General features: G+C 62.7%; 32 protein-coding genes and 2 pseudogenes. 15 read left to right on the forward strand and 19 right to left on the reverse strand.

All coding sequences use genetic code 11. From position 1 onward, the window contains the following. From ATI53_RS24440 to ATI53_RS15695, 4 genes and pseudogenes are all read right to left on the reverse strand, one after another. A pseudogene (locus ATI53_RS24440) lies at positions 1-321 on the reverse strand (hypothetical protein); the annotation flags it as partial. A 23-nt stretch (positions 322-344) separates the two neighbouring features. Further along, positions 345-1,151, reverse strand: a complete 807-nt coding sequence (locus ATI53_RS15685; protein WP_009507377.1) for an acyltransferase — start codon at positions 1,149-1,151, stop codon at positions 345-347. Positions 1,152-1,200: 49 nt separating this feature from the next. Further along, positions 1,201-2,166 (reverse strand): lysylphosphatidylglycerol synthase transmembrane domain-containing protein, encoded by a 966-nt coding sequence (locus ATI53_RS15690; RefSeq protein ID WP_111550800.1) that lies wholly within the window; start codon positions 2,164-2,166, stop codon positions 1,201-1,203. A 107-nt stretch (positions 2,167-2,273) separates the two neighbouring features. Further along, positions 2,274-3,041, reverse strand: a complete 768-nt coding sequence (locus ATI53_RS15695; RefSeq protein ID WP_111550801.1) for a sugar transferase — start codon at positions 3,039-3,041, stop codon at positions 2,274-2,276. Positions 3,042-3,999: 958 nt separating this feature from the next. Here ATI53_RS15695 and ATI53_RS15700 point away from each other — a divergent pair. From ATI53_RS15700 to ATI53_RS15710, 3 genes are all read left to right on the forward strand, one after another. Next, on the forward strand, positions 4,000-4,185 hold the full coding sequence (locus ATI53_RS15700; RefSeq protein ID WP_009507373.1) for a hypothetical protein: 186 nt from the start codon (positions 4,000-4,002) through the stop codon (positions 4,183-4,185). A gap of 181 nt (positions 4,186-4,366) precedes the next feature. Continuing rightward, on the forward strand, positions 4,367-5,212 hold the full coding sequence (locus ATI53_RS15705; RefSeq protein WP_152335044.1) for a hypothetical protein: 846 nt from the start codon (positions 4,367-4,369) through the stop codon (positions 5,210-5,212). Beyond that, the gene (locus ATI53_RS15710; protein WP_111550802.1) at positions 5,209-6,669 is read left to right on the forward strand and encodes an FAD-dependent oxidoreductase; all 1,461 of its coding nucleotides are present in this window, start codon (positions 5,209-5,211) and stop codon (positions 6,667-6,669) included. Before ATI53_RS15705 ends, ATI53_RS15710 begins: the two co-directional genes overlap by 4 nt. A 12-nt stretch (positions 6,670-6,681) precedes the next feature. Here ATI53_RS15710 and ATI53_RS15715 read toward each other — a convergent pair whose 3' ends face one another. From ATI53_RS15715 to ATI53_RS15725, 4 genes are all read right to left on the reverse strand, one after another. Further along, the gene (locus ATI53_RS15715; RefSeq protein WP_111550803.1) at positions 6,682-11,682 is read right to left on the reverse strand and encodes a family 16 glycosylhydrolase; all 5,001 of its coding nucleotides are present in this window, start codon (positions 11,680-11,682) and stop codon (positions 6,682-6,684) included. A gap of 247 nt (positions 11,683-11,929) precedes the next feature. Beyond that, a complete protein-coding gene (locus tag ATI53_RS15720; RefSeq protein WP_170134594.1) occupies positions 11,930-13,564 on the reverse strand; it encodes a hypothetical protein in 1,635 nt (544 codons plus the stop codon). Then, positions 13,564-13,926, reverse strand: coding sequence for a hypothetical protein (locus ATI53_RS23000; protein WP_146609941.1), 363 nt, complete (start codon positions 13,924-13,926; stop codon positions 13,564-13,566). The genes ATI53_RS15720 and ATI53_RS23000 overlap by 1 nt, the downstream gene beginning before the upstream one ends. A gap of 24 nt (positions 13,927-13,950) precedes the next feature. Then, positions 13,951-15,132 carry a glycosyltransferase family 4 protein gene (locus ATI53_RS15725; protein WP_111550805.1) on the reverse strand — a complete coding sequence of 394 codons (1,182 nt, stop codon included), beginning with the start codon at positions 15,130-15,132 and terminating at the stop codon, positions 13,951-13,953. A gap of 270 nt (positions 15,133-15,402) precedes the next feature. Between ATI53_RS15725 and ATI53_RS15730 the strand changes: the two genes are divergently transcribed. Continuing rightward, complete coding sequence (locus ATI53_RS15730; protein ID WP_170134595.1) at positions 15,403-16,815, forward strand: oligosaccharide flippase family protein; 1,413 nt, start codon at positions 15,403-15,405, stop codon at positions 16,813-16,815. On the opposite strand, the gene ATI53_RS15735 is transcribed toward ATI53_RS15730, so the two are convergent. The 5 genes from ATI53_RS15735 to ATI53_RS15755 are packed head-to-tail and all read right to left on the reverse strand — an operon-like array spanning position 16,812 to position 21,824. After that, positions 16,812-18,149, reverse strand: a complete 1,338-nt coding sequence (locus ATI53_RS15735) for an O-antigen ligase family protein (protein WP_111550807.1) — start codon at positions 18,147-18,149, stop codon at positions 16,812-16,814. The genes ATI53_RS15730 and ATI53_RS15735 overlap by 4 nt on opposite strands. Then, on the reverse strand, positions 18,136-19,068 hold the full coding sequence (locus ATI53_RS15740) for a sulfotransferase family protein (protein ID WP_083840754.1): 933 nt from the start codon (positions 19,066-19,068) through the stop codon (positions 18,136-18,138). The genes ATI53_RS15735 and ATI53_RS15740 overlap by 14 nt, the downstream gene beginning before the upstream one ends. Continuing rightward, the gene (locus tag ATI53_RS15745; protein WP_111550808.1) at positions 19,068-20,216 is read right to left on the reverse strand and encodes a glycosyltransferase family protein; all 1,149 of its coding nucleotides are present in this window, start codon (positions 20,214-20,216) and stop codon (positions 19,068-19,070) included. The genes ATI53_RS15740 and ATI53_RS15745 overlap by 1 nt, the downstream gene beginning before the upstream one ends. Then, positions 20,213-21,175, reverse strand: a complete 963-nt coding sequence (locus ATI53_RS15750) for a glycosyltransferase family 2 protein (RefSeq protein ID WP_009507362.1) — start codon at positions 21,173-21,175, stop codon at positions 20,213-20,215. Before ATI53_RS15750 ends, ATI53_RS15745 begins: the two co-directional genes overlap by 4 nt. Then, positions 21,168-21,824, reverse strand: coding sequence for a family 16 glycosylhydrolase (locus ATI53_RS15755; RefSeq protein WP_240778608.1), 657 nt, complete (start codon positions 21,822-21,824; stop codon positions 21,168-21,170). The genes ATI53_RS15750 and ATI53_RS15755 overlap by 8 nt, the downstream gene beginning before the upstream one ends. Positions 21,825-22,028: 204 nt before the next feature. Between ATI53_RS15755 and ATI53_RS15760 the strand changes: the two genes are divergently transcribed. Then, on the forward strand, positions 22,029-22,982 hold the full coding sequence (locus ATI53_RS15760) for a glycosyltransferase family 2 protein (protein ID WP_111550809.1): 954 nt from the start codon (positions 22,029-22,031) through the stop codon (positions 22,980-22,982). 16 nt (positions 22,983-22,998) lie between these two features. On the opposite strand, the gene ATI53_RS15765 is transcribed toward ATI53_RS15760, so the two are convergent. Together ATI53_RS15765 and ATI53_RS15770 are read right to left on the reverse strand one after the other, a co-directional pair. Next, positions 22,999-24,162, reverse strand: coding sequence for a glycosyltransferase (locus tag ATI53_RS15765; RefSeq protein WP_009507359.1), 1,164 nt, complete (start codon positions 24,160-24,162; stop codon positions 22,999-23,001). Continuing rightward, entirely contained in the window at positions 24,159-25,016 is an 858-nt protein-coding gene (locus tag ATI53_RS15770) for a sulfotransferase domain-containing protein (RefSeq protein WP_009507358.1), read from the reverse strand. The genes ATI53_RS15765 and ATI53_RS15770 overlap by 4 nt, the downstream gene beginning before the upstream one ends. Positions 25,017-26,209: 1,193 nt before the next feature. On the opposite strand from ATI53_RS15770, the gene ATI53_RS15775 reads away from it, so the two are divergent. Next, the gene (locus ATI53_RS15775; RefSeq protein WP_170134596.1) at positions 26,210-29,551 is read left to right on the forward strand and encodes a G8 domain-containing protein; all 3,342 of its coding nucleotides are present in this window, start codon (positions 26,210-26,212) and stop codon (positions 29,549-29,551) included. Between the two features lie 100 nt (positions 29,552-29,651). On the opposite strand, the gene ATI53_RS15780 is transcribed toward ATI53_RS15775, so the two are convergent. After that, entirely contained in the window at positions 29,652-30,845 is a 1,194-nt protein-coding gene (locus ATI53_RS15780; protein ID WP_111550820.1) for a glycosyltransferase family 2 protein, read from the reverse strand. Between the two features lie 25 nt (positions 30,846-30,870). Between ATI53_RS15780 and ATI53_RS15785 the strand changes: the two genes are divergently transcribed. The 5 genes from ATI53_RS15785 (at position 30,871) to ATI53_RS15805 (ending at position 37,459) form a co-directional block, all read left to right on the forward strand. Then, a complete protein-coding gene (locus ATI53_RS15785) occupies positions 30,871-32,136 on the forward strand; it encodes a polysaccharide biosynthesis/export family protein (protein ID WP_111550811.1) in 1,266 nt (421 codons plus the stop codon). A 176-nt stretch (positions 32,137-32,312) separates the two neighbouring features. Further along, a complete protein-coding gene (locus ATI53_RS15790; protein WP_009507354.1) occupies positions 32,313-33,224 on the forward strand; it encodes a glycosyltransferase family 2 protein in 912 nt (303 codons plus the stop codon). 65 nt (positions 33,225-33,289) lie between these two features. Continuing rightward, a complete protein-coding gene (locus tag ATI53_RS15795) occupies positions 33,290-34,330 on the forward strand; it encodes a glycosyl transferase family 2 (RefSeq protein ID WP_009507353.1) in 1,041 nt (346 codons plus the stop codon). Between the two features lie 38 nt (positions 34,331-34,368). Continuing rightward, positions 34,369-36,582, forward strand: coding sequence for a GumC family protein (locus tag ATI53_RS15800; RefSeq protein ID WP_111550812.1), 2,214 nt, complete (start codon positions 34,369-34,371; stop codon positions 36,580-36,582). A gap of 37 nt (positions 36,583-36,619) precedes the next feature. Beyond that, entirely contained in the window at positions 36,620-37,459 is an 840-nt protein-coding gene (locus ATI53_RS15805; protein WP_034453717.1) for a sulfotransferase family protein, read from the forward strand. Positions 37,460-37,466: 7 nt separating this feature from the next. Here ATI53_RS15805 and ATI53_RS15810 read toward each other — a convergent pair whose 3' ends face one another. Together ATI53_RS15810 and ATI53_RS15815 are read right to left on the reverse strand one after the other, a co-directional pair. Beyond that, positions 37,467-38,390: a glycosyltransferase family 2 protein gene (locus tag ATI53_RS15810; RefSeq protein ID WP_111550814.1), complete on the reverse strand. Its 924-nt coding sequence runs from the start codon at positions 38,388-38,390 to the stop codon at positions 37,467-37,469. Then, the gene (locus ATI53_RS15815; RefSeq protein ID WP_240778609.1) at positions 38,387-39,691 is read right to left on the reverse strand and encodes a glycosyltransferase family 2 protein; all 1,305 of its coding nucleotides are present in this window, start codon (positions 39,689-39,691) and stop codon (positions 38,387-38,389) included. Before ATI53_RS15815 ends, ATI53_RS15810 begins: the two co-directional genes overlap by 4 nt. A 167-nt stretch (positions 39,692-39,858) precedes the next feature. On the opposite strand from ATI53_RS15815, the gene ATI53_RS15820 reads away from it, so the two are divergent. The 3 genes from ATI53_RS15820 to ATI53_RS24210 all read left to right on the forward strand — a co-directional run bounded on the left by ATI53_RS15820 (position 39,859) and on the right by ATI53_RS24210 (position 46,284). Then, the gene (locus tag ATI53_RS15820) at positions 39,859-40,851 is read left to right on the forward strand and encodes an NAD-dependent epimerase/dehydratase family protein (protein WP_034453715.1); all 993 of its coding nucleotides are present in this window, start codon (positions 39,859-39,861) and stop codon (positions 40,849-40,851) included. A gap of 82 nt (positions 40,852-40,933) precedes the next feature. Then, entirely contained in the window at positions 40,934-41,710 is a 777-nt protein-coding gene (locus tag ATI53_RS15825) for a class I SAM-dependent methyltransferase (protein WP_240778610.1), read from the forward strand. A 230-nt stretch (positions 41,711-41,940) separates the two neighbouring features. Then, positions 41,941-46,284 carry a Calx-beta domain-containing protein gene (locus ATI53_RS24210; RefSeq protein WP_111550816.1) on the forward strand — a complete coding sequence of 1,448 codons (4,344 nt, stop codon included), beginning with the start codon at positions 41,941-41,943 and terminating at the stop codon, positions 46,282-46,284. On the opposite strand, the pseudogene ATI53_RS23985 reads toward ATI53_RS24210, so the two are convergent. Next, positions 46,265-46,827 (reverse strand): annotated as a pseudogene (locus ATI53_RS23985) (transposase); the annotation flags it as partial. The gene ATI53_RS24210 and the pseudogene ATI53_RS23985 sit on opposite strands and share 20 nt — an antisense overlap. Before the next feature lie 57 nt (positions 46,828-46,884). On the opposite strand from ATI53_RS23985, the gene ATI53_RS23990 reads away from it, so the two are divergent. Further along, positions 46,885-47,193, forward strand: a complete 309-nt coding sequence (locus ATI53_RS23990; protein WP_111550817.1) for a transposase — start codon at positions 46,885-46,887, stop codon at positions 47,191-47,193. Positions 47,194-47,302: the final 109 nt, after the last annotated feature.

Genomic DNA, 47,302 nt, shown 5'->3' on the forward strand with positions numbered 1-47,302 from the left:
CTTCACTCCGTGCTTGCGGGCCTGCCATTTGTTACCCGGCAGTGGTTTGCCTGCAAACCATGAGAGGGCCCCGTCGCCGAGGAACTTGATCCCGGTGCTGTCCACTGCCCGGCAGTGCATTGCGGCCTCGGAGAAGACAGGCGGGGACCGGGCCGGCCCTCATGCGGCGCAAGCCAGGTCATCTCCTTGTCCTGCCACCCTCTTGCACATGCGGGCATGTGCTGCCGGGCAATGGATCAGCAGGGAGCCACGCTGCCTCAGCGCGGCGTTGTAGCTGGGCCAGTTCGTCGTGCGGTAGCGGGCGGGTGAGGGCTTAGTCATGCAGCCCATCTAACCACATGGATTCACGACGTGAATCCTTCGAAGGTCGAGTTCCGCAACAACGCCGATTTCTTTACCTCGGCGGTGGGAACCCTTTCGCGCAGAACCCGCGCGGGCGTCCCGCCGGCGATCACATCCGGGGGTATCGGCCCGGTGACGACTGAACCTGCTGCGACCGCAGTTCCGGTACCGATGGTGACCCCGTCCATCAGCACCGAATGCGTGCCGACCCAGATGTTGTCCGACAGCACGATGCCTCGGGCGCGATCTTCGCGCAGCGAGCGGTTGATAGTCTTGTCGAACCGGTTGAGGTCGTAATTTCCGCCCCCGACTACATAGGTATAGGCGCTGATCAGGTTGTCCGCACCTATGCGCACCTTGCTGCAGGAAAAGATTTCGGCATTGAACCCGATATTGGCCCTTTCGCCAACGTCGATGTCACCATCCTTGCAACTCAGAATCGAATTGCGGCCAACGAAACAGTCGTTGGCAATCGCGATCCCGGCGTTTGACGCGCCCTTGGCATCAAGCATCACGTTGTCGTCGATGATCACCCGGTTTCCCAGCCTGATCTTGTGCGGATGGCGCAGCGTGACATTGCGCCCGAAGACAACGCCCCTGCCGCATTCGCCGAGCAACAACGGATACAGTTTGCCGCGAAGCACCAAACCCAGCGCGCCGGGGATGGAGCTGACGAAAAGCATGATCAACTCGTACTTCACAAGCGGCCACAGGTCACGCGATCCGACGACCATGTCCTGATATTTCTTCATCGCACTGGTTTTGCGGCCTGCGACCTCATCCTGAACCTTGAACGTGATTTCACTCATGCGCGCCCCCTCTTGCGATACGCTTCTGTTTGTTGGAATTCGCCCATCGTCATGCCTCACGAAGCCGCTGGACCCCGTCAAGGACGTAGAGCGCCGCGCCGAGCATGGAGGTCGCCAACAGCTGGGCGCGCAGCAACAACGCCACCGCCAGGCCGTGTTCCAGCTCGGCCCCGACGGGCAGCAGCAGAACGGAAAATGCCCATTCCCACACGCCGATGCCGCCCGGCGTGGTCGGGAGCGCGGCAATGATAAGAATGATTGGGGCAACCGCCCAAAGCGACACGAGGTCAAGATGCAGCCCGAGAACCCGCGCCGTGATGTAGATATTGGCCACCGTCAGCAGGTGATACAGCAGGGAATAGGCAAAGCTCTGGAAGACGATGCCGGGCGTGGTCCAGAAACTGGCCAGTGCGGTGCGCATCTGGTCCAGCCTTTCCACAAGGCGCGCTCCGTGCGGGTGTTTTTTGGCTTTCCTCTTCAGCGGCGCGGTCAATCGTTCAGGCGACCAGATCACGGCCACCAGGGCAAGGCATCCGCCCGCGATGATCGCAATGGAGCCGCTGACAAGCAGATCGTCGTGAATAGACGGGGTTGCCAGAAATCCGATGACCGCCAGCGCCACGAGGGTCAGCAGGCCGGTCAGCCGTTCCAGAAGGACCGCCGCAAATGATTCAGCCTGCGATCCGATACGTCTACCGACCATATAAGAGCGCGCCAGATCGCCGCCGAGGCTACTCGGCATGAAATTGTTGAAGAAATAGCCCATGACATAATAGCGCATCAGGCTGGGCAGACCGATGGCGCATGCCCTGTAGCGCAGAAGCACCCGCCATTTGAGACAGCTGGCCCAGATCAGCGGAACGGGAATTACCAAAACGATCGCCAGGCCAAGCGGTGACAGCCCGGTCAAAAGCGACGTGGCTCCTTGCCAGACGTCTTTGCGGGACAGCAGCAGCAGCACAAGACCGATCCCGAGGATCAGTTTTATCGAGAAAGCCAGACGGGACCTGTTCATTCCGCTACCCTTTTGTAAATTTGACGCAAAGCCGGTCCTGCCACGCGCCGAAACTGACCCGGTGACGGGGCGTCGCCCGCGCGGAACACGCCGTCGCGACAGCGCGTCTAGTGGCCGTTTCGTTGCAGACAGACCACCGCGGCGGTTTTGACGAGGATCATCAGATCCATGCCAAAGCTCAGGTTTCGAACATATTTTGCGTCAAGGTTCATCCGCTCGTCATAGCCGAGATCATTGCGACCAGAGACCTGCCACAGCCCGGTGATGCCGGGGCGCGCCTTGGTATAAGGATGCGCCCAGCCGTAATGCTCCGAGATCTCGTCCGGCGTCACCGGACGCGGCCCGACAACGCTCATCTGACCCACGAGGACATTGAAGAACTGGGGAAGCTCATCGAGGCTGAGCTTGCGCAGGGTTGTGCCCACGATCGGAATGATACGTGGATCCTTGCGCAGTTTGCGCGTCTGTGAAAATTCCGCTGCGGCGGCGCTGTCGGCTCGCAGCAATTCGGCAAGACGCGCGTCGGCATCCACAACCATCGTTCGAAATTTCAGGCAGGGAAACAGACGGCCATCCAGGCCCACACGCTGGTGAGCAAACAGCACCGGCCCCTTTGTTCCCAACCGGATGAGCAGAGCGATGACCAGCATGGGCAAAGCCAGAGAAAGCAGCGCCAGAGTTGCGAAACAGATGTCGAACACGCGCTTTGGAATGCCGCCAGCCGACCGGATGGCGAAGGCGCGTCGGCGATTGCCCGCGCGGTTTGCTGCTGGGCGTGGAACTGGTAGATGTTGACTAAAATTGACCGCGCTATCCGCGCCACAATCTGAAATAGTCCTTTCAGATGATGCGCGTTCAAATGATTGCTTCGACATAGCACACTACCCAATCACACAAAAAACAGGGCGGGCTGAACAAAAAAAGCGCGCCGCCAACATCTGAAAGATACAACCAGCAATATCCACAGAAAGCTACGCCATAAATATCCGAAACTCAACCCCGCTCGGGTGTCGTATGCCGGCAAGGGAATGTTTCGCCGCGCAAGCAGAGGACCCGGTACCGCGCCTCCGTGACGCGCGGGAGTTCCCTTGCATGTCTGGAATTTGCAGCGTTCCGCGCTAAATAGGCAGCGGTTTTCGATGGTGTTGTCATCTTATAGCCGTTGCCGGAAAGCGGGGCGACGGGCGGCGTGAAGAAACGATCTGATTGCGGGGCGAACCCGGAATCCGGTAGCCAGATGGCCGCTCTTCATCCGCAAGAAAGCCGCGCCTCGCCCAAATTTTCGGCGTGAGCCCGGCAGGACGGGCGATAATTTTCCGCACCGTGGCGGATTCGGAATGATCGCGCCCGACGTGGCCGAATCGGGGAACCTTGACGCGACACATTCAACGCGCGGGGGCATCAGCGGGGCCGCCATAGCGCCCGAACGGCATGACCTCCGCCGCTTTGCTCGGCAGGTTTTCGCCCCTTACTTCGGCGTTAACGACGAATTAACCCAATGCGTGTATAATAGAAGCTTCAGAACCCGATTGTTTCCGTTGTTTGGGGGGTTTCATGGCTCGGCGTTTGTTTCAGACCGCAAAGGGTACCACTGGCCAGGGTGGATGCTCTTCATACATGACCGATGTATTCGGGCATTCTGGTCGATCTACCGGGCCAAGGCGTGATTGTTGCGAGCTTTATGCCGCTTCTCAACCTATCGGCGCATTCGTTTCGGACCATATATCTTGTAAGTTTCGCCACGCATCCCTACTAAGAAAGGATTGCGGATACGAGCTTCAGAGCGGCTTTTTCAGAACAATCCGCGCATTTGACCATGACAGGGATCGGAACATGAGGCACTTGTTCATCAGCGCGCCGATCGTTGCACTCGGGCTCAGCGTCGTGCTGTTCCAGTTCGGTGCCGGCTGGTGGTGGATCGCCTGCGCCTTTTTCCTGACGGCTCCGGCACTTATTGGTCTCGCTGTTTTGCTCTGCAATACCGTGCTGCCCTGCTCTGGTCGCGACTCGGAAGACTAAGCCAAAACCGCCTGCTTCGCCGACCACCGTGGGCTGATTTGGCATGGCGTCGAAATATGCCGCACTCCGGGGCGGTCACCGTACCAAGCTTGCATTTGCACTTTGTCGAGTCGCAGACCTGTGCCAGCCTCTCTGCATTGATCGAATGCATTGGAGGACAGGGATTTTGCGGGCTGACTTTGTGCATCTCGACACGCCGCCGCCCAATGCGGTGCTGCAAATTGCGGTCGATACCCACGTTCACCTCTATCCCGGCGCGGATGCTGGCAGGGCGTTGACGGCGGGCTTTGGCAATCTGACCGCCGCGCGGCAAAACGCCGACAGGCTTATGCTGGTTCTCACAGAAACATCGCGTGACTGCGCTTTCGAAGACTTGGCGGCCGGCCGTCGCGTGGCCAGAGGCTGGTCATGTGACCGGGTCGCGGCAGATCCAGCCGCGCTGCGGGCCACGAACCTGAGAAAAAATAGCCAGGGGCTGCTGTTGCTGGCCGGGCGGCAGATTCAGACGCGCGAAGGGATCGAAGTTCTTGCCCTTGCGACCAATGAGCGCTTCGAAGACGGTCTGCCGATCCGCACGGTCCTTGCCCAGTTGCACACTCGGCGAATTCCCGCCGTGCTGCCTTGGGGTGTTGGAAAGTGGTTGGGCAGACGGGGCGCAGAGGTGGAGGACCTGCTGGCCGGGGCAGGGGGGCATGGTCTGATGCTTGGGGACAACGCGGGCCGCCCCCGGATCTGGCGGACGCCGTCGCTTTTTTTGCAGGCAATGCGGGATGGGGTGCCGGTCCTGCCCGGTTCCGATCCGTTGCCGCTGCCCGGCGCAGAGGAAGGGATCGGCGCGTTCGGATGCCAGATCGACGCCCCTCTGGACGAGACGCGCCCCGCATCGTCCCTGCGTGAGCATCTGTTCACCCTGCGCGGGCAACCCGTCCAGATCGGTAAACGACGCGGGCTGCCCGCGGTGGTAAGCGAACAGATCGCATTGCGCCGTCGCAGGATTCGGACAACGCGGGCAGGGGGCATATCGTGAAACGCGCCACGCTTGAGGCACTCGGGGATGACCCGTTCGATGTGCTGGTGATCGGCGGGGGCATTTATGGCCTGATGGCCGCGCGCGATGCGGCGATGCGCGGCCTGCGGACCGCGCTGGTCGAGCGTGACGATTTCGGCGGCGCGACGTCACATAACTCGCTGAAGCTGATGCACGGCGGCATTCGCTATGTCCAGCATCTGGATATCTCGCGGCTGAGGGCGTCGGCACGGGAGCGCGCCTTCTGGCAGCGGGCTGCCGCGCCGGTGTGCCAGCCGATGGATTTCACCATCCCACTGTTCGGTCATGGCATCCGCGGACCCGAGGCCTTTGCCGCGGCGGCTGCGCTCTATACGCTGGCATCGACCGGGTTGCGCGGACCGCTGTATCACGGCGCGCGTGCGATCGGCGCGAAGGCCGCGCGTCGACGCCTTGGAGCCTTTGCACCCGAAGAAAGGGTGAGCGGGGGCGGCATCTGGCGTGACGGGCAGTTGCAGGATGTGAACCGACTGCACATGGCCTGCTTGCGGGCGGCGATTGATGCCGGGGCGCTGGCCGCCAACTACATGGAAGTCTCGGCGCTTGGCGGTGACGGTGATCGTGTGACTGGCGTGCATCTGCGCGACCGCCTCACAGGGGCCGAGGGCGCAATTCGTGCCGGCGTCACGCTGTCCTGCACCGGAAAGGCGGCTGCGGCCCTTGCTGGCCCGCATCTGCGTGATCGGTCCCTGTTTACGGGGTTTCTGCGGGCGACGAACCTTGTGATCGACCGCGACACCAGGACGAGCGGGATCGGGGTGGTCAGTCGCTCGCGATCCGACGCGGTGGTGGAGCGCGGCGGGCGCATGTATTTTTTCACCCCGTGGCAGGGCCACACGATCATCGGGACACATGAAAGCAGCGCCGAGGGTGCGGCGGATGCGGATATCGACGATTTATTGACCGAGCTTCAGTTTGCATGCCCGCGGTTGGGTCTGTCGCGCAAGGATGTTGTCTGGGTGCATCAGGGGCTGATTCCGGCGGACATAGATGACAGCCGTGGCGCCGTGCAGCGGCAGACACGCGGCAGTCTTCTGGATCATTCGGCGCAGGGGTTGGACGGCCTGATCAGTGTGGCCGGGGTGAAATACACCACGGCGCGGCTGATTGCCGAACGCGCGGTGGACGCGGCGCTGCGCCAGCTGGACCGCGACGCGCGGCCCTGCCGCAGCTTTGAAACGCCGCTGCCGGTGGATACCAGCCCCGACCCTGATCCGCGCAGCGACGAACCCGAGGTGCTGGCAGCACGGTTGCGCCAGGCCGCGCGGGGGGAAATGGCCGTGTCGTTGCAGGATGTCGCGGTGCGACGCACGCTTTGGGCCGAGACAGGCCTGTCGCAGGCACCCGGCGTGGAAGACCGTCTGCTCCGTGCTGCCGCAATTGCGGGCATTCCCGCTCAGCCTCCGTTGAGGGACTGAGCCGATAACGGCCTAAACCAGCACGAAATCGTCGGGCGTTATGTCCGCCAGCGTGACGCTGCGAATGTCGGCAAGCGTCTGCGCAAGAGCGGGCGAGAAGAGGGCGAGGTGGACGTCCGAACCGTTGGGTGTAAGCTGGACGTAGCCGCTTGCCTCTGCTTCGTCCCAGCCGTAGGCCAAAACGATTGCACGCAGGTCGATCACGTCACCGTCGCCTGCCGCGCCGCTGAAATTGTCGATGCGGTCCGTCGACCCGTCCAGCGCATCCATCGAAAACCGGAACACGTCCGCGCCGGATTGGCCGCGCAGGGTGTCGTTGCCGGCGCCGCCATCCAGCACGTCGTTGCCATTGTCGCCCCGCAGGAAGTCGTTCCCGTCGCCGCCGTAAAGCGTATCGTCCCCGCCGTTGGCAATGATGCGGTCGTCCCCGCCCAGGGACAGGATCATCGTGCCGTCGTTGCCGTCGCGCAAATCGTCTTCAGCTTCTGTGCCGACCATGGCGCCCGGCGGTGTTGTCGGCTCGGTGGTGTCCATGGTGATGGTCGGGCCGGGAATGTTCGCTGCGTTGCCGTTGCCGTCGGTCGCCGTGACCGACACGGTCAATGCGCCGTCCGCAAGGCTCGACAGGTCCAGCGTGACAGCGCCGTCTGCCGCCAGCGGTGCGGCGGCGTTGTCCACCGATCTTCCGGCCCCATCGCTGACGCTCACCACCGCCGTCGCGTCGCTGTCCAGCCCTGACACCACGAAGGTTGCATGGGTTTCCTCGCCAAAGGTGATCGCCGTGTCGGGCGCGGTGACGGTCAGGTTGCCATCCGCATCCGCCGATGTGTCGGGCGCGGTGTTCACCGTCAGCGTCGGGCCGCTGACGGTGCTGGCGTTGCCGCTGGCATCCGTCGCGGTCACCGAACTGGTCACCGGCCCGTCGGCGACGCCGGTCAGGTCGAAAACAACCGCGCCGCTCTCCAGCACCGTGCGGGTCAGATCGGTGCCCCCGGCGCCCAGCGTGACGACTGCCGTCGCATCCGCATCAAGCCCCGACAGAGTGACCGTCACTGCCGCCATCTCGCTGGCGTCGATGTTGGTGTCTGGCGCGGTCAGGCCCATGTTGCCATCGTCATCACCGCTGTCGGGCGCGGGGCCGGACGAGGTCAGCACGATCTCTCCGGCGGCAAACATCGCGTCGAAGGTGAAATCGCCACCCGACCGGACAAGAGCCAGGGTGATCCAGGATGTTCCGGTGCCGCCGGCATCGACCTGCAACTCGCCGACGGTGCCCGCCTTCCAGACCCGCACATGGTTTGCAAGCTCGGCGGCGCCAAGACCGTCCGGGACGATATCGCGCAGTTCGATCGCGTCGCCCTCTGCGGCGGTGAAATCCTTGATGTCGTCGACAGACCCATCAAGATCGGCGGCGGTGATCAGGAACAGATCGGCACCGGCGTCTCCGGTCAGCGCGTCGGCGCCAAGCCCGCCGACAAGGGTGTCATCGCCCGTGCCCGCCTTCATCGTATCGTTTCCGGCGTCACCGAACAGCCAGTCGTTGCCAGCCTCGCCCTTTATGTTGTCGCCGCCCGCAAGACCGGCGATCACGTCGCTGCCCGCCGTCCCTTTCAGCGTGTCGCCGCCGCTGGTTCCGCTCAGCGTGGGATCTGGAAAGACCGGAGGTTCGGCAGAGGACATGGTCATCGCCGGGCCAGGCAGGTTGGCGACGTTGCCGTTGTCGTCGGTCGCGGTCACCATGACCACCAACGCGCCATCCGATAACCCCGACAGGTCAAGAACCACGTCGCCGTCGCCCGCCAGAGGTGCGGCGCTGTTGTCCACCGATCCGCCGAGGTTGTCGCTGACGGTCACCACGGCAGTCGCGTCGGCGTCGAGACCAGAAACAGAGAACACCACCGCGGATTGCTCGCCCAGCGTGATGTCGGTGTCGGGCGCGCTGACGGCAAGGTCGCCATCCGCATCGGCGGTCGCGTCCAGCGTCTTGGCAAGCGTCAGGGCCGGGCCGCTGGTGCTGGCAACGTTGCCCGCGCCATCCGTTGCGGTGACCGACACCGCAAGGGGGCCGTCGCCCAGGGTCGACAGGTCGAGCGCCACGGTGCCATTGGCCGCCAGCGGCGCGGTCGCGTTGTCGACGGATCGGCCCAGGCTGTCGGTGACGGTGACCACAGCCGTCGCGTCCGGGTCCAGCCCGGTGACGGCAAACACCACGGCGCGGAATTCGCTTTCGCTGATTTCGGTGTCGGGGGCGGCGACCGCGAGATTGCCGTCTTCATCCGCCGACGTATCGGGGGCGGCGTCCAGTGTCAGGGTCGGGCCGTTGACGGTGCTGGCGTTGCCGCTGCCATCGGTCGCCGTGACCGAGGTGGTGACCGGCCCGTCAGGCAGCCCTGTCAGGTCAAAGGTCAGATCGCCGTCCACCGACGTGGTCCGGGTCCGGAGGTTGCCGCCAACCATCAGCGCGACAACCGCCGTGGCATCGTCATCAAGTCCGCCGAGCGTGACAACCACCGCGGTTGCCTCGGCAGCGTCGATCACGGCGTCGGGCGCGCTCAGCGTCATGTTGCCATCGTCGTCGCCGCTGTCCGGGGCCGGGCCCGCGTCAAGGATCAACGCGTTCGAGGCCAGCATTTCGGCCTTCGTCACCCCATAGATATACAGGAATTTCTGCAAGCCGTCCGGCGTGTACAGCGATATCCGCAGATCGCTGCCGGCGCTGTCCTGAAGCAGCAGTTGGTCCATCAGTTCGGACGCGGTCCAGCCGAATGCGACACCGATCTCCGACAGGTCGAGCCTGTCACCTTCGGCGACCGAAAAATCGAAGATGGAATCGCGTGAGAAATCCAGATCTTCGGCCCGGTAAAAGAACGTGTCGGCGCCGGTCCCGCCGTACAGCTTGTCCAGCCCGGTGCCGCCGTAAATGCTGTCGTCGCCACCGCGCCCATACAGGACATCGCGTCCCGCAAAGCCTTGGATCACGCGGCCTGCGTCCACGTCGTACAGCAGGTTGTTGGCGTCATCGCCCAGCAGGTCGGCATCGCGGGTAAAGGTCTGGGTGAATTGGGTCGTGGCCAGCGCCACATCCGACGCAGCCACACCTTCAAGAAGCGCCAGAACGAAGCTGCCCGAAGCCGTGGAAACCGACACTTCGGCCCCGCCGGCCGAGTCGGTGATCGCGACATTCGCGGCAACCTGGGCGTCATCCCAGGCAAGCGAGTCGATGATCGCCCCAAGATCCACCACATCGCCGTCCGGGGCGGCATAATCGACGATCGTGTCGGTCGATCCGTCCAGCGCGTCCAACCCAAAGGCATAGATGTCCTTGCCCGCGCCGCCCTCAAGCGTGTCTGCCCCGGCGCGGCCTTCCAGGTAGTCGTTGCCGCCTGCGCCGCGCAGGATGTTGGCCGCCGCATCACCGCCCAGTCGGTCGCCGGCCTCGCCGCCGGTTACCTCGACCGCTGCCGGCAGCGCATTGAGCAACTCGGGAAAGCCCGTGCCGTCCAGTCCGATTTCAGCCCGAAGCGTGTCGTACAGCGCCTCGGCATAGATCATGTAGGCATATTCCGAGAAATGAATCAGGTCGTAGGTCAGATCGCCTATATCGGTGACCGGATTCTCAAACAGCACCAGCGTCGGGTGCGCCGCCTGAAGCGACCTCACCGCATCGCGGATGCCCGCCACATAGGTTCCATTGCCCGCGTCCCCCGCCACCGCGACACCATCGACCATCGAATAGCCGTCGTTGAGAAACTCAGCCCAGTCGGGATCGACGCCGCCGCGCGCCTTGGGCGGCAGGGTCGACACCACCAAATACCGGTTTTCGCTGCCCGCGAGAGCATAGAACTGTTCGACCGCGGCTACGGTGTCGGCGACGATCTGCGGCAGGTCATCCGACAGCAGGTAGGCTTCGCCGTTGTTATGATAATCATTGGTCCCGGCAAGAAACAGCGCGATATCCGGGTCGTATTCCTCAAGCGCGTAGGTGAAATCGGACGTGCCCGATGAGTCATCGACGATGGCAGACAGGTACTTGCCGGCAACGCCGTGGTGATCGCGGTCCAGCAGGGTGTCCGGGCCGTTCTGAAGCGCCCCCACATAGTCGACCCAGCCGCCGCCGCCCAGCACCCGTTCGAACAGGTCAAGACGATAGCCATCCAGCACGGTGCGGTCTTCGGGCACCGGAAGGTTGCCGTTTACCATGCCTTCGGTCAGAGAATCCCCGATGGGCAGAATGCGCAGCGCGCGCATCCATGTGCCCGCTGCCATATCGACCACCAGCGCCTCGGTCTGGCCCGCGAAGGACACGGCGCCGCCCCCGCTGCTTTCGACCGTATAAGGGGTGTAGCTTACCGATGAAATGCGGGCCTGCGCGGTCGCATCCGGGGTGATGGGACCGTGCCAATGTTCAAGTTGCTCAGCCCCGGTCCAGATGCTGGCATACACCCGCATTTCTTCGTCCGGCACGGCGATTGCGGCCGTCGCGCCGTCGATCCCGAACAGAAAAGTGCTGTCGGCGTACCAGCGAATTCCGTCGGGCATCCATTCGATCTGATAGGTGTGCATCGCGCTTGCCGCGTCAAACCCCAGCGGGATCTGCACGCTGCCGGCTTCGCCAAGGTTGTTGCCGCCGTGGTAATAGTTGATGTTCATCACGGTGGTATCGTGGCCGAGAAACTCGATATCGATCTCGTTGTGTTCATCGGCGCCGAAATAAACGCTGTCGAACAGAAAGAACGCCGACACCACGCCGGACACGCCCGCAGCCTGCATCTGCACCTCGTATGTGCCGTAGCCGAAGCTGTCATTCGACTGGATCTCGGATCCGGTGAACGGCTTGCCCAGCAGGTCGGTGCCGTCGAATGTCAGGGCCACTTCGCCCGCGACCGGCGTGACAACGTAGTCTTCGGACCAGGCGGTCTGGTTCCAGTTCGCCGCCATCGCAAAGTCTGAACTGTACCAGGGCGGCGTTTCGTAAGTATCGAAATTTTCGGAAAATATCCTAAGATCAGACATAATCGCTTTTGCACCTCTTACCCAAATACCTGATAACAATCACGCCCGCTGAAAACCTGTGCGGACCGTCACACGACGTCTGAAAAATACTTGCCGCCCGACATTGGGGCGGGATCACATCACTGCCCGAGTGATACACGGCTACGGACGAATCGCGATCTATTTATCACGAATTGACGGAAATTAACCGGCTTCGGTCAAAAACGGGCGATTCTGGGCCGGTGTCGTTCGGATCCAGGACCCGCCGTCAGCGCGCCCACTTGCCGGGGTCGACGATGGCCCGCACCGCGCGGCTTGCGTCATCGTCGGCGCCGGGAGCGGGGCCTTGCCAGCGCAAGATCCACACCGGCCCCGCGCGCTGCGTACTCAGCGACACGCCGGGCACATCAAAGGCCTGCAGCAGCGCGCCGATGCTGTTGTTCTTCGGCCATTGCTTCCACCATTCGACCGACACGACGAACGCCCCGTGAGGATAGGCGCGCACCAACGCCCGGAGCGATGCCGGATCGCTGATCAGGGGGCGCCCGGTGCGGGGGTCGCGGGCAAACTCGGTGTTGTTCATCTCGGGCAACCAGTTGTTGCTGAACACCACGTCGAACCCGCCAAGGTAATAGAGCGCGGACAGATCGTCATTCGTAACGATCAGTGCGCCGTCATCGACCAGGCGCTCTACCTGCGGGCGCGCCTCGCTCCAGTCGGCCACGCGCGTGAGAGGCACAGCGAACCGCCCGAGCATCAGCTTGACCGACGCCGGTATCGCGTCCTGCGTGACGAGTGCAAAGCATGCAATGAACGCGAGCGCGAACTGGGGCGCCCGCCCGTGCCCGAGCGGCCCCCGAAAGCCCCGGAGCGCCCGTTGCATCATGCGCGCCAGCGCGGGCACCAGGACCGCCAGGCCCATGGCCCACAGCGTGAACAGGAACGGGGTCAGGTAATAGATATATCGCACGTTCTGCACCCCCGCGAACGAATGCACGATTAGCCCGACGACCACGAGCGTGGTGCAGAACGCCGCTGGGCGCGGAAAGGACCGCAGCGCCAGAATCGCAAGCAACGGGGTAAGAGACCAGACCGCCGGGTAGAAACGGCTGAAGACCCGGTGATAGGCAGTGACATCGCGGCCCCAGGGCGAAATGGTGTATTTGGCCCAGATCGACGCCAGCATCCCGCTTGCAAACGCTGCCGCAACAGCGGCCAGCAGCAAGGCTGACAAGATCACCAGGATCACCATCCGGTAGCGAAGGCGCAGCAGTATCGGAAGTGCAACAAAGCCCGCCGCCCAGATCGCCAGCCCCAGAACGCCCACCAAAGTGCTGTCCTGAAACAGCTTTGCAGACAATACCGCCGTCAGCGCGACGAGGGTCAACGCCAGACGGGTCGCGGCCTTTCGTCGTGGCGCAAAGAGCTGGTAAACGGCAACCGCTGCGACAAAGAACAGCAAACCGTGCAGCGTGTAAAAGCGGATGGTTTGTGACAGCTGAATGCCGCTGGGCCAGAAAACGACGAAGAAGGCCACAATCCAGCCAACCGCCGGGCCTGCGACCTGCCGCGACCAAAGCGCCGCCGCCGCCGCGCCCAACGAGCCGAACAACACGCCAGGCAGGCGCGCCATGGCAAGGTTTGGTTCACCGGCCAGCCAGAACATCCAGCCCGTCAGGGCGGTAAAGATCGGTGTGCGCTCATAGCTGCCCTGATGCAGGCGCAGGCTGCCATCGGTAAGCCAGCTCTGCGCGGCAAGAATATGATAAAGCTCGTCATAGCTGGGGTCTGCGTAAAGATGCCCCACACGACCGAGCACAGCGGCCAAAAGCACGAAGGCGGAAAAAACCAAGGTGCCCTGACCAGTCCTCGCGATTGTATCGTATTGTGCCGTTCGAAGCATCAAGCTTGTTCCCTGGTCTTCGGTGCTGCGCTTTGCAGGCTGGTGACGCGAACCGGAATAATCCCGGCCCTTGTGGTGTTCTCAAGCAGACACGCGAGGTGCGGGTCGTGCCGCCGTGGGTATGGAATCGTCCTGGCCGGGCATTCGGCGATGGTCGCGCAGCGGCTGCGCTGTGTCGCCTCGCCATGCGAGCCGTGCGATGCTGCACTGTTAGAAATCAATTCGGGCGTCGGGATTATCTCTAATAAGTAAATATGTTGGAAATGAAATGTAAAGGATATAGGTTTAATCCAGAAACAACCTTCGGTGGAAAATACCGCGCGGAAAGGCAATTTCTTTGGCCCTTGTGAAATGATCGTCAATGGAAAAACAGCGTTCCAAAGCTTTCATTTGGCTGCGTGCGTTTGGTTCGGCGCGAGATCGCGCTTTTCCAGCCGTGTGGCGATGATATTCTCCATGAACAAGGTCAGTTTGCGCTTGAAAGCTTCGGGGCTGAATTCGGCAGCCACGCGGCGGTGGGCCTGTTCTGCCAGTTTATTGCGCCGGGCGGAATCGCTTAGCAGGGTGGTGATGCCCCGGGCCATATCCTCGGGGGTTGGGTCGACCAGCAGCGCAATATCGTCGTCCAGCACCTGGGTATGCGTCGGCAATCGGGTGGCCAAAAGCGGGCGACCGCTGTCGAGATAGGAATAGACCTTCATCGGCGTGTTACGCCCCTGGGTGCGGGGCGAGACCACGATATCGGCCTGCGACAGGTAGTCGCCGATCCGCTCGACCGGACGCGGCCCCAAAAAGCTGACCCTGTCCGCCACGCCGAGCTCGACCGCGAGGGTGCGAAGATCGTCGATATGCGAAGGCGTTCCGCCGATGATCACCAGACGCGCCAGCCCTTCGGAACGGGCGAATCCACGGATCAGCAGATCGACGCCCTGATAGCTTTCGAGATTGCCGATATACATGATGACCGGCTCGGCAAAGCTACAATCTCCGGGCGGCGTGGTCGCCCCGGAAATAAGCGTCACGTCTTCCAGCGTCTGTACCGGAAGACCCGGCGCGTAACCCTTTATGAGAACTTCGAGCGCCCGGCAGCAGGTGATCGCGCCGATCGCGCCCCGCGCCCCCCGCGCTTCGGCCCGGGACAGCAGCCCGGTCAGCCAGCCGGGCAGCGAGAACTTGTCGCTCAGTTGCTCAGGGATCGAACTGTCGACATCGTAGATGTAGGGCACCCCGAAAAGCGGTTTCAGCGCGAGGGCAAGAAACGCCGCCTCTTCGACGGCGATCACCAGATCGAAATCGCCGCGCCACAACCGCCATGCCGCCATCGGCAGCATGATGGCATCGCAGGTGGCTTTCTTGAGCGAAAAACCGGGCGGCACGGCGCGCAGCCCGGGCAAGGCCGGAACTCTGGACAGCCGCACGCCGGGGATGTCGGGGTCCCCACCTTCGGCAAAGCAGATGGCGTCGATTTGATGCCCTTGCGCGGCAAGGACCTTCATCAGGGCTCGAACTGCGATGGGCGTACCGCGCGGCACGAAAAACGGCTGCGGAGCGAGAATCAGGATACGCATGGGGTGCCGGTCGCTTGACCGACCGCGTAAAATTCCGGTGCGGCGCAAAGGATTAAACAAGAATGGACGAACGTGCGGGGCAATGGATCTCTCCGAAACAATGAGAGGAAACACAAGGTACGGGGGGTATGGAAGCCCTGCAAAGCCCAGAAGTCAACCGGAACCGCTTTTGACCTGATTGCACAAGCTTGATCGCACTATTCACGGCAACGAAACTGGGCGAGTATCGCAAGCTCATGTTGTTGTGATTTTCTCCGCGGGGTTTTTCTTGTGGCAAGACATTTTCTGGTGAACCTTGGCTCGCTTTCGGGGGCACAGGCGTTCATCATCCTGTCCCAGTTGCTTGTTCTGCCGATCATCGCGCGGCATCTGGACGTCGCGGCATTCGGTGACGTCGCGTTGGCGATGACCGTGACCGTTTTCGCCCAATTGCTAAGCGACGCGGGACTTGGCCGGTCGCTGATCCGCAAGAACAGCTTTGATCCCAAGGAATGGAGCAGCGTCTTCTGGTTCTTGTGTGTGACCGGCTTGTTGCTTGCGGTGGCGCTGCTTCTGATCGCGCCATTCTGGGCCGCGGTGTTCGGCCGGCCCAACGTGGGGCCGCTGATCATGGCGCTAGCGGCGGTGCCGTTGCTGCAATCGCTCTCGGCCGTGCCGACCGCTGTGCTGGAGCGGGAAAAGCGGTTTCCCGTGCTTGCCTCGCTGCGCATCCTTGCGGCCATCGCGGGGTTTCTCACGGTGGTGAGCCTTGCGGTGCTGGGAGCGGGGGCCTGGGCGCTGATTGCACAGCAGGTGGTACTGGCGTTAATTCAGGGCGTCGGCGCGGTGCTGCTCAGCGGGTTTCGCCCGGTGTCGCCGCGCGCGCGGGTGCCGCTTGGCGATCACCTCGGTTTTGCGCGCAATGCGCTGGGCGTGTCGCTTTTGATGACGGCGCAGCGGCAGGTCCCGATGATGCTGATCGGTTACGCCCATGGCAGCACGGCGCTTGGGCAGTTCTCCATGAGCCAACGTATCCAGAACCTGCCGTTGCAAGGTCTTGCGGCACCGTTTGCGCGCATCGCTTTTGTCCACATGAGCGCGGTTCAGCGCGATCCGGCGCAGGTTGGCGATATTTATGCGCGGGGTGTGCTGTTGCTGGGCTTTGTCATCATTCCGCCGGTGGCGTTGCTGGCTGCGATCGGCGAGACCGCCTTTGGCGTGTTGCTGTCCGACGCCTGGATTCCTGCGGCGATGATCTTTGCGCTGGCTTCGCCGGGGATTGCGGTTGAGGCGTCTATTTCCCATGCGGGCGTGCTGTTTCAATCGGTCAACCGGACGGGGTTGCAGTTGCGGATGGTGCTCGAAAGATTCCTGCTTCGGCTGAGCATGGTCGCGATTGCGCTGCCCTTTGGCGTGACGGCTGTCGCGGCAGCGCTTTCGGTTGCGGCGCTGCTGTATGTGCCGCGCCTGTTTGCCCACGTCGGGGGGGCCGTCGCGCTTGAGCCTCGGGCGGCATATGGTGCGCTTGTCGCTCCGGTCCTGCTGGGGCTGGGGGTGTTCCTCGCGGGGCGGGGGCTGGAGGCGGTGACCTCCGGGTGGATGACGCTGGGTTGGGCGGCGCTGCTTCTGATCGCCGCCTGGGCTGGCGCGGCGCTGGCGCTGCGTCGAAGATTGCGCGAGGCCCTTGCCGTCTTTGGGCGCTAAAGCATCCGGAACGGCCACAAACCGCCTTGTTGCATCCGCATCCGCAACGACGACAGGGCGCCGATCCACAGTATCATGTGGAACAGGATGAACGGCTTTAGGAAATCGGCCTCTGTCATGCTGCGCGACAACACGGCAGCGGCGATCGCCAGGAAAAAGATCTGCGAGGTGGTGCCGGACATCAGCGCCCCCCGCGTTACCTGCACCAGCGCCCAGACCAGCGCTGTCATGGCGATGCCCATGCCGATCAGCCCCTGATGCACCGCGATCTCGTAAAATGAATTGTGAAAGTTGAACGAATCTCCGGGCTTTTTGTAAAATTCGACAAAGATCTTACGCACCAGCGGCGATCTGTCATACTGCCAGAACCCGTTTTCGCCGACGCCCAGAAAGGGCCGTTCGGCAATCTGCTCTTCGGCATAGACCCAAAGATCGGTCCGCCCGGTGAGGGTCGAGGATTTGCCGAAATGCGCCAGCACCTTGTCCGCCGGGTTCGACTGCATGTTCGACAGCAGCACCGCCCCGGACGCAAAAGCGATTGCCAGGCCGAAACACAGCGCGGTGATACGGCTCAGGCGCAGGATGCCGCCGCTCAGAAACAGCACCGACAGCAGGATCAGCGCGCCGGTGCCAAAGATCAGCAACACGGCGGTCGCGGACTGGCTGTGAAACGCCATCAGCACCGCGACCGCCGCCATCGCCAGCCCGGACAGACGCAGCGCCCAGGGCGAACCCCGGTCGATGAAAATGCACAGACAGATCACCCACAGCACCACCATGTTCTTGCCCATGGTGTTCTTTTGCTCAAAGATTCCGGTGGAGAGGTCGCCGGTGCCGTAGGCATAAACCACGTTGATCAACCCAATTCCGCCAACCGCGATGAACAGCGAATGCAGGATCGTGCGTTGCCGCATCGTCGCCGCGACCTGATAGCAGATCATGATCGTCAGCGCGAGGTAGACCGCCTTCTTGAACGCGGGCACGGGCTCGACCGCCCACAGCGGCGAGATCAGGCACCACAACGGAAACAGCAGCACCACCCAAGAGCGCGCCATCAGCGCGCAGATGCGCGACTGATCGCGCAGGATCGCCCAGCTGTAATAAAGCGCCAGCGGATAGAGGATCAGTTGGTCCGCGCGGAACTGTACGAAGGTTACAAGGCACCACAACGCGAACAACAGCAGATCGCGGCGTTCATCCGTGATGTGCAGGCGCAGTCTGCGGTCGCGCCGATACAACGCTGGCCCAAGGTTTGTCATCGGGGCGCGGCCCCCTTGTCCCGGATTTCGGGCCGCAAGGAACGGTCCCGACGGCAGCTGGCTACTGCGGATCATACCCCATCCTTTCAAGCATGACAGGGAAGTCGTCCGGTGCCTGCGCGAGATCCTCGCCGCGCAGCCGGGTTTTCCAGCGCCCTACGGAGGCGGCTGAGATCGGGGATTTGACATTGCCGTGATGCGCGTGAACTTCGACATCGCCAAGCCGGGCAGCGGGGGCGGACAGCATCGCGGGGTCGAACGGCAGCGCCGCCCAGTCGCAGATGTCGCAAAAGCTGGCTTGGGGGGCGGTCACCAGGGTCTCGTACGACTGCCGGAACACGTCTGCGCCGGTTCGCGCAAGGGTTTCGCAGGCGCGGTTTGCATCGACCCAGCGCCTGGCGGCGGTCGGGAAGTCCTGGTATAGCCCCGCTTCGACGTAAGACAGGGCAGCGTCGCGACCATCGCGCGTCAGCCACAGGAACTGCGCGTCGGGAAAGGCGGCGCGAAGTGCCGGCAGGTGAAAGGTGTTGTATGGCGTCTTGTCACCCCAGCGGGACGCGTCCGAGTTCTCTGCCTGCGCAAGATACCGGTAGAATGCCGTAATCAACGCAGGCAGCGAACGATCCGACATCCCAAGTGCCTGGATGGCGAAATCATTCAGGCTCCCCAGCCCAAAATCGGCAAAATGCGGATGTTTTTCAAAATGGGCGCAGAACAGCCAGACCTTTTCGCGCCACATCAGCGATTTCAGGCGCGGCCACATTTCGATGATCTCGCCCAGAACAAATGTTTCGGGCGGGATGTGGATGGCGCCTGTCGCCATCAGGACGCGCCGCACCAATGTGTTTCCCGATCGGCCCGAACCGATGACAAACAGCGGCCGCGGGCTGTTGTCACCGCGCAGCCGATTGCGGCGCCGCATGATGGCCAACGCGATTCCCGTCCTCAACCGGTCTCGACGCCCTTTCTGGATGGTTCCGGACGATGAGTTCATCAGCTGAGCCCCTGGGTCTGGCGACGGTAAAGGCCCACGGCCTTGCGAACTGTCCGCATGACCGGATATGCGGCGCCCGCCCGCCCGGCATCGCCGCTGTCGATGCGCAGCGTCTCAAGCCGTGCGGCGACGCCGATGGCCGCGTACCGGCGCACTGCCGTTTCGCGTGCTGCGTCGGCCCGGGTCAACGTGCGTTCGGGGGCGGCGGTCATCCGACGCAGCGCATCGGCCACTTCGTGGGGCTGGCAATAGCAGGCCATGTTGCCGAATGTGGCCTGCAGGCGGGGATCCAGCAGGCAGGGGCGGGCGCATAGCATTGCTTCGGCAATGGTGCGCCCGAAGGCCTCAAGCCAGTTGGGGTGGTAGTGATAAGCGAAAACGTCCAGCGAGTTGAGGAATTGCGCGACGGGTTCGCCACCAAAGGGCAGCACCTCCCACAGATCGGTGCGCGCTCCCCTCGCGATCAACGCTTCGGTCGGGCAGCCGAGAACACGCACTCGGATGCCGTGCGCCGCGGGCAACGCCGCGTCGATCTCGGCGCCTGTTGCGGGGAATTTCAACGGATCGGGCCGCCCATGGCGCCCGATGGTCAGGTCTGGCCCGGACAGCGCACGCCGCGTCGGCGCCAGATCGCCGGGGTCGAACACGTTCGGCCAATCCTCGCTGCTTTGTCGGATCAGCGGTGCAAAGCTGGCCAGTTGCGTCCGCACGCTTCCGGAAATGGGCGCGAACCACGCGGACAGACCGGTGGCCCGCTTCGCACGCCGCAGCGTTGCGACGGGGTCCCATTCCATCGACCCGTCCGCCCGGAACGGCGCATGGTGGGCAACGATCAGTGAACGCCCGGCGGTCAGGCGCAGGCGCTCTTCGACGCCGCGGAAAAATACCAGAGGATGATGCAGAAACGCCAGATCTGCGTGCGCCGCCCGTTCCGGCGACAGCCGTGTCACGCCATCCAGATCAGCCAGCGCCAGCGCCTTGGGGTTTTCGGGGTCGCGCGCGTCGTCAAGATAGCCCGACCGCACGAAGATCAGCCCGACCGTCGCCCCGAGCGCCACCATTGCCGTTACATCGGCCACCAGCGCCGCTGTGCTGCCGCCCGAAAACCGCGGGTCGGCGACCACGAGGATGTCGAAACCCGCGCTCATCGCAGGCGCAGCCTGTGTCCCAGACGCAACGTGATCTCTTTCCCAAGCTTGCCGACCAGATCGGCGAGCACCGGGGGGGGCGCAAGAAAACACCGGACAAAGGCGACCGGATCGGCGGCTTTCTTGGCATCAATCAACTGCCGCCACGCCAATTTCTTGCGCTGTTCCATCATGTGGGCACGCAGCGCGCGGCGGGTATCTCTATCGACGTGCGGCAACGCCAGAAGCGCGCGATCGGCCGTGACGAGCCGTTTATGGGCCGCGCCGGGGTGCTCGGCTGACAACGACCCGCGTCGCACCACGGCGGCATAGCCCACAGGATCGGTCAAGACGAACCGCGCCCCCGCGATCAGCGCTTGCGTATACAGAACGTAATCCTCGCCAAGACGAATATCGGGGGCATAGGTCAGCGCATTGGCGCGCAGAAAACGTCTTTCCATAATCGGCTTGAGAAAGCCGTATTCGCGCCGGCCACCGCGCCAGGACGACAGGTTTCCGGCAACAAAGCGCGCCGCATCCAGCCGCGTGACGCCAAGCGGCGTTTCCGAGATCATCCTGCGACGCGGCCCGTCAAGCGCGCCTTCCTCAAGCCGCCACAGATCGTCGGCGACGAACTGCGCGTTCTCGGCCCGCGCCAGGGCTGTCAGGCGCGCCAGCCGGTCTGGGTCGCAAAAGAAGTCATCGGAATCAAGCACGGTAATCCACGCGCCGCGTGCGATCTCAAGGCCACGGTTGCGCGCGGCCCCCGGCCCCTGATTGTCGGTCTGTCGCAACAGGCGCAGGCGCGGATCGGCGGCGGCGCGTGCTTGGGCAATCGCGGCGGTGCCATCGGGCGAAGCATCGTCGATCACGATCACCTCGACGGGGACGGTTTGCGCCAGCGCGCTGTCGATGGCGCGGTCTAGCGTCGTCTCGGCAGACCACGCGGCGATCAGGACAGAGACGAGCGGATCAGTCATGAGATGCTTCCAGAGCATCGGAACACATAGCCGCGTCCGTCCCGGGCGGGCGGTAGGAAAGACAATGATACGTCACATGGGCGCGCGTGTCGTCCGGCGCTTCGCCTGACCAGGTGTCCTGCGCCGCGGCTCCGCCCCAGATGCTGAGGTATATGCGCTGCGGAATCTGCGGAATCTCGGTGTCGGCGCTGGTGATCCGCAGCAATTCGCGACCATCTACCGACCAGACCAGCCGGTCGGGCAGCCAGTCAAGTGCGTAGAGATGCGGCGCCTCGGCTGCGTCAAAGCCAAGTTCGGTCCATCGCCCAGGCAGCTTCTGCCCGTCGACAAAGCGGTTCAGCCAGACCTTGGTGGTGTCTCGCCCAAGGAACTCAAAATCGATCTCTTCGTGAGTGTCACCGAAAAATGGCCCGGTGTAGGTGAAGAAAGATGAAATCACCCCATAGCCCCGCGCCGCGGTCATCACGACCTCATAGCGCCCGAAATGGGTGCGCTGCTTGCGCTGAACCTCGGCGCCGAAAAAATCCTTGTGCGATTCTTCGGGGGCGGGGACCAGGGACAGCAGGGTGCCGCCCGAAACGGGCCGCGTCACAGAACCGGATTTCCACGCCGTCCGGAAGCTGTCGCGCTTTACGGCAAAATTCGACACGTACCATGCGCCGGCGTCGCCAAGATCGTCCAGCCGTGACAGAAAAGCGGCGCCGGGGGCGGCCGGAGCCTGAATGACACTTGCGCACAGAGCGAGACCCGTCAAAATTGAATAACGAGGTAAGACGCGGTTATCCAACATACGCGTAGTCCTAACACATAAAGAAAACAAAAACGAATTATGCCCTGATGGTAGATCGCGCACATGGTTGACGCAACAATCATCATCGCGGCCTGGTGTGCCGAAGCAAGCCTTGCCGATGCGGTAGGCAGTGCCTTGGCGCAAAAGGGCGTTTCGCTTGAGATTGTCGTGGTCGACGATGCCTCGCCCGACGGGACCTTCCGGCTGGCCAGGTCGCTGGCGGCGCAAGACGAACGGATTCGCGTGTTGCGTCAGTCGCGCAATGGCGGACCGGCAGCGGCGCGCAACGCCGGAATCGACGCGGCGCAGGGGCGCTGGATCGCGGTGCTTGATGCAGATGACGCCATGGTTCCGGGGCGGCTGGCGTCGCTGATCGCGCTTGCCGAGGCGGTCGGCGCGGACGCGGTCTATGACGATTTCCAGCCGACCGACAGCGCGGGCAAGGCCGTCGGGCCGACGCATCTTGCGCCGCTTGCGCTTTCTGAACCCACCCGTTGGGATTTGGAAACGTTCCTGGCCGGGTGTCAGGCCGAGCAGTGCAAACCTGGGCTTGGGTATCTCAAGCCATTGATAAGACGAGAATTTATTGAGAGCGCCGGGTTGCGCTACGACGACGCTCTGCGCAACGGAGAAGATTTCCACCTGATCGCCGCGCTGCTTGCTTCGGGTGGGTCGCTTTGGGTCTCGCCCGAGGCGGGCTATCTTTATACGCGCGCGTCGGGAACGATCTCGTCGCGGCTGAACCCTGATCACGCACAGGCGCTGGCACGCGCTGACGCAGCGTTTCTTGAACGCCATGCCGCGCAACTGTCCCCCAGGGCGCAGGGTTTGATGCGGCTTCACATGCGTCGGTTTCTCGACTTCGGCACGTCCGAAGCCGTGCTGCAATCCCTCAAGGCGGGGCGCCCGGCGGTCGCCTTGGCGGCGCTGGTGCGCAGGCCGCAGGCTACCGGGCGTCTGCTGCGGCAGATCGTTGAGGCGTCTGCGCGCCGGATACGGCGGGCGGGGCACCGCTGAGCCGCCGCGTCTCGGGTCAGGCAGGCGCGGCCAGCCCGATATGCAGGGCGTTGGTGATTTCCTCGGCAGTCTGGCGAAACTCGGATGCGGGCCTGGTCAGAAGTGCCTGGCGCCGGGCGAAAACGTCGGCAGGGGACAGCCGGGCCAGCAGGGCGCAAAGCGCCTCGGCACTGGGTTCCGGCACGGTCCAGCCCAAGCCGTTCTCGACCCGGCGCCCGGTTTCCGTGCCCGCGACGGCGATCGAGGGGCACCCGAAATAGCTTGCTTCGTAGATCCGGTTCGGCAGCAACCACGTGGAATTCGTGCCCCATTGCCACAGGTCCTGCGCCCAGACGAGATCGCTTGCCGCGTAGATCGGCGCAAGATCGTCGGGATAAGCGTAGGCCCCGTGCCATGTCATGTTCGGGCAGGCGCCAAGGGTTGCCTCGAATTCGGGCACGGCATGGTGATGCACAGCCCCGTGCAGCGCGATCCGGACGCCATCCCCCATACGATCCGCCGTTTCAGCGAGAATCGCAAGACTGCGCGCGCAGCGAAGCGTACCCACCCATGCCAGCCGCAACGGCGCATCAGCGGTCCATTCGGACGGGGCGCTGCCGACGCGGGGGGCTGGACGTTCGGGGCCGCCGTCTTCGATCCACAGCTTGTTTTCTATCAGCGCTACCGGGCCGTCCCAGTTTTGCACCGGGGCGAAGTATTCGCGCAGAAAGGCAGGGGATGAGATGATCAGCGCGCTTGTCCGCGCCAGCAATGCCCGTTCGAGCGCGCGTGTCACGCGGCCCTTGATCCCCGGATCGGTCATCAGGTCATGTATATCAAGGCATTCATAGATGACCGGGGGGTTCGGTCGCGTCATTGCCTGCGCCGCAACGGCGACGGCCAACAGGTCGAGGTTGCGGGCGATGATTGCATCCGCCCCGGCCAGCTTGCGACGATTCATCAACACCTTGAACACCGACCCCACGACAGCTGCCGCGCGCCAAGGCAGGCCTCCGTTTCTGGTTCTGAACAGGTGGACGTTTTCCCAGAAGGGGTTGAAATCAAGGTTCATGTTCGCGCGTCGCATCATGAAGCCCATGACATCGAAGCCGCAATCAAGATAGCTGCGCATCCGCCGGATCTGCGCCGCTTCGGCTGCGTCGAAACCGAAGACGATCAGCTTCGGGCGCGCGTCGCTCATGATGCAGAGGCAAGGCGCATGGTTTCCCACGGCAGGCAATCGCGGGCCAGCATCTGCCGCAGCCGGTCCATCTCGGGGGTGAAATACTCGGTAAGGCGCGTGCGTGTTTCCGCGGTCATCGGCGGGATTTCCCGGCGGATATCAATCTTGTTGGCCTTCAGCAGCGCCGAGACCGGACCCGTCTGCTTGAGCCGCGCAAGCGCGGGCTCCATGCCCTGTCGGCGCAGCCAGTCTCCGCCCGCACGCAGGCCTGTGCGCAGCACCGGCATTCTGGCGCGGTCGCTTTCGTTGCGGCGCTCCAGCAGGATCGGGCTGTCGAACGCCGGGTCGACACCGCAAAAAGAGAAGACATCGCGGGCGGCGGCGCGTGCATCGGTCGAGATTTCCTCGGCGAACATCACGCGCAGTTGGTCGGCGGGGAACGCATCGAACCAGCGCGACAGATGCGTCGCATAAAGGCCTTGTTCAAGGTAGGCGGGGTTGTTTGCCAGCCCGTCCTCGAAGGAGCAGGGCGCAATATGGCCCTTGATGATTTCGTGAAGGTGGTTTGAAAAGGCGCGCTTCAGGGGGTCGCGCAGCAACGCCAGCACCTTGAGATCTGCGCGATAGGCATAGGCCCGGCCTGGTGCCCGCGGGTCGTGAAAGTACGACGGCGAGCTTTCGAAACACACCCGCGCCGACGGGTCCGGCGCGAAATGTTCCTCATACCAGGCGTAACCGCGATCAAAGTAATATGAGAAAAAGTCGACTTCCTTGGGGTCTGAAATGCCGATTTCCGGGTGCGATCCCGCAATCGCATGCAACCACGAAGAGGCGCATTTCTGCGCGCCGATTCCAATCAGGCCTGGGCGCATACTCCGTTTCCTTAACTCGTTACCCCAAAACTATCGGTGATGTTCCGGGGTCTGGCAAGGCCGCAGTTTCCGGAGCACCCAAGCAAGCTGCCGGTTTCGTCGAGACCGCCGAGGATCTGACCGTGACCGCGCACCAGTGTCGATAGTCATCGCGCAAACGGATGGACCGGTCGGACCTGGACGGCGCTGCCACGCCTGGTTTTTGACGGAGCTGAACGAGACCATCGGAGCGACGTCTCCCCCGGTGGGGAGCACGAGCGCCTGCGTTTATCGCGCCGATCAGGCGCGGGCAAAGCGATTCGCCCGAAAAGTGCGGCGTGACGATCCATGGAGTATCGCTGGAAATAGCGATCAATTTGATTTCAGGGAGAGTTTTCAGCCGCGACATTTCTGGCGGCCGTTTGGGGCAGCCTTGACGTCCATCTGTTGCGGGGAACACCCTTCGTGCCAGTTTCGCCTCATTCCGCCGCTAAAGTCTGTAAAATGGTCGCTGACACAAGTTGTGTCAGCTTGTTGGGCAAAACTTCGCTGAGCGCGCGCCGTGAAAGCGGCGCGTTTTCGGCGTTTTGGACAAGTCATTGCTAGACGTGAAATTTACCCAATCAGACGTCTGCATTTTACTGCCTCGGGCGTTTCTAGCAAGGTGAATCTGCGTTGTCGGATCGGCGTGATGCCGCCCAGTTCCCCCAAGTAAACGAAAACTCCAGGTATTCCATTATCCCTTTATTCATAGCCAAAGATGACAGTGCCCTCTCGTCAGACCATCACCCTGTGAGAGAGTGGAATGAGCGAAATAACTTGAAACCTGCTCATCGCGCCGTCCCGGCCTGTCGGTTGGTGTCGTGCGATCAGCAGGTCGAAAGGCAGTTATGTGTTGATAGTGCCGCGAACGCGGGCCTTTAAGCATGGGGAGTGCGGACGATTGGAACGGGCTGAAATTGTGCACGTTTCAGCAAGGAATTACCAGACCTAAGCGTCTGTAACGAAAAAGAAATCATACCGTCAGCTTTGTCTGGAATGCGGGTCCATGGGGATGGGCACCGTGTTGGGCGATCTTGCGCGTTTTTTTGCCGGGATGCATCGCGGCATGGGCGTGCGTGGAAACCGGCCGGGCTAACGGCAACCGAAATTGTCGCGCATGCACTCAGATAACTCTGCGCGACCACGGAAAAGAATGAAGGGAAACACCCATGATGTCAGAGCATGCTGCGCAGGTCGATGCGCTCGCTCCGGTTGATGAAGCCACCCATGTCGCGATAAGGGACGGGGCGTGGTCGGACCCGTCGACCTGGAAGAACGGGCAGGTTCCGGGGGCCGAGGCGCATGTCTACATTCCCGGCGGCATCACCGTCGATTACGACGTGGATGACAGCACCCCGATTGCGACGGTCCGCGTCGGGGGGATGCTTGACTGGGCCACCGATCGGAACACGACGCTGTTGGTTGAAACCATCGTTACAGATATGGGATCGCAGGTCGAAATCGGGTCGATGCACGATGCGGCGATCAATGCGGATGTCAGCGCCCGGATCATCTTTCGCGACACGCCGATCGACACCGGTACCGATCCCATGATGCTAAGCCATGGCCTTGTGGCGATGGGGCATGTCGATATCAACGGTGCCGCAAAGGAAAGCCATCTCGAGATTTCCGGCAACGCCGTCAGCCGCGGCGCGACATCGGTCGGGCTCGAGGGCGATCTCACCAACTGGAAGGCCGGAGACAAGATCCTGTTCGTCGGTACTGGCGATGGCAGCGCGGACGAGACCCGCACCATTGTGTCGGTCAGCGGGCAGACCGTCACCTTTGACAAGTCGCTGAATTACGACCACGAACCGCCCGCGGGCTTTGATTTCACGACCTATGTCGGCAACCTGTCGCGCAACGTGGTGTTCACCTCTGAAAATCCCGATGGGGTGCGCGGGCATGTGATGCTGATGAACGACATGGTCGATCATGGCGAGAATGCCAACTCGGCCATGTTTGCCGAATTCACTGATCTTGGCCGCACGGATGAAAGCATTCCGACCGGCACAGCCACCAATCCCACCGGGCGCTACCCGTTGCACCTGCACGAGATCGGCACCGATCCTGACAGCCCGACCAACATGATCCAGGGCGTTGCCGTGTCGGGCTCGCCCGGCTGGGGGATCGTCCAGCATTCGTCGGATGCCAGCATCATGGACAGCATCGTCCATGACACCGTCGGCGCGGGCATGGTTTCCGAGGCAGGTGACGAGACCGGCATGTGGATGGACAACCTGGTCAGCTCCGTTGCGAGCACCTATTTCAGCGGGCATGATGCCGTCGGTGTCGAAGGGGCTGCATATGAGAACCAGTCGCGCGTCGTCATTCAGCAAGGCAACATCGCCGCGAACGCTGCCATCGGCTGGAATTACTTCGGCATCGAAGAATTCCCCGAGGATGCCGCGAACCCATCGGCACCAAAGGATGGCGCCCATCGCGAAATGTTCGAACGCGGGCAACTGCCCTATGATCCGTCGCCCTTCGACGTGGGGCTCGATCACGAAGAGCCGCCGATCACCGATTTCAACAACAACACCTCGATTGCCACCGGCGAGGGACTGCGCGTGTTCCACCGCCAGTTCTCGGACGACACCGACACAATGAGCGTGTTCCGGGACTTTACCGTCTGGGGTGGCAGCAAGGCGGTGTCGCTGGACAATTACGCCTCGAACTACATGTTCATGGATTCGGTCTGGCAAGGCTCGGACGTCGGTTTTTCGATCATGCGCAAAACGTCCTCGGTCGTTTTCAACAACGTCGAGGTTCATGATTTCGCCATTGGTTACAAAAGCTGGGGTCTGAACCACGAGGTCGTTCTGATCGACACTGAATTCGTGAATGTCGGGGTCGACATCGATCAGGACGATCTGATGCGCAACGTCGACAACAGCGGGCTGCGCGGCTCGTTGATCGACTATTACAAGCGCCTTCACGATATCGACTACACCGATCCGCAACCGCAGATCCTGAGCAGCGCCGGCCTGACGCCGATCGATGCCATCACTTTCAAGGCCGATGCCGGGTCCGATATGACCATCGGCAAGGGCGATTCAAAGCTGAACTTCACCGGAACGATCACTGACTCTGTCGGTGTGCGCAATTTCAACGAATACGTTGTCGCCAAGACCCCGAGCGGCAAGGGAAGCAGCAAGGATTTCGAAGGCATCGACCTTACCCTGGGCGCCGCCTCCGGTGACCTGCTGCGCGAGTTCACGCTGGAGATGTTCCTTGACCTGCATGGGGTCACCCAGAAGGCCGATGGCACCTGGGTCAGTCCGGTGGTCAACTGGATCACCGACCGGCTTACAGGCGATCAGCACCCTGTCATCATCGAGATCAACGTAGTCAACATGACAGTGGCCGAATTGGCGCCGTACATGCTTGACGCTTATCCGACGCCCACGATCAACAATGCCGGGTGGTACGCCGACAATGTTGGTGACGCGACCTCGGGTGGCGGCACGAAGGACGGCGGCGCCGACGACGCGACCTCGGGTGGCGGCGCGCCGGATGATGGCACTGGCAAAGATGCCAGCGGTTCGGACAAGGGAAATGCCGGCGCGCCCGTGGATGACACCTCGGACAACAGCTCCGACACTGTCATTCTCGGAACTTCGGCCCGCGATACACTCGTCGGCACCGGGGGCGACGATGTGCTTGACGGCAGTTATCACAAGGACATACTGACCGGCGGAGGGGGCGCGGACATCTTCCGTTACACAGGCGAATCCCTCGACGGTCACCGCGACATCATCACGGATTTCTCGTTGGCTGACGGTGACAAGATCGACCTTTCCGCGCTGGCCGATGCGTTTGAGCTTGACGCGCAGCAGATGCTGGATGCTGTTTCTGTCAAGGATATCAAGCCCGGTATGCGCATCACGGTCGAGCTTGACGGCGAATCCCACGTTCTTTCAGTGCTGGAAGGTATCAACGCTGCCGATTTCTCGATCGCAGACCATCTCATCTTCAAAGGCACCGAAAACAGCGCGCCTGACCCGGTCATCGACGCACCCGTTGACGAACCCGTCGTAGACACGCCGAGCCAACCCGAAGAGCCGACGGATACCGGGGCAGACGGCGGCGCGACGCCGGGTCTGGCCGATCTCTTCATTTTCGGAACTGAAAACCGCGATACCCTTGTTGGAACGAACAAGAATGACATCATCGTCGGAAAGCAGCACGCCGATAAGTTGACCGGTGGAAACGGCGCCGACACCTTTGTCTTTAACGCTGATTCGCTTGACGGTAGCCGAGACACCGTCACCGATTTCTCGCAGGACGAGGGCGATCAGATCGACCTGTCCGGTATCGCTGAAGCGCTCAACCTTGATGCAGCGGCAATGATGGAGGCGGTGACGTTCAAGAACATCAAGCCCGGTCTGCGCGTCGGGATTGAGGCCGATGGCGATTTCCACGCGCTTGCGGTGCTGAACAACGTCGAAGAGGACGAATTCATCGTGGATCAATCGGTCGTCTTTACGCTGTCCGACTCGATCCTCGGCTAAATCTGGCGTTTCCGGCGCAGAGCGATTCTGCGCCGGGGGCACGACGTATCTTGGCTGGCCCGCAGGCGATGGCTGTACGGAAACACTGTAAATACATGTCTCAAACGGCAAGGTGAAGCGGCTCGCGCCGCTCTGACAGGGGCGGCGCGGGTACGGTTGGCTGCGGCCCTCGCGCGGACAGGCCTAGCGACAGGATGAACCGTGCAATCTGCGCGGCCTCGGGCAGGCGCCCGGCCGAAAAGGCGGCGCGCCCCCGCCACAGCGCTCCGCGCGCGAGGGCATTTGCGATCTGCGTGCCAACAGCACCGGACCGACCCACCTGCACGAGCCGGGCGCGCACCGGCCCGCTGGTTGCTTCGACCATGCCATGCTTGCCGGCGAGAGCGCGTCGGCAGATTGCCTGCTCGACCTCTGACAGCGCGACGTTGGGGTCCATCGTCGCGGCGGCCTTGAAGTCGTTGATCGCGCTGTCCCAATCGGTACGACGCGCAAAGACACAGGCGCGTTGCAGCAGGCCGGCCCGTTGCGCCAGCGCGCCGTCAAAAAGACCTGCATAGAGCGACAGGGGGATCGATTCGCGAAACGGCGCGAACAACGCGCGGTCGGCTTGTTTCCACACTGCGTCTGATTGTGCCGCCGCGTGCCGAGCCGCAGCGGGACCCCGCGCGCCGTCATGTTTGCGTTGCTTGAACAGGGGCTCTTCGAGCACGACGACGGGCGCCTGAAGGGCCAGCCGCACCACCATGTCATAGTCGATGGACCGCGCCAGATCCTCGCGAAACGGGCCGACCTTGTCGTAGAGGGCGCGCCGCACCAGCGTCGCATTCTGGAACAGGAATATATCTTCGAGCAGGTGGCGAAGCACAGATCCGTCGGACAGGTCGGGCCAATACCCCGGCCCGGTCTCCACACGCGCCCCTGTTGCGGCGTCGTCACGAAAACGCACATAGCTTCCCGCCGCGACCCCGGCTTCCGGCCGACGCTCAAGCACGCCAGCCAGCCGTTCCACGGCGCCGGGCAGGGCGATGTCATCGTCGTCGCAGATCCAGATCAGCTCGCCGCGGGCCTCGCGCATCGCCGCGTTCAACGCCTTTGCCTTGCCGCCGTTTTCGCCGCGAAAATAGCGGATCGGGCCCGACAGCGATTTGACCTCGTTGGGCGTGGAATCGGTGGATCCATCGTCCCATACAAGAATTTCCTCGACCGGGCGGGTCTGCGCGGTCAGACTGTTGATAGCCTCGCGCAGGAAATTGGCGCGGTTATAGCTTGGCACAATTACTGAAATCGATGTCATAAAATCCATAGTCCCGGGTGCCCGAATGTACGAGTTATTCCACAGTGGCCGCATTCGCACAACAAACCTGCTGCGTCTCGCCGTCATGCTCGGCGTCTTCGCCTTGGGTGGCTCTGCAATTGCGCAAGACAGCTACCGTTTGAATATTGGCGACCGGATCGCGGTGCGGATCGTTCAGTGGGATAGCATTGCCCTGGGTTTCACCGAATTCGCGGCCCTTGGAGGAACCTATTCTGTCGGTACGGATGGCATGATTATGGTCCCGATGGTGGGCGCGATGTCCGCCGAGAACTACAGCCTGCCCGAACTGGCCGAAGCGTTTGAGGCCGAACTGCAGATGCGCTTGGGGCTTGTCGACCAGCCCGGAGTGTCGGTGTCGGTGGTCGAGTACCGCCCGATTTATGTGCTTGGCAACGTCGCCCGGCCCGGCGCCTACCCGTTTTCGCCCGGCCTGACCGTACAGCAGGCGGTGGCGCTGGCGGGGGGAAGCCTGGCCCCATTCGCGGACGGTCTGGAAGGCGAAAGCGCCGCGATCCGCACCGTCGGTAACCTGCGCGAACTGGGGCTGGATGCCGCGCGCGAAGCTGTTCGCGCTGCGCGTCTTCGGGCAGAGATGCGCGGCGATCCGGGTTTTTCACCCCCCGAAGGATTGGTGCATCCCGACGGCCCGGCTGCGCTGGACGCGCTTATCGTGCACGAGCGCGACCTGTTTGTCAGCCGCCGCGAAGGACAACAGCGCGCGCTGGACTCGCTCGATCACACCAGCGCGCTGCTTGAAACCGAGATTGCTGCGCTGGAGGGAAAGCTGATCGGGCTGTCAAAGCAGGTCGAGCTGATGCAAGGCTCGGTCGCGAATGCCGAGACGCTTCAGGAACGGGGGCTTTTGCGGTCGGACAATCTGGTGACGCTGCAGGGGCAGTTGATCAATCTGGAGGCGCGCGAACTGGACACCGAAACCGCGATATACCGGGCGCGGCAGAATGTGTCGGAGATTGAACGGGAGCGAATCGCGCTCGAAGCCGACCGGCGGCTGGAGATCCTGCAACAGTTGCAGCAAAGCGAGGCCGAGAGTGATCGGCTCGCGGCGCGCCGCGACACCAATCTCAGACTGCTGGTCGGGGCTGAGGCTTTGCTGGCGACAACGCAACGCGCCGCCGACGTCCGCATGGCGTACCGGATCACCCGGCAAGGGAGCCCGCAAGTCCAGGAAATGCAGGTTGATGTAACGGCGCGGCTGTTCCCGGCGGATGTGCTGAACGTGGAAACGCACATCATCACCGGCCGGAATTGACGCACAAATGAGCCCATGTTCACACGATGAACCGGCAAACCTGTCGCGTTGCGGAAAAAGGTCGCGATAAGAAGCGAGTGTGTTAAAGTGAACCTAATTGTAAATGTGTGGGTCTGACTATCGGGTCTCTGTCCCCCGGTCGCACCCGGTTTTGTAGGACAAAAAAGGCTGCGTTCATGCCACTGGATTTCCCCGCATCGCGATCCGGAAACGGGCCCGAGATCTCTGTCTGCGTGCCCGTATACAATGAAGAAGACAACGTCGCGCTGCTGCATCAAAAGATCGTCGCGTCGTTGGAACCGACGGGCCGGACGTTTGAGATGGTGCTGGTCGATGATGGTTCGCGCGACCGCTCGGTTGAGCGCCTGGCCGAAATCGCCGCGTCCGATCCACGGCTTGTGGTGGTGCGGTTCCAGCGCAATTTCGGACAAACCGCTGCCATGATGGCCGGGATCGACCATGCGCGCGGACGGTATGTCGTGACCATGGACGGCGATCTGCAGAACGATCCTGTTGATATTCCGATGATGCTGGACAAGCTGGATGAGGGTTACGATCTGGTCGTCGGCTACCGTATCAACCGGCAGGACAAGTTCCTGTCGCGCAAACTGCCGTCCAGGATCGCGAACTGGTTGATCGGCAAGGTCACCGGCATTCCGATTCGCGACAATGGCTGCTCGCTCAAGGTTTACCGCGCCGATGTGATCAAGCGCGTGCCGCTTTATTCCGACATGCATCGCTTTATTCCGGCGATGAGCACACAGATGGGCGCGCGGGTGGCCGAGGTTGGCGTGCGCCACCACGCACGGCGTTTCGGGGTTTCGAAATACGGCCTGTCACGCGTGTTCAAGGTGCTGCTCGATCTCATTTCGATCAAGACGCTCCAGATTTTCACACGCCGCCCGTTGGCGCGCTTTTCCGGTGCGGCTGCGCTGTCATCGGCGGCGGCGTTGTTCGCGATGGTGACGATGCGTGGCGGCGATCTTGTGGTTGAAACCGCGGTGGTCGGGCTGCTGGTGGCGCTGGCGGTTTTCCTGTTGTTCCTTGGGCTGATTACCGGAGCAATGTTTCAGCAACGCGATCCGTGACGCCGGCCCTGCGGCGCCGACCTGGTCGCCCGACTTTGTTTTTGTACTTTATGTAAGAGGTTTTCATGACGATCGGCGGATCACTCAACACCCATACTCCGGGGCTTCTTTCTGTTATCGTGGCGGCAGAAGCGATGCAGGAATTGCCCGACACGCTGGTCGCTGTTCGGCCCGAGCTGGACGCGATGGGTCGACCCTATGAGGTGATCTGCATCACCGACGGGCGCGACGATACCGTCATGGCAGCGCTGAACCTGATCGGCGACGATTGGCCCGAACTGCTGGTGCTGGGGCAGCGCCCCTGGCGCGGCGACGATGCCGCGCTGAGCGTGGCGATGCGCCGGGTCCGGGGTAATCCGGTGCTGACCCTGGCCGGATGGCCCGAGGTGGCGCCCGAAGATCTGGCGCGCCTGCCCGACATGCTGGGCGATGCGGACATGGTGACGGTTTCCCGGTCGAACCGGCCTCAAAGCAGATGGCAGGCGTGGCGTCGGCGACACCTTACCCGTATGCTGGCGCGGCTGTTCGGGCAAAGCCCCGCCGATCCTTTCTGTCGCACGCGCCTTGCCCGACGCGCAGTGCTTGATGATGTGACAGGGTTTGGCGTTCGACAGCATTTCATCCCCGTGATCGCCGGGCAGCGCGGCTACAAGCTGACCGAGGTCGAACTGCGCGGTGTGAGCAACGAAGGTCATGCGAACGCGCGCTATGTGTTTCGGCCCATGGGGCATTTCGTTGCCCTTCTTGACGCCATCACGCTGTATGTCGTGCTGAATTTTCTGCGCCGCCCGTTGCGGTTCTTCGGAGCGATCGGGATGCCGATCTTTATCTTCGGGGCGCTGGCGACGGCGGTGCTGATCGGGCAGAGGCTGCTGGGCGACGCCTTGGCTGACCGCCCGGCGCTTATCTTTGCCGTGCTTATGGTGGTTCTGGGCGTCCAGATCGTTGCCATCGGGCTGGTCGGAGAGATCATCATCTTCGCCAACTCCCGGCGGCTCAGGCAATATGCCGTTCGCGAGATCATCACGGGGGCGGATCGGTCCGTGTGCGGCATGCCGGCTGCCTCGAATGTGATCGCCCCTCTTGCCGCTTCAAATGATGGGTGACGCGCGTGAACTGGCAGCCCTCTCGCTCAGGTCGACACATGGAGCCGCCGCTGAAATCTGACGGGCGCGAAACGGTTCTGGATTTCAGCTCTATCTTCAAGATCCTGCGCAAAGGGTGGTGGATCATTGCTGTGACCGGCGTTGTCGGGGCGATGATTGCCGCGGTCATCGTGCTGGAGATCGAACCGACCTATTCCGCCCGCGCGCAGATCTTGATGGGGCAGTCGAACCGGGTGGACAGCGTTTTGGGGACGCTTATTCCTGACCTCAAGATAGACGATGATGCCATCGCCGGCGAAATCGCGATCATCAGGTCCGGGCGGGTGTTGTCCAAGGTTTCGGAGCGGCTGAACCTTGAGACGCGACCGGAATTCAATGTCGCGCTGCGTCCGCCCGAACCCGAGCCATCGCTTCTGGCGCGTCTTGGGGATGCCGCCGTCGATGCGCTCAAGCGCAGCCTCGGTGTTGCATTACCGGACCCGGATGCGGCGGGGCCTGCGGGCGAAACCACCGATCCGGTGCAGCTTGCCGCGCGGGCCGGGCGCGTTCAGCTCGGAACGCAGGCGGATTTTGTCGGTGAGATGATGGGCGACCTTTCGGTCCGGCAGGTCGGGTCCACAAGCCTTGTGGACATCCAGTTTGTATCGACCGACAGGTTTCTGGCCTCGGCGATTCCGAACGCGGTGGTTGATGTCTACATGGATGATCAGCTTGACCGCAAATTCGAAGGTCTGCGGCGCGTGACCACGGGGCTGCAATCGCGGATCAGCGAGATGCGTGAAAAGCTCGAAGCCTCCGAACGGTCGATGATTGACTACCGGACCGGAAACCTTGCCGCTGGATTTGGTGGCAGCCGGTTGCTGTCCGAACAGATTGGAGATCTGTCGCGGCGCGTCAATGACGCATCGGCCGAACTGGCCGAGTTGCAATCCGATCTTTCCGGTATCGATGCGCTGATCCGGCGTGAAGGTGCCATTGCGGCCACCGGCCTGTTCCAGTCCGATCTGCTGGACGGGCTTCAGGGCGAGGTGGTCAGCCTGCGCCAGCGCCGCGATTTGCTGCTGGAACGCTTTGGCGCCGACACCGCCCAAACCGTCGAGACCATCGCCGCGATCGAGCGGCTCGAAGGGACCATCGCCGATGAGGCCGGGCGCCTGCGCAACGAGCAAGCTCAGCGCGTCGATTTGGCTGCCGCGCGGGTCGTGGTGCTGCGCGGTGAACTACAGGTTCTGGAGAGCCGCGCCATCGAGCAGGCGGGACGCGAGGTGCGACTCACCCAGTTGGAACGCGACTATCAGGCGCAGCAGGCGGTCTATAACACGTTTCTCGACAAGTTCACCGAGACGAGCGAGAGCGTCGATCTTCAAGAAGGCGATTCGCAGGTCATTTTCTACGCCGACGTGCCGCCTTCGGCGATCGCGCCGCGCAAGTCGTTGTCGGTGGCGCTCGGGGGGATCGGCGGGGTGTTCGCCGGTATGGGGATCGTTTTCCTGCTGGCCCTGACCGATACGGCGTTGCGCAGTACGACGCAGCTGATGGCGCTGACCGGCGGCACGGTTCTGGTGCAACCAAAGGCGCGGCGGTTCGTGTTTCAGCCCGCCAACCCGCTGAATCACGTTCTTCGCCAGCCGCTGGGCCCGCTGTCTGAAAGCATCCGGTCGCTGCGCAGCCAGCTGTTGATGGGGCTTCCCAAGGGGGGCGGGGCCATCGTGACGCTGGCTTCGAGCGAAAGCGATTGCGGCAAGACCACGACCAGCATCCTGCTGGCCCGTTCTCTGTCGCAGATGGGGGTGAATTGCATCCTTGTCGAATCCGATCTGCGCCGCCCGTCGCTGGCGCGGCTGATGAACATCGCACCAACCCCGGATCTGATCGACGTGCTGACCGGCAGACTGCCGTTGGACGAAGCCATCCGTCAGGACCCGGAGTCGCGCGCCGACGTGCTGACCGCGCGCTCGGGGCTGGGCGATCCTGCGGGGCTTTTGCTGTCAGAGCCGATGGGCGACCTGCTTGGAGAGCTGAAGCAGCGATACCGCGTGGTCATTGTGGATACCGTTCCGCTGACGCCGGTGTCGGACTCGTCTCCGATGATCCGCGCCGCAGATCAGGTGGTGTTCATGGTGCGCTGCGGCATGGATTCGCGGACAGTCGAGGCGGCACTGGAAACGCTTGCCAAGCTTGATCCGCCACAGATGGTCAGCGTGCTTTCGATGTCGCCACAAGGCGCGCAATCGAAATACGAATACGGATAGTCAATCTGTATAAGTTCGGAGTTATGAGACGATTGTGATGATACCAACGCGACTGCTTCCAGGATTGATAGTCGTCGGAGCGATGCGCGCCGGCACGACGACTTTGTATCATCATTTGTCCAATCATCCCGAAATTGGCATGTCGCGGATGAAGGAAACGGATTTCTTCGTTCCAAAGATGAATTTTCCGCTCGGCATGTCCTGGTATCAAAGCCAATTCGATCCGGGATACTCGATATATGGCGAGGCTTCTCCGAGTTACGCAATGTGTCATTTGTGGCGTGGCGTCCCGGCCCGAATTCACGGCGTATTGCCCAATGTGCGCCTGATCTTTTTAGCGCGCGATCCTGTCGATCGATTCGTTTCGCATTATCAGCACGCATGGAACACGGGAACGGCGCGGGTTCAGCCGGCGGATCTGATCGATTCGCAGGTCGGGCAGAACATGCTGGAAACCAGTCGTTATGCCAGACAGATCAACGCTTATCTTGAACATTTTCCCCGCGAGCAGCTTTTTATCATCGACTTCGATCAACTCAGCCGGGACCCTCAGGCGGTGATGGACGGGGTGGTGGATTTCGTCGGCGTGTCGCGTTGCGAGATCGCGGGCATTCCCACGCGCAACGATGCGGCGTCGAACGCGCGATTGCCGGGGTTCGTGCAGCGTGCGTGGCGCAGCCGGGGATTGCGACGGTTTGATCGCTACATCAGCCGAAGCGCCCGTGACAGGGCGCGCAACCTGTTGTCGGTCGCCCCGAACCGCGGTGCGCCCGAGGTCGGAGCGGAACTGCGCGCCGAAGTTTCAGAGCGGCTGGCGCCTGACGCACACGCGTTCCGCGCATTGTCCGGGCTTCCGTTTGACGACTGGCAGGTCTGAGTCCCGCTTAGGGGCCGGAATTCAACCCGTAGATCCGCGGCTGCCGCAGGTTGAGGCATCCGGCGACGACCCCGACATGCAGTGCGCCGCGCAGCAGCCAACGGTTGCGCCGCGCTCTTGATGGGGAAAACAGCATCGCCGCACTGGCGCAAACCAGCCCCTTGCCGACCGCCAGCCCGGCCCGCGCCGCCCGGCTTTTCCATCCGTGCGCCCCCGCCGCATAGCTTTGTCCCGAGCGGAACTTGCGGCGCAGGATCCAGCCAAAGGTCATGCGTCCGGGGGCGACCCTCTCACGCACGATGGCGTCTTCGGAGATCTCGAACCGGGCACCGGCGCGAAACAGGCGAAAAAAGAATTCGGTGTCTTCTCCTCCGGCCTGGCCCCGCGCAATATCGAACCGTTGTGTGCGCCAGGCGGCGCCGTTCCAGCGGAGAAAAGCGTTGCAGGTGTGTCCGGTCTGCACGACGGTGCCCCGGCGCACCGGTCGGTTTGAATGGACATCCTGCGCGCGCATCCAGTCTGGTGCGCCGCACCCGTATTGGGCCAGCGACGGGCCGAACACCGCATCCGCGCCCGTGGCGCCGGCCCGCACGATCAGCTGTGCCAGCCAGTCCGGATCGGCGCGTTCGTCATCGTCAAGAAACGCGACCCAGTCGGCCCCCCGCGCCGACGCTGCGTCCAACCCGGCATTGCGCGCGATCGAGATATTGAAGGCCGGAGCATGCAGGTACAGGACCGGCACACGCATCCGCGCCGCCGTGTCTGTGACGATCCTGCGTGCGCTGGCGGTGCCGTCGTTGTCGCTCACGACGACGCGCAAATCGACCCCGGCAGGCACTTGCTGCGCATCGAGGGACAGAAGCGTTTCGCGCACGTCGTCGCGGCGGAAGGTACACAGCAAAGCGTCGATCTTGCGAAATGGCGCGTTCATCTCAGCACCACTTGTCGCAAGAAACCCGCCCCCCAGGCTAGATGCATGGCCCCCATCGCCGGCCCGGCCCATAGCCCGCAGGCCGAGCGCATGGCCAGGGCGCCAGCGATGGAAACCGCCGCCATCAGAGCAACATAGCTTGCTGTCAGCAGCAGCGCCGGAGGGTAGATCGCCCCAACCCCCAATGATGTGGCGATCGCCAATACCGCCAGGACCGGGAACAGCTGGCGCAGGCGCGGCCGCAGTCGATGCTTGAGCACCGTTCGCGCGCGGCCGCGCCCGTAAGACCAGTATTGTTTGCCCAGCTTTCGCATCGTGGGGCGCATCCGGTAGTTTAGCCGGATATCGGCATCCAGCCAGATTTTCTGGCCGGCAAGGCCGAGACGATGGTCAAGTTCAGCGTCTTCGTTGTGGGGAAAGGCAGGGTCGTAACCGCCGATCGCCCGGAACCATTCCAGCCGGAAACCCGCGTGATGCGCATGGTCGATCCAACCCGACGTCGATCCGCCGCGATGCGCCGAATTGCCCGACCCCAGCGGCGTGTCCACCACCCATGCCGCCGCGCGTTGAAAGCAGCCATCTCCGACGGCATCCATCACCGTCCCGACGGACGCCGCCTCGGGTCGAAGGGCCAGACTCTCGGCGACCGCGCGCACATAGCCGGGCGGATAGGCCGCATGGGCGTCGCAGCGCACAAGGTAACGATGCCGTGGCCCGGCACCGGCGGCGATGGCGTTCAACGCCGCCGATTGCAGTCGTTCGGGATTGTCGATCAGTCGCAAATTGGGAAGACGCGCCGTAAGACGCCGCACGATCTTGCGGGTGGTGTCGCTGCTGCCGCCGTCGGCAACAACGATGGCGACCTGTTGCATCCAGGGATCATCGTCTGTCAGAGACATGAGGCAGGGCTCGATATGGTCGGCTTCGTTCAGCGCCGGTATGCCGACCATAACCTCGGCGGGCTGGACTTGGGCGGCCCGGTACGTCGAAGCTTGGTTCGCATGAGCGCCGCCATTCATCGCCAGGCCTGTGCCATTCGGGGCAAAAAGGCGGGCGGGGGCATTCCCCAGGCCGGGCCCGAACATGGGCAGATCGGAAAAGAGACTCATTAAAAGGCAACCTCGGTGATCAGAAAACCCCGGAAAATCACGGGGGAACAAATAATTGCGGACCCGACGGCAAAAAGGGAAGCCGGGGTTCGCGACGCGCGATAATATCAGTGCGGTCAGTTTAGGGGCAGCCAATACGTTTTGGCAAGACGCGGTTCCGGGCCACATACCGGGATCGCGCGATTCGCCCATATCACCCGGCGCGCGGCAGAACGAATGCCGCCCGCGACTGCAATGGTGGCGGTGATCGGCTGCGAACCGGGCAGAATTTCCCGCCGGCGCGTGTTGAACTTGCCAGAATTTGCCGATGGGCCCACACTAACCCCGCCCGAATTGCACGGGCTTCGGAGGTTTTTGGTATGCAAGGTCTTTATCTGGTAACCGGAGCGGCGGGATTTGTCGGCGAACATCTCGTGCGGCATCTACATTCAAGGGGCGTCGCTGTTCGCGCCATGGTTCGGCGAACATCTCAAGCCGCGGCGCTCGAACCTTACGCCGAGGTCGTCGTGGCCGACATCACGCAGCCCGATACGTTGCCCCAGGCGATGGCGGGCGTCAGCGGTATCTACCATGTCGCGGCGTTGTTCCGTCAGGCGGGTGTTCCGGACGCGGCGTTTTACGACGTCAACGTCGCCGGCGTGCAGAATGTCTTTGAGGCGGCGATCACGGCGGGGGTGCCGCGCATCGTGCATTGTTCGACGAATGGTGTGCACAGCCATATCAAGGACCCGCCTGCGAACGAGAGCGCGCCGTTCAATCCCGGCGATCTTTACCAGTTGTCCAAGATCGAAGGTGAAAACATCGCGATGTCGTATTTCGGCTCGGGCCAGATCGGCGGCGTGGTACTGCGCCCCACGATGATCTACGGGCCGGGCGACACCCGGACGCTCAAACTGTTCCGGATGATCGCGCGCAAGAATTTCTTTTACGTCGGCAACGGTCTGGCGCTGACCCATTGGGTCGACGTCAGGGATCTGGCCGAGGCATTTCTGCTGGCCATGCAGGCCGACACCATCAACGCCGAGGCTTTCCTGATCGGCGGCGACCGTTACATGACGCTGAAGGACACGGTACAGGAAATCTCGCGGCAATTGAACGTGCCCGAGCCAAGCCTGCATCTGCCCACCGGCCCGGTCATGGCGCTGGCGCATGCGACGGAATGGATCTGCAAGCCGTTCGGGATCGAACCGCCACTGTTTCCCCGGCGCGTGTCGTTCTTTCTCAAGAATCGCGCCTTTGACATATCGAAAGCGCGGACCGAACTTGGCTTCGCGCCGAAACAGGATTTCTCTGGCGAGGTGGCCGATATCATCAAGGACTATTTCGAAAGGGGGTATCTGACGCTGTCCTGACCAGTTCATTTTTTGTAATTATTTCAGTTGGGTAGTAAGTATCATGAACACACCGCAAACGGCCCCGCGTGGCGATTCGGCGATGGCACCCCGTCGCGACATGGCGGGTGGCGACGCGCCCGATCTCGATTCGTCTTCAGAACGCTATGCGCGCCGGTTCGAGGGGCGGGCAGGGGCGTGGCTGCTGTCGCGCCAGACCGACATCCTGTGCGATCTGATCACGCCCTGGCCCAAGGCGCGGGTGCTGGACGTTGGCGGCGGGCACGGGCAGATTGCGGGCGCGCTGCTGCCGCGCGGCCATCAGGTCTGCGTTCTTGCCAGCAGCGAACGCGCGCTTGGCCAGGTCCGCGCGATGACAGATCCCGCCCTTGAAATGATAACCGGCAGCCTGACGGCGCTGCCATTCGCGGACCGCAGCTTTGACGTCGTGACGTCGTTTCGTATGCTGGCCCATGTCGACGATTGGCGCGCCCACCTGGCCGAACTGACGCGGGTGGCCCGGCAAGCCGTGATCCTTGATTTTCCGATTCCGGGGGGGGCGAACCTGTTAGAGCCGCTTCTGTTCGGACTGAAGAAAAAGGTCGAAGGCGACACCAGGCGGTTTCGGACCATAAGGCGCCGCATCGTGCATGAGGCGCTGGACCAGCAGGGCTTCGGCGAAATTCGTGAGACAGGGCAGTTCGTGTTTCCCATGGTCCTGCATCGCGCGCTCAAGCGGCCCGGGGTTTCAGCGGTGCTTGAACGGGTGATGCAGTCGTGCGGGCTTTCGGATCGCATCGGAAATCCGGTGATCTTGCGGGCAATCATTAGCAAGCGCCCAAGCGTAAACATCGAAGCTTCTGATGCGCGGTTGACATAACGTAAATCCGCATCTTACTTTTCGTCACGAGCGTTAACGATTCACTGGTTTTATCTAGCCTGGTTGTTCCGATGCCGATATTGATGCCTATCCGTTTGAAATTACACGGGCAGACGGCGCCAAGTCGGCGCGGCTGTAAACTTCACCAATCAGTGACATCCGAATTGACACGCGCGGTCGTACTGCGGCCAGCGCGCCTTTTTACAACGTGACCTGACAGAGGATTAGTCATGCCAGCCATCAATATTTCCAGCGGAACCGCGCTTGAATCCGAATACGTCACCTTTACCGTCACGCTGTCCGAGGCGCTGACCGACGAGGCCACCGTCCGGTGGCGCACATTGGTCACCGGTACCGCAAATGACGACGATCTGTATTACGCTCCGAGCAGCACCACCAACAACGGGACCATCACCTTCAGTCCGGGGGAAACCTCTACCAGCATCAACGTCTACGCCCGCGGCGACAATGAAGATGAGCGGGACGAGAACTTCGTGGTCGAATTGTTCAACCCTTCGGCCAATATCGAACTGGCGGGCGGCGCGAATACGCTAAGCGCAACCGGCGTGATCCTTGACGAAGACGGTACCGGGTCGGACCTTGACCTTTTCGTGTCCGACCCGGTGATCGTCGAGGGCGACGGCGGCAGTCGCAACGCGGTGTTCGAGGTCCGGCTGTCGGAGATCCCCTCGACCGCGCTGACGGTCAACTACAGCACCAAAGACGGATCGGCCGTTGCCGGGCAGGATTATCAGGCCCGCAGTGGCTCGATCACCTTCACCGGACAAACCGTCGCCCTGGTGTCGGTGCCGATCATCGGCGACACCATCCCGGAATTTTCCGAAGCTTTCGATCTTGTGATCACCTCGACCTCCGGCGCGCAGATCGGCACCGCCGGGCGAGCGGGCACCGCGACGATCCTTGACGATGACAGCGGCACCGGGCCGGTGATCTCGATCGGGGATGGCGCGGCGCTCGAAGGCGATTCCGTGCGTTTTGTGGTAAGCCTGTCCGAACCGGCGACAGATGCGGTCACGGTCAATTACCGCACGCTGATGAACGGCACCGCCAATGATGACGATCTGTATTACGCTCCGACCGGCACAACCAACAACGACACGCTGACCTTCGCCCCCGGCGAAACCACCGCAAGCATCTACATCTACGCCCGCAATGACAGCACCGACGAACGCGATGAGAATTTCACCGTCGAGTTGTTCGGCGAATCCTCGAATGCCGCGCTGGCGGGCGATGCCGCCGTGCTGCGCGCCACCGGGATCATCAGCGACGACGACGGCACCGGATCGAACCTTGATCTGTTCGTGTCCGATCCGGTGCTTGTCGAAGGCGACAGCGGCAGCAAGATCGCGCTTTTCCAGATCAACCTGTCGCAGCCCGCATCCAGCGCGCTGACCGTCAGCTACACCACGGCCAACGGAACGGGCACCGCAGGTCAGGACTACGGCGCGCAGTCGGGCACGCTGACCTTTGCGCCGGGACAGAAGACCGCAAGCGTTGCCGTGCCTGTGTTCGGTGACACCAGCTCCGAGCCATCCGAGACGTTTTCGCTGGTGGTCACGCCGCCCTCGGGCGTCTCGCTGGGGACGGGCGCGCTGGTTGGGACGGCCACCATTCTGGACGATGACAGCGGCCCGGGGCCGGTCATCAGCATCGCCGATGGCGCGGCGCTGGAAGGCGAATCCCTGCGCTTTGTGGTGACTCTGTCGGAACCCGCAACCGATGCGGTCACGGTCAATTACCGCACGCTGATGAACGGCACCGCCAATGACGACGATCTGTATTACGCACCCACCAGCACCAGCAACAACGGCATCGTGACCTTTGCGGCGGGCGAAACCACCGCAAGCATCTACATCTATGCCCGCAACGACAGCGCCGACGAACGCGACGAGAATTTCACCGTCGAGCTGTTCGATGAATCCTCGAATGCCGCATTGGCGGGCAATGCCGCCACGCTGCGCGCCAATGGCATCATCAGCGACGACGACGGCACCGGGTCGAACCTCGATCTGTTCGTGTCCGACCCGGTGCTGATCGAAGGCGACAGCGGCCGTCAACTGGCGCTGTTCCAGATTGACCTGTCGCAGCCCGCCGCGCGCGCGATGACCGTCGGCTACTCCACGCAGAACGGCTCCGCGACCGCGGGGCAGGATTATCAGGCGCAATCGGGCACCGTCACCTTTGCGGCGGGCCAGAGCAGCGCCAGCATCGCGGTTCCCGTCTTCGGTGATCGGCTGTCCGAGCCTACAGAGACGTTTTCGCTTGTCGTCACCCCGCCGTCCGGCGTGTCTCTGGGAAGCCGCGGGCTGGTCGGGTCCGCGACCATCCTCGACGATGACAGCGGCCCGGGGCCGGTGATCTCGATTGCGGATGCTGCGGCGCTGGAAGGCGAGTATCTGCGCTTTGTGGTGACCCTGTCCGAACCGGCGACCGATGCGATCACGGTCAACTACCGCACGCTTTTGTCCGGCTCGGCCGACGATGACGACCTTTACTATGCGTCCAGCGGTTCACAGAACAACGGGACGGTGACCTTTGCGGCGGGCCAGACCACCGCCAGCATCTATATCTACCCTCGCAGCGATAGCACCGACGAGCGCGACGAGAATTTTGCCGTCGAGCTTTACGACCAATCGTCCAACGCCAGCCTCGCGGGCCGCGTGTCGATCCTGCGCGCGAACGGGATCATCCTGGACGACGACGGCGCCGGGTCGAACACCATGCTGCTGGCCTCGCCTGATCCCGTGATCGAGGGCTATGACGGCACCTTCCTGCGCGCTTATGACGTGCAGCTGTCCCAGCCCCTGACCTCGGCCGAGACCTTCGACGTCTCCGCGACCGGGTTCACCGCGACGCTTGGCGCAGACGTCACGCTTGTAACCGACACGATCACCTTCGTTGCCGGTCAGACCAGCGCGACCGTTCTGGTACGCACCCGCAGCGACAATCTGGTCGAGGGCACCGAAACCTTTCAGCTGAATTTCACCGCCAGATCGGGAACCCATGTGAACGGCACCATTCCTTCGGTCACGGTCAGCATTGACGACGGCGCGGGTTATGGCGGCACGCCCTCGTCAGTGGGTGATCGGCTGGTCGGCACCATGGGGGCGGACACCATCCACGCTCTGGCAGGCAATGACACCGTCTTTGGCTGGCTTGGGTCCGATACGCTTTACGGCGATACCGGACGCGACCGGCTTTGGGGCGGCGTGGGCAATGACCGGCTTTGGGGCGGCAGTGATGGCGATCTGCTGGTCGGCGAAACCGGCGCCGACCTGCTGCGCGGCGAGGCCGGGCAGGACACGCTGCGCGGGGGCAGCAGCAATGACACGCTGTTCGGCGGCGACGACGACGACCTGCTGTTCGGCGAGGCGGGCAGCGATGTGCTTTGGGGCGAGGCCGGAGACGACACGCTGCAAGGCGGCGGCGGCAACGACAGCATGCACGGCGGCACCGGCGGCGACCAGCTATCGGGGGGCAGCGCGAGGGATCGCATCTGGGGCGACAACGGCGATGACACGATTTGGGGCGGCGACGGGCGCGACAGGTCGTTTCTTGGCGGCGGCGACGATGTTTATTACGACACCGCGCAGAACACCAGCGACGGGGCCGACACGGTCTGGGGCGGGGCCGGCAACGACACCGTCTCGACGGGCGGGGGCGCCGACGTTGTCCACGGCGAGCTTGGAGACGACAGTCTGAATGGCGGGATCGGCAACGATGCTCTGTTCGGCGAAGCGGGGGCCGATACGCTGATCGGCGGCGCCGGGGCCGACCTTCTGGAGGGGGGGTCACATGCCGATCTGTTGATCGCAGGCGGCTGGAACGACACCGTGCGCGGCGGCGACGGGGCCGATACGGCCCGGCTCGGGATGGGCTATGATCTTTACACCGACACCGGCCAGGGCGGCAGGTTCGGACAGGACACGGTCAGGGGCGAAGGCGGCAATGACACGATCAACGGCGGCGGCGGCGACGATCTGCTGTTTGGCCAGGCGGGACGGGATTCGCTGGTCGGCGCCAATGGCAACGATGTGCTGCGGGGCGGTGAGGATCGCGACACTCTGATCGGCGGAAGCGGTGCCGATACGCTGTACGGCGAGGCGGGCAATGACCGGGTCAATGGCGGCAACGGAACCGATCTGGCGGTTCTCGGCGCCGGCAATGATCTGTATCTCGACACCGCGCAAAGCGGGGCCTTCGGGGCCGATACGGTCTGGGGCGGGGCTGGCAACGATACGCTGAACGGTGGCGGCGGAGATGACAGCCTGAACGGCGGCGATGGCGACGACCGGCTCGTGGGCGTGGCAGGTGACGACACGCTGAACGGCGGCGGCGGGGCGGATGTATTTGTGTTCGCGCGCGGGTCCGGGGCAGACATCATCGACGACTTTGTCCTTGCGGATGATCGACTTGAATTGCGGATGGACGCATCGGATCTTACCGCTCTGGATCAGGCCGATGGTGTGTTGTTGTCTTGGACAAACGGTTCCGTGTTGATCGAGGGCCTGAGCCTGAGTGAGCTGGAAAGCGCTACGATTGGCTTTCTGTAGGCGTACAGTCCCGCGTGACGCTGTTGCACAAACCCGCTGACCGGCGGGTTTCCCCTTTCCCCAGGCGGTCTTGGCGCAGGGATTTCGTGACGGGGACGCGCACCTGAGCCTCAGCGACCTGGCGATCAAGGTCACCCGCCATGGGGCGCAGGTCCAGCAGCGTCATGCAAAGTATCCACTGACCGGCAGGGTCATGCGCAGCATGATCCCGAGAGGTTTTGTCTCGACGCGGCTTCTGCGGTGGTATCGGCTCTGGCACCGCCACAAGGCACGACCCAAGTATCGCTGCGCACTAACCGCTTCGTTCCGGGCAATAGTTCCGGCGCTCGTCGGTTTCCAAATCGTGGCATTCTTGCACGGTGGGGTCACTGCATAGGTGTTTTTCCCGGCAACGGCCTCGTGGCACTTGCGCGTGTCGTACGCGCCATCGGCGGTGACGCTGCCGATGTCTTGATCGGGCGGGATCCGGTGCGGCAGATCAGGCAACACGAGCGCATCCCCGACGTCACTGCTGGTGGTCCCGACCGCCAGGCAAGAGGTGGTCGCGGAAATTCGGACCGGTGGTTAAGGTAGATCGCATGATGAAAGTGACGATCCAAAATGAAGAAACGCAAGAACCATTCGCCAGAGTTTAAGGCCAAGGTCGCGCTTGAAGCGATCCGCGAGGAGATGACGCTGGCGGAACTGTCCAAGAAGTACGGAGTGCATCCCACGCAGAGCGGGACTTGGAAACGCGCAGCGATAGAAAACATGGCGACGGCATTTACGCACCGTGGCGCGGCCCCAGAACAGGTGAGCGCCGCCGATGTCGACAAGCTGCACTCGAAGATCGGCCAGTTGGTGGTGGAACGGGATTTCTTAGCCGAAGCCTCGCATCAACTGCTCGGGACGCGAGGCAAAAAATGGTGAGCCGGGATCACAAGTTAGGCTCAGGATGCATTGATTTTCAGTGCGCTGCGCGGTTCACGGCTCGGCAAACGGAGCGGTGGCATGAGCGGCCTTTACTTGCTGACCGACG

This window comes from Salipiger aestuarii (assembly GCF_003259905.1).
Classification (GTDB): domain Bacteria; phylum Pseudomonadota; class Alphaproteobacteria; order Rhodobacterales; family Rhodobacteraceae; genus Salipiger; species Salipiger aestuarii.

Excerpts from the sequence above, each read along its gene's own strand:
- ATI53_RS15770 (WP_009507358.1), bottom strand. The coding sequence starts at position 25,016 with ATGCGCCCAGGCCTGATTGGAATCGGCGCGCAGAAATGCGCCTCTTCG.
- ATI53_RS15810 (WP_111550814.1), bottom strand. The coding sequence starts at position 38,390 with ATGAACGCGCCATTTCGCAAGATCGACGCTTTGCTGTGTACCTTCCGC.
- ATI53_RS15740 (WP_083840754.1), bottom strand. The coding sequence starts at position 19,068 with ATGAACTCATCGTCCGGAACCATCCAGAAAGGGCGTCGAGACCGGTTG.
- ATI53_RS15700 (WP_009507373.1), top strand. The coding sequence starts at position 4,000 with ATGAGGCACTTGTTCATCAGCGCGCCGATCGTTGCACTCGGGCTCAGC.
- ATI53_RS15780 (WP_111550820.1), bottom strand. The coding sequence starts at position 30,845 with ATGACATCGATTTCAGTAATTGTGCCAAGCTATAACCGCGCCAATTTC.
- ATI53_RS15720 (WP_170134594.1), bottom strand. The coding sequence starts at position 13,564 with ATGCTTCGAACGGCACAATACGATACAATCGCGAGGACTGGTCAGGGC.
- ATI53_RS15790 (WP_009507354.1), top strand. The coding sequence starts at position 32,313 with ATGCCACTGGATTTCCCCGCATCGCGATCCGGAAACGGGCCCGAGATC.
- ATI53_RS24210 (WP_111550816.1), top strand. The coding sequence starts at position 41,941 with ATGCCAGCCATCAATATTTCCAGCGGAACCGCGCTTGAATCCGAATAC.
- ATI53_RS15725 (WP_111550805.1), bottom strand. The coding sequence starts at position 15,132 with ATGCGTATCCTGATTCTCGCTCCGCAGCCGTTTTTCGTGCCGCGCGGT.
- ATI53_RS15715 (WP_111550803.1), bottom strand. The coding sequence starts at position 11,682 with ATGTCTGATCTTAGGATATTTTCCGAAAATTTCGATACTTACGAAACG.
- ATI53_RS15685 (WP_009507377.1), bottom strand. The coding sequence starts at position 1,151 with ATGAGTGAAATCACGTTCAAGGTTCAGGATGAGGTCGCAGGCCGCAAA.
- ATI53_RS23990 (WP_111550817.1), top strand. The coding sequence starts at position 46,885 with ATGAAGAAACGCAAGAACCATTCGCCAGAGTTTAAGGCCAAGGTCGCG.
- ATI53_RS15805 (WP_034453717.1), top strand. The coding sequence starts at position 36,620 with ATGATACCAACGCGACTGCTTCCAGGATTGATAGTCGTCGGAGCGATG.
- ATI53_RS15795 (WP_009507353.1), top strand. The coding sequence starts at position 33,290 with ATGACGATCGGCGGATCACTCAACACCCATACTCCGGGGCTTCTTTCT.
- ATI53_RS15745 (WP_111550808.1), bottom strand. The coding sequence starts at position 20,216 with ATGAGCGCGGGTTTCGACATCCTCGTGGTCGCCGACCCGCGGTTTTCG.
- ATI53_RS15750 (WP_009507362.1), bottom strand. The coding sequence starts at position 21,175 with ATGACTGATCCGCTCGTCTCTGTCCTGATCGCCGCGTGGTCTGCCGAG.
- ATI53_RS15765 (WP_009507359.1), bottom strand. The coding sequence starts at position 24,162 with ATGAGCGACGCGCGCCCGAAGCTGATCGTCTTCGGTTTCGACGCAGCC.
- ATI53_RS15695 (WP_111550801.1), bottom strand. The coding sequence starts at position 3,041 with ATGTCGAAGCAATCATTTGAACGCGCATCATCTGAAAGGACTATTTCA.
- ATI53_RS15760 (WP_111550809.1), top strand. The coding sequence starts at position 22,029 with ATGGTTGACGCAACAATCATCATCGCGGCCTGGTGTGCCGAAGCAAGC.
- ATI53_RS15815 (WP_240778609.1), bottom strand. The coding sequence starts at position 39,691 with ATGGGCGAATCGCGCGATCCCGGTATGTGGCCCGGAACCGCGTCTTGC.
- ATI53_RS15735 (WP_111550807.1), bottom strand. The coding sequence starts at position 18,149 with ATGATCCGCAGTAGCCAGCTGCCGTCGGGACCGTTCCTTGCGGCCCGA.
- ATI53_RS15800 (WP_111550812.1), top strand. The coding sequence starts at position 34,369 with ATGGAGCCGCCGCTGAAATCTGACGGGCGCGAAACGGTTCTGGATTTC.
- ATI53_RS15785 (WP_111550811.1), top strand. The coding sequence starts at position 30,871 with ATGTACGAGTTATTCCACAGTGGCCGCATTCGCACAACAAACCTGCTG.
- ATI53_RS15825 (WP_240778610.1), top strand. The coding sequence starts at position 40,934 with ATGGCACCCCGTCGCGACATGGCGGGTGGCGACGCGCCCGATCTCGAT.
- ATI53_RS15690 (WP_111550800.1), bottom strand. The coding sequence starts at position 2,166 with ATGAACAGGTCCCGTCTGGCTTTCTCGATAAAACTGATCCTCGGGATC.
- ATI53_RS15775 (WP_170134596.1), top strand. The coding sequence starts at position 26,210 with ATGTCAGAGCATGCTGCGCAGGTCGATGCGCTCGCTCCGGTTGATGAA.
- ATI53_RS15820 (WP_034453715.1), top strand. The coding sequence starts at position 39,859 with ATGCAAGGTCTTTATCTGGTAACCGGAGCGGCGGGATTTGTCGGCGAA.